The organism is Corynebacterium sp. HMSC076G08 (assembly GCF_001811515.1).
Classification (GTDB): Bacteria; Actinomycetota; Actinomycetes; order Mycobacteriales; family Mycobacteriaceae; genus Corynebacterium; species Corynebacterium hiratae.
On record NZ_KV805014.1, the window covers coordinates 1 to 56,526 of the forward strand.

The 56,526-nt window shown below is 60.7% G+C and carries 53 protein-coding genes (1 of these 53 only partly in view); 35 read left to right on the forward strand and 18 right to left on the reverse strand.

What is annotated here, in order from left to right; all coding sequences use genetic code 11:
- The first annotated feature begins 193 nt into the window (after positions 1-193).
- A complete protein-coding gene (locus HMPREF2806_RS02345; protein ID WP_070515977.1) occupies positions 194-904 on the forward strand; it encodes an IS6 family transposase in 711 nt (236 codons plus the stop codon).
- Between the two features lie 93 nt (positions 905-997).
- Entirely contained in the window at positions 998-1,600 is a 603-nt protein-coding gene (locus HMPREF2806_RS02350; RefSeq protein WP_070523112.1) for a DDE-type integrase/transposase/recombinase, read from the forward strand.
- Between the two features lie 133 nt (positions 1,601-1,733).
- On the opposite strand, the gene HMPREF2806_RS02355 is transcribed toward HMPREF2806_RS02350, so the two are convergent.
- Positions 1,734-2,909, reverse strand: coding sequence for an acyl-CoA dehydrogenase family protein (locus tag HMPREF2806_RS02355; protein ID WP_070515979.1), 1,176 nt, complete (start codon positions 2,907-2,909; stop codon positions 1,734-1,736).
- A gap of 121 nt (positions 2,910-3,030) precedes the next feature.
- Between HMPREF2806_RS02355 and HMPREF2806_RS02360 the strand changes: the two genes are divergently transcribed.
- Complete coding sequence (locus HMPREF2806_RS02360; protein ID WP_070515980.1) at positions 3,031-3,588, forward strand: TetR/AcrR family transcriptional regulator; 558 nt, start codon at positions 3,031-3,033, stop codon at positions 3,586-3,588.
- On the opposite strand, the gene HMPREF2806_RS02365 is transcribed toward HMPREF2806_RS02360, so the two are convergent.
- A complete protein-coding gene (locus tag HMPREF2806_RS02365; protein WP_070515981.1) occupies positions 3,585-4,634 on the reverse strand; it encodes a hypothetical protein in 1,050 nt (349 codons plus the stop codon). The two genes, HMPREF2806_RS02360 and HMPREF2806_RS02365, sit on opposite strands and share 4 nt — an antisense overlap.
- Positions 4,627-5,121, reverse strand: coding sequence for an RNA polymerase sigma factor (locus HMPREF2806_RS02370; RefSeq protein WP_046647003.1), 495 nt, complete (start codon positions 5,119-5,121; stop codon positions 4,627-4,629). The genes HMPREF2806_RS02365 and HMPREF2806_RS02370 overlap by 8 nt, the downstream gene beginning before the upstream one ends.
- Positions 5,122-5,214: 93 nt before the next feature.
- Between HMPREF2806_RS02370 and HMPREF2806_RS02375 the strand changes: the two genes are divergently transcribed.
- A complete protein-coding gene (locus HMPREF2806_RS02375) occupies positions 5,215-6,255 on the forward strand; it encodes a ribonuclease HI (RefSeq protein WP_070515984.1) in 1,041 nt (346 codons plus the stop codon).
- Between the two features lie 38 nt (positions 6,256-6,293).
- On the forward strand, positions 6,294-6,755 hold the full coding sequence (locus HMPREF2806_RS02380) for a hypothetical protein (RefSeq protein WP_049156335.1): 462 nt from the start codon (positions 6,294-6,296) through the stop codon (positions 6,753-6,755).
- Here the strand turns inward: HMPREF2806_RS02380 and HMPREF2806_RS02385 are convergent.
- The 3 genes from HMPREF2806_RS02385 to HMPREF2806_RS02395 form a co-directional block, all read right to left on the reverse strand.
- Complete coding sequence (locus HMPREF2806_RS02385) at positions 6,752-7,207, reverse strand: YdcF family protein (RefSeq protein ID WP_070516035.1); 456 nt, start codon at positions 7,205-7,207, stop codon at positions 6,752-6,754. The two genes, HMPREF2806_RS02380 and HMPREF2806_RS02385, sit on opposite strands and share 4 nt — an antisense overlap.
- Before the next feature lie 86 nt (positions 7,208-7,293).
- On the reverse strand, positions 7,294-7,794 hold the full coding sequence (gene purE / locus HMPREF2806_RS02390; RefSeq protein WP_046647007.1) for a 5-(carboxyamino)imidazole ribonucleotide mutase: 501 nt from the start codon (positions 7,792-7,794) through the stop codon (positions 7,294-7,296).
- 42 nt (positions 7,795-7,836) lie between these two features.
- Entirely contained in the window at positions 7,837-9,099 is a 1,263-nt protein-coding gene (locus HMPREF2806_RS02395) for a 5-(carboxyamino)imidazole ribonucleotide synthase (protein ID WP_070515986.1), read from the reverse strand.
- On the opposite strand from HMPREF2806_RS02395, the gene budA reads away from it, so the two are divergent.
- Complete coding sequence (gene budA / locus HMPREF2806_RS02400; RefSeq protein WP_070515988.1) at positions 9,085-9,804, forward strand: acetolactate decarboxylase; 720 nt, start codon at positions 9,085-9,087, stop codon at positions 9,802-9,804. The genes HMPREF2806_RS02395 and budA overlap by 15 nt on opposite strands.
- Here the strand turns inward: budA and HMPREF2806_RS02405 are convergent.
- On the reverse strand, positions 9,801-10,244 hold the full coding sequence (locus HMPREF2806_RS02405) for a hypothetical protein (RefSeq protein ID WP_070516038.1): 444 nt from the start codon (positions 10,242-10,244) through the stop codon (positions 9,801-9,803). The two genes, budA and HMPREF2806_RS02405, sit on opposite strands and share 4 nt — an antisense overlap.
- Before the next feature lie 457 nt (positions 10,245-10,701).
- Here HMPREF2806_RS02405 and HMPREF2806_RS02410 point away from each other — a divergent pair, with 457 nt between their 5' ends.
- Genes HMPREF2806_RS02410 through rbsD form a run of 6 tightly spaced genes read left to right on the forward strand, consistent with a single transcriptional unit; the run spans position 10,702 to position 16,367 of the window.
- The gene (locus HMPREF2806_RS02410; RefSeq protein ID WP_046647010.1) at positions 10,702-11,691 is read left to right on the forward strand and encodes a LacI family DNA-binding transcriptional regulator; all 990 of its coding nucleotides are present in this window, start codon (positions 10,702-10,704) and stop codon (positions 11,689-11,691) included.
- Positions 11,688-13,226, forward strand: coding sequence for a sugar ABC transporter ATP-binding protein (locus HMPREF2806_RS02415; protein ID WP_049156342.1), 1,539 nt, complete (start codon positions 11,688-11,690; stop codon positions 13,224-13,226). The genes HMPREF2806_RS02410 and HMPREF2806_RS02415 overlap by 4 nt, the downstream gene beginning before the upstream one ends.
- Before the next feature lie 2 nt (positions 13,227-13,228).
- Entirely contained in the window at positions 13,229-14,170 is a 942-nt protein-coding gene (locus HMPREF2806_RS02420) for an ABC transporter permease (RefSeq protein WP_046647012.1), read from the forward strand.
- A gap of 10 nt (positions 14,171-14,180) precedes the next feature.
- Positions 14,181-15,095, forward strand: coding sequence for a D-ribose ABC transporter substrate-binding protein (locus HMPREF2806_RS02425; RefSeq protein WP_070515990.1), 915 nt, complete (start codon positions 14,181-14,183; stop codon positions 15,093-15,095).
- Positions 15,092-16,000: a ribokinase gene (locus tag HMPREF2806_RS02430; RefSeq protein WP_049156354.1), complete on the forward strand. Its 909-nt coding sequence runs from the start codon at positions 15,092-15,094 to the stop codon at positions 15,998-16,000. The genes HMPREF2806_RS02425 and HMPREF2806_RS02430 overlap by 4 nt, the downstream gene beginning before the upstream one ends.
- The gene (rbsD, locus tag HMPREF2806_RS02435; RefSeq protein ID WP_049156355.1) at positions 15,993-16,367 is read left to right on the forward strand and encodes a D-ribose pyranase; all 375 of its coding nucleotides are present in this window, start codon (positions 15,993-15,995) and stop codon (positions 16,365-16,367) included. Before HMPREF2806_RS02430 ends, rbsD begins: the two co-directional genes overlap by 8 nt.
- A 42-nt stretch (positions 16,368-16,409) precedes the next feature.
- On the opposite strand, the gene HMPREF2806_RS02440 is transcribed toward rbsD, so the two are convergent.
- The gene (locus HMPREF2806_RS02440) at positions 16,410-17,285 is read right to left on the reverse strand and encodes a biotin--[acetyl-CoA-carboxylase] ligase (protein ID WP_070515991.1); all 876 of its coding nucleotides are present in this window, start codon (positions 17,283-17,285) and stop codon (positions 16,410-16,412) included.
- Between the two features lie 71 nt (positions 17,286-17,356).
- Here HMPREF2806_RS02440 and HMPREF2806_RS02445 point away from each other — a divergent pair, with 71 nt between their 5' ends.
- From HMPREF2806_RS02445 to HMPREF2806_RS02505, 13 genes are all read left to right on the forward strand, one after another.
- Positions 17,357-18,346 (forward strand): ABC transporter ATP-binding protein, encoded by a 990-nt coding sequence (locus HMPREF2806_RS02445; protein WP_070515993.1) that lies wholly within the window; start codon positions 17,357-17,359, stop codon positions 18,344-18,346.
- A 119-nt stretch (positions 18,347-18,465) separates the two neighbouring features.
- The gene (locus HMPREF2806_RS02450) at positions 18,466-19,755 is read left to right on the forward strand and encodes an ABC transporter substrate-binding protein (protein ID WP_070515995.1); all 1,290 of its coding nucleotides are present in this window, start codon (positions 18,466-18,468) and stop codon (positions 19,753-19,755) included.
- A 165-nt stretch (positions 19,756-19,920) separates the two neighbouring features.
- A complete protein-coding gene (locus HMPREF2806_RS02455; RefSeq protein ID WP_070509492.1) occupies positions 19,921-20,898 on the forward strand; it encodes a carbohydrate ABC transporter permease in 978 nt (325 codons plus the stop codon).
- Positions 20,895-21,716: a carbohydrate ABC transporter permease gene (locus HMPREF2806_RS02460; protein ID WP_049156365.1), complete on the forward strand. Its 822-nt coding sequence runs from the start codon at positions 20,895-20,897 to the stop codon at positions 21,714-21,716. The genes HMPREF2806_RS02455 and HMPREF2806_RS02460 overlap by 4 nt, the downstream gene beginning before the upstream one ends.
- Complete coding sequence (locus HMPREF2806_RS02465) at positions 21,716-21,901, forward strand: hypothetical protein (protein WP_049156366.1); 186 nt, start codon at positions 21,716-21,718, stop codon at positions 21,899-21,901. The genes HMPREF2806_RS02460 and HMPREF2806_RS02465 overlap by 1 nt, the downstream gene beginning before the upstream one ends.
- Positions 21,898-23,400: an alpha-amylase family protein gene (locus HMPREF2806_RS02470; RefSeq protein ID WP_070515996.1), complete on the forward strand. Its 1,503-nt coding sequence runs from the start codon at positions 21,898-21,900 to the stop codon at positions 23,398-23,400. Before HMPREF2806_RS02465 ends, HMPREF2806_RS02470 begins: the two co-directional genes overlap by 4 nt.
- A 161-nt stretch (positions 23,401-23,561) precedes the next feature.
- A complete protein-coding gene (locus HMPREF2806_RS02475) occupies positions 23,562-23,825 on the forward strand; it encodes a hypothetical protein (protein WP_046647021.1) in 264 nt (87 codons plus the stop codon).
- A 235-nt stretch (positions 23,826-24,060) separates the two neighbouring features.
- The gene (locus HMPREF2806_RS02480) at positions 24,061-25,674 is read left to right on the forward strand and encodes an acyl-CoA carboxylase subunit beta (protein ID WP_046647022.1); all 1,614 of its coding nucleotides are present in this window, start codon (positions 24,061-24,063) and stop codon (positions 25,672-25,674) included.
- Positions 25,675-25,733: 59 nt separating this feature from the next.
- Entirely contained in the window at positions 25,734-27,065 is a 1,332-nt protein-coding gene (locus HMPREF2806_RS02485) for a carboxyl transferase domain-containing protein (RefSeq protein ID WP_070515999.1), read from the forward strand.
- A 9-nt stretch (positions 27,066-27,074) separates the two neighbouring features.
- Positions 27,075-27,269, forward strand: coding sequence for an acyl-CoA carboxylase subunit epsilon (locus HMPREF2806_RS02490; protein WP_046647024.1), 195 nt, complete (start codon positions 27,075-27,077; stop codon positions 27,267-27,269).
- A 4-nt stretch (positions 27,270-27,273) separates the two neighbouring features.
- Positions 27,274-27,864 (forward strand): Maf family protein, encoded by a 591-nt coding sequence (locus HMPREF2806_RS02495; protein ID WP_070509489.1) that lies wholly within the window; start codon positions 27,274-27,276, stop codon positions 27,862-27,864.
- Positions 27,865-28,176: 312 nt separating this feature from the next.
- The gene (locus tag HMPREF2806_RS02500) at positions 28,177-29,451 is read left to right on the forward strand and encodes an MFS transporter (RefSeq protein WP_070516001.1); all 1,275 of its coding nucleotides are present in this window, start codon (positions 28,177-28,179) and stop codon (positions 29,449-29,451) included.
- Between the two features lie 130 nt (positions 29,452-29,581).
- The gene (locus tag HMPREF2806_RS02505) at positions 29,582-29,998 is read left to right on the forward strand and encodes a DUF3151 domain-containing protein (protein ID WP_070511468.1); all 417 of its coding nucleotides are present in this window, start codon (positions 29,582-29,584) and stop codon (positions 29,996-29,998) included.
- A 246-nt stretch (positions 29,999-30,244) separates the two neighbouring features.
- On the opposite strand, the gene HMPREF2806_RS02510 is transcribed toward HMPREF2806_RS02505, so the two are convergent.
- Together HMPREF2806_RS02510 and HMPREF2806_RS02515 are read right to left on the reverse strand one after the other, a co-directional pair.
- Positions 30,245-31,546: a DUF4282 domain-containing protein gene (locus tag HMPREF2806_RS02510; protein WP_070511466.1), complete on the reverse strand. Its 1,302-nt coding sequence runs from the start codon at positions 31,544-31,546 to the stop codon at positions 30,245-30,247.
- Between the two features lie 209 nt (positions 31,547-31,755).
- Entirely contained in the window at positions 31,756-32,814 is a 1,059-nt protein-coding gene (locus HMPREF2806_RS02515) for a Cj0069 family protein (RefSeq protein ID WP_046648351.1), read from the reverse strand.
- Between the two features lie 289 nt (positions 32,815-33,103).
- Here HMPREF2806_RS02515 and HMPREF2806_RS02520 point away from each other — a divergent pair, with 289 nt between their 5' ends.
- The 3 genes from HMPREF2806_RS02520 to HMPREF2806_RS02530 all read left to right on the forward strand — a co-directional run bounded on the left by HMPREF2806_RS02520 (position 33,104) and on the right by HMPREF2806_RS02530 (position 36,690).
- A complete protein-coding gene (locus HMPREF2806_RS02520; RefSeq protein WP_046648352.1) occupies positions 33,104-33,964 on the forward strand; it encodes a sulfurtransferase in 861 nt (286 codons plus the stop codon).
- 141 nt (positions 33,965-34,105) lie between these two features.
- The gene (locus HMPREF2806_RS02525; protein WP_070511464.1) at positions 34,106-35,878 is read left to right on the forward strand and encodes an ATP-binding protein; all 1,773 of its coding nucleotides are present in this window, start codon (positions 34,106-34,108) and stop codon (positions 35,876-35,878) included.
- A gap of 254 nt (positions 35,879-36,132) precedes the next feature.
- Entirely contained in the window at positions 36,133-36,690 is a 558-nt protein-coding gene (locus HMPREF2806_RS02530; protein WP_046648354.1) for a GNAT family N-acetyltransferase, read from the forward strand.
- 461 nt (positions 36,691-37,151) lie between these two features.
- Here HMPREF2806_RS02530 and HMPREF2806_RS02535 read toward each other — a convergent pair whose 3' ends face one another.
- On the reverse strand, positions 37,152-40,583 hold the full coding sequence (locus HMPREF2806_RS02535) for a pyruvate carboxylase (protein WP_070516003.1): 3,432 nt from the start codon (positions 40,581-40,583) through the stop codon (positions 37,152-37,154).
- 334 nt (positions 40,584-40,917) lie between these two features.
- Here HMPREF2806_RS02535 and HMPREF2806_RS02540 point away from each other — a divergent pair, with 334 nt between their 5' ends.
- Together HMPREF2806_RS02540 and HMPREF2806_RS02545 are read left to right on the forward strand one after the other, a co-directional pair.
- On the forward strand, positions 40,918-41,604 hold the full coding sequence (locus HMPREF2806_RS02540; protein ID WP_070516005.1) for an ABC transporter ATP-binding protein: 687 nt from the start codon (positions 40,918-40,920) through the stop codon (positions 41,602-41,604).
- On the forward strand, positions 41,594-44,029 hold the full coding sequence (locus HMPREF2806_RS02545) for a hypothetical protein (protein WP_070516008.1): 2,436 nt from the start codon (positions 41,594-41,596) through the stop codon (positions 44,027-44,029). Before HMPREF2806_RS02540 ends, HMPREF2806_RS02545 begins: the two co-directional genes overlap by 11 nt.
- Here the strand turns inward: HMPREF2806_RS02545 and HMPREF2806_RS02550 are convergent.
- From HMPREF2806_RS02550 to prpD, 3 genes are read right to left on the reverse strand one after another with little or no spacing between them, the layout of a single operon-like run.
- Positions 44,026-45,174: a bifunctional 2-methylcitrate synthase/citrate synthase gene (locus tag HMPREF2806_RS02550; RefSeq protein ID WP_070516010.1), complete on the reverse strand. Its 1,149-nt coding sequence runs from the start codon at positions 45,172-45,174 to the stop codon at positions 44,026-44,028. The two genes, HMPREF2806_RS02545 and HMPREF2806_RS02550, sit on opposite strands and share 4 nt — an antisense overlap.
- Before the next feature lie 47 nt (positions 45,175-45,221).
- Positions 45,222-46,154, reverse strand: a complete 933-nt coding sequence (gene prpB / locus HMPREF2806_RS02555; RefSeq protein ID WP_049154346.1) for a methylisocitrate lyase — start codon at positions 46,152-46,154, stop codon at positions 45,222-45,224.
- Positions 46,155-47,666, reverse strand: a complete 1,512-nt coding sequence (gene prpD, locus HMPREF2806_RS02560; protein ID WP_049154344.1) for a 2-methylcitrate dehydratase PrpD — start codon at positions 47,664-47,666, stop codon at positions 46,155-46,157.
- Positions 47,667-47,835: 169 nt separating this feature from the next.
- Between prpD and HMPREF2806_RS02565 the strand changes: the two genes are divergently transcribed.
- Both HMPREF2806_RS02565 and HMPREF2806_RS02570 read left to right on the forward strand, forming a co-directional pair.
- Positions 47,836-49,143, forward strand: coding sequence for a short-chain fatty acyl-CoA regulator family protein (locus HMPREF2806_RS02565; RefSeq protein ID WP_070511454.1), 1,308 nt, complete (start codon positions 47,836-47,838; stop codon positions 49,141-49,143).
- Positions 49,144-49,267: 124 nt separating this feature from the next.
- On the forward strand, positions 49,268-50,005 hold the full coding sequence (locus tag HMPREF2806_RS02570; RefSeq protein ID WP_070516013.1) for an Ltp family lipoprotein: 738 nt from the start codon (positions 49,268-49,270) through the stop codon (positions 50,003-50,005).
- Between the two features lie 48 nt (positions 50,006-50,053).
- Here HMPREF2806_RS02570 and HMPREF2806_RS02575 read toward each other — a convergent pair whose 3' ends face one another.
- The 3 genes from HMPREF2806_RS02575 to upp all read right to left on the reverse strand — a co-directional run bounded on the left by HMPREF2806_RS02575 (position 50,054) and on the right by upp (position 53,486).
- A complete protein-coding gene (locus HMPREF2806_RS02575; RefSeq protein ID WP_070516015.1) occupies positions 50,054-51,478 on the reverse strand; it encodes an NAD(P)H-quinone dehydrogenase in 1,425 nt (474 codons plus the stop codon).
- A gap of 72 nt (positions 51,479-51,550) precedes the next feature.
- Entirely contained in the window at positions 51,551-52,732 is a 1,182-nt protein-coding gene (locus tag HMPREF2806_RS02580; protein ID WP_070516018.1) for an amidohydrolase, read from the reverse strand.
- Positions 52,733-52,850: 118 nt separating this feature from the next.
- Positions 52,851-53,486 carry a uracil phosphoribosyltransferase gene (upp, locus tag HMPREF2806_RS02585; RefSeq protein WP_046648363.1) on the reverse strand — a complete coding sequence of 212 codons (636 nt, stop codon included), beginning with the start codon at positions 53,484-53,486 and terminating at the stop codon, positions 52,851-52,853.
- A gap of 61 nt (positions 53,487-53,547) precedes the next feature.
- Between upp and HMPREF2806_RS02590 the strand changes: the two genes are divergently transcribed.
- The 3 genes from HMPREF2806_RS02590 to HMPREF2806_RS02600 are packed head-to-tail and all read left to right on the forward strand — an operon-like array spanning position 53,548 to position 55,945.
- Positions 53,548-53,832: a hypothetical protein gene (locus tag HMPREF2806_RS02590; protein WP_046648364.1), complete on the forward strand. Its 285-nt coding sequence runs from the start codon at positions 53,548-53,550 to the stop codon at positions 53,830-53,832.
- A complete protein-coding gene (locus tag HMPREF2806_RS02595; RefSeq protein ID WP_070516020.1) occupies positions 53,832-54,695 on the forward strand; it encodes a C40 family peptidase in 864 nt (287 codons plus the stop codon). Before HMPREF2806_RS02590 ends, HMPREF2806_RS02595 begins: the two co-directional genes overlap by 1 nt.
- 11 nt (positions 54,696-54,706) lie before the next feature.
- Positions 54,707-55,945 (forward strand): hypothetical protein, encoded by a 1,239-nt coding sequence (locus tag HMPREF2806_RS02600; RefSeq protein WP_049157259.1) that lies wholly within the window; start codon positions 54,707-54,709, stop codon positions 55,943-55,945.
- A 3-nt stretch (positions 55,946-55,948) separates the two neighbouring features.
- On the opposite strand, the gene HMPREF2806_RS02605 is transcribed toward HMPREF2806_RS02600, so the two are convergent.
- Positions 55,949-56,526: the 3' portion of an amidohydrolase family protein gene (locus HMPREF2806_RS02605; protein ID WP_083306490.1), read on the reverse strand. Its footprint extends 286 nt past the window's final position; the window shows 578 of its 864 coding nt (coding positions 287-864); its start codon lies beyond the right edge, outside the window; it ends in the stop codon at positions 55,949-55,951.

Below are 56,526 nucleotides of genomic sequence, written 5' to 3' on the forward strand. Positions count from 1 at the left end.
AACGCCGCAGGTCAGCGCGTACAGATGGGTGTACCTTATCGCTACATTAATTGTTAAAGTGTTGCCGCTGATCTATAAAGCCTGTTACTACCTCCTGAAACATGTATCACTGGGGCCTTTCGTGACATGGTATTTTTACGGTGCTGTTGCAAAGTTGGGGCAGTAGAAAGACCGACGTGAAATAATCAGAGCCATGGGCATCTTCTCCGGTCGGCATTTCCCCCGTGACATCATCCTGTGGGCGGTGCGGTGGTACTGCCGCTACGGCGTGAGCTACCGCGACCTCGAAGAAATGATGACCGAGCGGGGTGTGCCAGTCGATCACACCACGATCTACCGCTGGGTGCAGAAATACGCCCCTGAGCTGGATAAGCACACTCGCTGGTACCGGCAGGTACCCGACTGGCAGGCCCGGTCCTGGCGGGTGGATGAGACCTATATCCGGGTCGGCGGCACGTGGTGCTATCTCTACCGGGCTATTACCGCCGGTGGGCAGACCTTAGATTTCTACCTCTCACCAAAACGGAATGTGGCTGCGGCCAAGCGTTTCCTGGCCAAGACGCTGCGATCGAATACGACAGCCGGGTCCCCGCGGGTCATCAACACCGACAAGGCACCAGCTCTGGCCAAGGCGATCTCCGAGCTGAAGGCGGAGGGAATCTGCCCTCAGATGGTGGAGCACCGGCAGGTGAAATACCTGAACAACGTTCTCGAGGGAGATCATGGCCGACTTAAAAGAATCCTGGGACCGAAGGGGGCGTTCAAAAACCGAATTTCCGCCTACCGGACGTTGAAAGGGATGGAAGCGATGCATTCATTACGGAAAGGTCAGGGCACGATGTTTGCTTATGGGCACCCCAATCCGGACGCGGTGATCGTCAACCGGGTCTTCGAGACGGCCTGAGAACGCCGGCACGCAGCGGCCATCAGGAAATGAGAAACTGGGTCGTCACGGCTCTCCGCCCAACTTTGCAACAGCACCTATCATATATAGTACATGCCAGCTAAAGGCTTTCATCTTTACACAGCGTTGGATTTGTACTCGCGCAAGGTTGTGGGATGGACTGTCCAACACCGACAGGAAAAGACCATCGCTACACGCCTGATTGAACAAGTCATTGCTGACCAGGAGCTCAACGGTCACAGCGTTGAAGTCGTACACACCGACAACGGCAAAGTCATGACCTCACACATGATGAAGGACATGCTGGATGAACACGGCGTGCAGCTGTCATTAATTCGGCCGAATGTTTCGAATGACAATCCATTTGAAGAGTCATCACATCGCACAATCAAGCATCACCGCTATGCGTTAGAAACCTATGATGATATCCAGCATGCGCAGAAAGTCATCGGCAGGATTATCGACGAATACAATAACCGTGACCGCCACAGCGGGCTGAATGGATACACACCTAGTGAAGTGTATTCAGGCACGTGGCGTGACATCCTTGAACATCGCCGAGCAAAGGAAACCGTCTACTACGCGACGCACCCGCACCGCAGACCCAGACCCCGGAAATCCGTCTACAAGCCACCACCTAAAACGGTAGAAATCAACAACGGCAAACCCCTAGCGCCCGAGACATCGAGCGCGTAAAGTAACAACCACGTCAAACAGGGGGATGTTCACAACTCAAAGGCAGGCGCCGATCGAGGGCAAAGGGACCAAAGTAAGAGGACCAAACTAGAGGGACCATCAAGCGAGCCTCTCCACATCCCCGGTTGGCGGGTTACTTATACGCCGAGAAGCCCGTAATCTTCTTGCCCATGATGAGGGATTGCACGGTATCGGTGCCCTCGTAGGTGTGCATGGCCTCGATGTCGGCGAAGTGGCGCGCGATGTCGTTTTCCAGCAGGATGCCAACTCCGCCGAGCATGTCGCGAGCATCGGCAGCAATGCGGCGAGCCGCACGCGTGTTGTGGAGCTTTGCCGCCGAGGCCTGCTCTGGGGCCAAGGTGCCCGCGGTTTCTCGCTGAGAAACCTCACGGCACGTCAGCATCATCTGACTAAGATCCAAGACCATGTTGGCCAAGCGCTGCTGAATAATCTGAGCCTTGGCCAGCTCACGGCCAAACTGGACACGCTCCAGCACATAAGAACGAGCAATCTCGTAGCAGGCCACCGCCGAACCGAGTGCCATCCAGGACACGCCAATGCGCGTCGCGGTGAGCACGCGGGAGACGTCCTTGAAGCTGCGGCAGCCCGGAAGCTGGTTGGCGGCAGGAATGCGGCAATCGGTCAACGTGATGTGTGCCTGGTGAATCGCACGCAGAGAGAGCTTGCCCTCGATGACGGTGGCGGAGTAGCCGGGGGTTTCCTGCGGGACGATGAAGCCGCTAACGTTACCGTCTTCCATACGGGCGTAGATGATGGTGATGCCGCCAGAGGCGCCATTGCCAATCCACTTCTTTTCGCCGTTGAGGACCCACTCGTCACCATCGCGAACCGCGGTAGTTTCCAAAGCGATGGAGTCCGATCCGTGTGCGGGCTCGGTCAGGCCGAATGCGCCAAGCAGCGAGCAGCTAGCCATCTGTGGCAAGTACGAAGCCTTCTGTTCCTCCGAGCCCAACATGGCAATGGAGCGCATAGCCAACCCCGCCTGGACCGCAATAACGGTACCCATCGAGGCATCCGCGCGCGTGATTTCCATGAGCGTAAGGCCAGCACCAAGCGTGGACATCTGCTCGTGACCTTCCACAGCCAGGCCATCAGTCATCACATCCAAGGAACCCAAACGCTCCACCAAGTCCAGCGGATACTCAGATGCCTGCCAGTGCTTGTTGATCACCGGGTCGGAGTACTCGCGGAACTGAGCGGCACGTTTCCAGCCAGCAGCATCGGCCTCAGAGAGGTCGTCGAAGACGCCGAGGAAGTCAGTGGTGCGCTCAAAGAGATTGTGGGACATGGTTGCTTCTCCAGGTAATACGAATGACGATTAGCCACAATTGTGACGTGTATCTCGACACCTGTCAAGCAGTTGCCCTGTACACTAACCACCATTAGCTAGAACAGGAGGACGCCCCACCGTGGCCAACCAGAAACGTCGCGACCAAATCGCCGCCGCCGCACTCGACCTCTTTGACCAACGCGGCTATCACGCCACCGGCATGGAGGACATCGCCAAAGCCGTCGGCATGCGCGCCTCCAGCCTGTACAACCACTACTCCTCCAAACAAGAGCTTCTCGCCGAAGTCACCATCACCGCCATGGAGGACCTCCTGCGCGCCAACGCCGCCTGCCTCGCCGGGCTGAGCGATCCCCGCGACAAGCTCGTCGCCACCATGAAAGCCCACGTCATCTACCACGCCACCCACGCCCGGCGCGTCCGCGTGGTCAACAACGAGCTCACCAACCTCGAAGAGCCTCACAAATCCGTCGTCCTGCAACTGCGCCGCGACTATGTCGCACGGTGGATGGCCGTGGTCAACGAGGGAGACTTTCACGCGGAGAACCTCAAAATCGCCTGCTGGGCGCTCATCGATATGGGCATCGGCGTGGCCCAATGGTTCAGCCCCGACGGGGATTACACCGCCGAGGCTTTAGGTGACATGTACGGCCAGTTCGCCCTGCGCCAACTTACCTAGGGTGCACAACCAATCTGCTGCTCTTCCTCACGCCCATCCGGGTACTGCACGCGCACGCGGGAGTAGACCTCGGCGTGGTAGCCGCAGGCCACGCGCTTATCGACGACCACCTTGACCCGATCCTCGCTAAACTCGCCCTCCGCGCAGTTGGGATCACAGTTGTTCTCGATAGCCACGCCGTCTGCCTCCGCGGCATCCGCACCCCAGTGCTGCCATTCAAGCTGGTTGACCAAGTAGTTATTATCCGCACAGGCCAGCGAGATGCGGTCCGGGCCCTCCAGGCCCGTGACGGAGACACAGTCCAAAATGGCCGTGGCATCGATGGTGGTTTCCACGTCTGGGCCTACGAGTCCAACCACGCGCACCAACTGGCCGGTGGCGGGCAGGACGGAGAAGGAGACGCGGTCGGAATCGCGAATCACGGTGACCAGCTGGTCCTCGCCTTCGCCCTCAACGGTGCCGACCTCATTGCCATCCGCCTCCGCCAGCATGTCATAGGCAATCTTCTGCTGCTCGCTACTCAGTCCCGGCTGGAGCAGCAGCTCCAGCGCGCCTAGCGCGCGATTCGGGGCGGAATCCGCCAGCTTCTCCAGCCCGGCGCGGTCGGTAGCAACGACGAGCTCCTCCGGGTTGATGGAGGGCTGCGGGTCGAAGCCCGGCACCTCGCCTTGCGAGGAGACCTCCACGGCACCGCCAGCATCCACCGCATATTCGGTGATTGCCGTGGCATCGCCGAGGGTATCGACACGCTTCATGTATTCCTTCGCGGTCACGCCCTTATCCACGGCATCGGGCTGGGTTGCGGCTGCCTCGCCGGCCTGGGTCAGAATCTCTGCCGCCGAGGCCACCGGCTCCGAATAATTGAGCAGCGGGAAGGCACCGCCGATGAGCGCGAGCACCGCGACGGACGCCGCCGCAATGGTCCACGTGGGGCGGCCCTTCGTGATCTTTGCGAGGGTGTCTTCGGAGCGGGTGAGGGAGGCGTCGTCAAGCGCAGTGTCGGGAACGGGGTTGGCGGCGCGGAGTTTGTCGAGAGAGTTAGACATCGGTTTCTCCTGTGAGTTCGGAAAGGTGGGTGCGTGCGCGGTGCAGGCGAACGCGCACGTTGTTGCGGGAAATGCCGAGGACCTCGGCGATATCGGGATGGTCGAGCCCCTCCCAGGCATGGAGAGTGAGAATTTCGCGCTCGGCGTGCGAGAGCTGCATCAGCGCGCGCGTGATGTCGAGGTTGGCATCGACTGCGTCATAGCCGGCGTAGGACTCCAGCTCGTGATCATCGAGGTTCTCCGTCTCCCGGCGGGTGCGGTAGAACTCGCGCATCACGTTGCGGGCGATGCCATACAGCCACGGCAGCGGCGTGCCGCGCAACGAGTCGAAGCCGGCCCACGCCCGCTCGAAAACGTCGGCCGCCAGCTCTTCGGCATGGCTCGGTGGGACGCGGCGGCGCAGGTAGGCCAGCACCGCCGGATAATGCTCGCGGAACAGGCGGGAGAACTCCCGCTTGCGCGAACCAGGCAAGGTAAGGACAGACACTAATTAACTCCAGATTCCTATTGGGCTCACTGAGTATGTTGCACCAGACGCCCAAGCGTTACAGCGGACTGATCAAATGGTTTACTAAAGGGGATGGAACCTCTCGAGCTCTCCGCCCTGACGGGCACGCAGTCGCGCACCTACGGCACGCGCAAGATCACTAAACACATGATCTCAGCACCTGTGCACGTGGCCATTGCACTGTGGGACGAGCGCTGGGATTCTGCGGAGGACGGGACTATCGACGGCTGGGTCATTGCCGTCAACACCACGAAGACGCGCTTTGTGCGCAAGGGCCAGATCATAAAGGGCGACATCGTTGAGGTGGCCGTCCGCGAGTTGGAGAAGGCCACGAAGAATATTCGGGGGCGCAAGTGGATCGTCACCGGCCGCCGGCAGGCGGCGCTGCGGGCTGCGTTGGAGGAGCGCGGTTACACCGTGACGGGGAGTTTTGCGGAGGAGAATAGGGCGTCGAAAAGCGCCAGCTCCGTGCGGCGCAAGCAGGCCGGCATCACCGCGCGCCGCGCGAAGAAGGAGGGCGAGGCGCCGCGCAAGAAGCAGGTCGTAAAGGTAGAAACGCCGAAAGCGCACTGGTGGCCGAACTTCTCGACGGCCTCCTCCTGGCCGGAGGGCGCTACCGTGCGCATCGCTACGGATGCCTCCTCGGACACGGTATTCAAGGGCTCCATGTGCTTCGTGGCCAGCAATGGCGACTACCGGTTGCGCACGCGCAAGACGACGGCGAGCACCGATGAGCTTGAGCTCGAATCCTTGACGCTCGCACTGAAGTACCTGCTCAAGGTTGGCGCAACCAAGGCGATCATCGAGTCGGACTCCGTCGCCGCCTTGGAGGCGGTGGAGCAGATTCGGACGAAGGGCTCAAAGGCGGTGCGCTCCCGCGGCATGTGGCGGGGGCTATCCTCGGGCTCGCGCTCGCGCTTCCAGCAGGCATGGCACGACGTGGAGGGGATCTGCGAGGTAACCATCCGTCGGGTGATGGGGCATGCGGGTGACCCGCTGAACCGGGCGGCGGACCAGATTGCGTACATGGGCCTGCGCGCAATTGCGCATCCGATGAAGCAATCGCGGGCGACGCTGAAAGAGGGCATCGCGAAGACGCTGGCTAAGCTCTAATTCGGGGTTCGGCGCACTGGTGGCCTAGGGTAAATCGCATGAGCAATCCCTTTGACTCCAATCCTTTTGAGGAGCCGGCCAAGCCTTTCAGCGGCCGTGGAGCGAACCCCTTCGCGGAGCCCGCGCGTGAGGCGTATGCGGCGCCTTCTGCGACTCCGCCTGTGACGCCTTTCGCGGATCCTTTTGCTGAGCCTTTTGCCGAGTCTGAGCACGCATACGCCCCGGCCCCGCTGCAGGACTATTCCCTCGAGCAGCACTCAACGGGCGGCAAGGTTCACCGCTTTTCCGTCTTCAAGGGCCTGCTCAGCCTGTTCTCATTCTTGGTCGGCTTCACCGCGATTACCGATGGCGACGTAGCCTTCGGCCTCGGCTTCGCTTTGCCCGGCGCGTGGTACTTCATCAAGACGCTGCAGCAGAAAGCCAACCCGACCACGCCGCAGAAGCGCCACTGGTTTGTCATTTGGCTCATCGCCATCGTGCTCATGTTCTTCGGTGCCTAGGCCACAAGCCGCCGCCACACGATGCGCAGCAGCGAATGCGGGGTCGCCACTACCTCGCGCAGGTAGTTCCACGGGCGGTCTCTTCGCGGGGTGCCAACACCATGCGTGCGGACCCGAATCCCTAGGTGCCAGGCCCACATGCGGGTGCGCAGCACGTGGAAGTCATTGGTCACAACGCGGAAGTAGCTATAGTCCGGGCACAGCGCATGTGCGCGCTCAAGATTCTCGTTGGTGCTCGTAGCGAGTGGTTCGAGGCGAATCCGCTCCGGATTAACGCCCCGCTCGATGAGGTAGCGCGCCATCGGCTCCGCTTCCCCGTAACCGGATACGATGATCGGCTCCTCCGGCAGCATGCGAGCCATCACCACCGCGCGGTCCAAGCGGCTGCGCAGCAGCGAGCCGGGCTCGCCGCCCTCCACGCGCGCGCCCAACACCAGAAGCGGAAACTGCATGCCCGCTAGCTTAGCGTGCATACTGGTCAGCATGAGTATGTGCGTAGTCGGCTCTTAAGATCAATCTCCCCGGTCGACTTCCCGCTTTATTCGCCGAGGAGCTGGGAACGCAGGTTCTCGTCCTTCTTCTCTACCTCGGCGGCCATGTTCTCCTGGTAGGCCGCCATCTTCTCCACGAGGGCTGGGTCGCCCGCGGAGAGGATGCGCACGGCGAGCAAGCCGGCGTTCTTGGCACCACCGATGGATACGGTGGCCACCGGAACGCCACCCGGCATCTGCACGATGGAAAGCAGCGAATCGAGACCATCGAGATCCTTCAGCGCGCGCGGGATGCCGATGACCGGCAGCGGCGTGGCCGCGGCAACCATGCCCGGCAGGTGGGCCGCACCACCGGCACAAGCGATGATGGCTTTAAGCCCGCGCTCGTGGGCAGACTTGGCATAAGCCAGCATCTTTTCTGGGGTGCGGTGCGCGCTGACGACGCCCACCTCGAAGGGCACGCCGAACTCGGCGAGCACCTCGGCGGCGGGCTTGACGGTGGGCCAGTCGGAATCGGATCCCATGATCAGGCCGACGAGAGGTTCCATGAAAAATCTCCTTCTTTACTAAGGCTTAAGCTCGCTGCGGGCTTAAGCCCACTGCGCGTGGACGAGGAAGTGGGCAGCATCGTGAGCGATGCGGCGGGTTTCCTCCACATCCTCACCGACGACGTTGACGTGGCCGATCTTGCGGCCCGGCTGGTGGTCCTTGCCATAGAGGTGGACCTTCGCCTCTGGGTAGCGCTCCATGACTTCACGGACGCGCTGCGGCATGGGCATCTGCGGATCTTCTTCGGCACCCAGCACATTGGTCATGACGGTGACCGGCGCTAGGGCTGCGGTGGAGCCGAGCGGCAGGTCCAGCACGGCGCGCAAGTGCTGCTCGAACTGGGAGGTCACGCAACCATCCTGGGTCCAGTGGCCGGTGTTGTGTGGGCGCATCGCCAGCTCGTTGACGGCGATGTCTTCTGCCACGCATACTCCCGGCGCACCGGAGGCGGACGCAATGATGGAGCCGGCGTCTTGCTTCGTCGCAAAGGCGAAGAGCTCCACTGCAAGCACGCCAGTCACGCCGAGCTCGGTAGCTACCTTGATGCCTACCTGCATGGCACGCTCTGCCAACTCCGGGGACAGGTTCGGGGCGGGTGCGAACGCTTCTGCACAGATACCATCTCGTTGCACGGACTCGGTGACCGGCCAAGCCTTCACTTCGCCGGAGGGGCGGCGGGCGACGAGCACGGACAGCTCGCGGGTAAGGGCCACTTTTTCCTCAGCCATCAGCGGGGTGCCTGCCGCGAGAAGTTCTTCTACCAGCGGCTCCAGCTCCTCCGCAGAGGGGAACCACACGCCATGGCCGTCGTAGCCGCCGCGGCGGGCTTTGAGGCACACGTGATCGTCGACAAGCGCGGCAAAATCCCGCGCATCCTCCACCGAGTCGATAGCAGCAAAGCGTGGCACCGGGGCGCCCAGCTCGGCCAGCTTCTGGCGCATGAGCAGCTTGTCCTGCGCGTTGAGGAGGGCGGAAGGCTGGGGCTGGACGTTGAGACCGTCGGCGATGAGCGCCTGGACGTGCTCCGTGGGGACGTGCTCGTGCTCAAAAGTAATCGCGTCCGCGCCTTCCGCAGCGGCGGTGAGCACGTCGAGATCGTGGTAGTCACCGAGCACCACGTCCGGAATCACCTGTGCGGCGGACTTGTCTGGCGCGGAGGCCAGCACGCGCAGGTGGATATCGAGCTCAGCCGCGGCCGGCTGCATCATGCGTGCAAGCTGGCCGTCTCCATAAACAGTAACGAGGGGTTTGTGTTGTTCACTCACTCTTTCAATACTAGCCTTGGGGCCATGATCGTCCGGCATACCATCTTTCAGAACTCCCTCATGACCGCGCTGTTGGATGGCATTTACGACGGCGAAATGACCATCGGCGAGCTCTTGGGCAAGGGCAATTTCGGCATCGGCACCTTCGATGCGCTGGACGGGGAGATGATTATCCTCGACGGCGTGTGCTACCAGCTGCGCGGCGATGGCACCGCCACGGTGGCGGACTTGGACCAGGGAACCCCCTTCGCGGTGGTCACGAACTTTGTCCCCCGTATTAAGGTGGCCGCGCCCACAGGATTAAAGCGCGAGGAGCTTTCGGCCTTCATCGATGAGGTCGAGCCTTCCGCCAACTACATGTACGCGGTGCGTATCACCGGACGCTTCAGCAACGTAGTTACCCGCACGGTGGTCAAGCAGAGCAAGCCTTATCCACCGATGGCTCAGGCGGTGGGCGGCGATAAGGAGCTGCGCTTTGACGACGTCGAGGGCGTCATCGGCGGTTTCCGCACGCCGGTCTTTGAGAAGGGAATCTCCGTTCCCGGATGCCACGTACACTTTATCGACGCCGAGCGCACCTCCGGCGGGCACGTGCTGGACTACACGGTAGATGAGGCCACCATTGAGCTCTGCCCCGGAACGGACCTCGACCTGCGCCTGCCACTGACCCACGAGTTCCGCTCCGCCAACCTGGCACCTGATGACCTAGACCAGCAGCTGCACACGACAGAGATTAAGGACTAACCCCACACCGGCTGTTCGTTAAGGATGCCCTCGACGTACTTGGCTTTGGGGATGGACGGAAAATACATCGGCTTCTCATAGCCATGGAGTGCCAGCGAAATCCCGCCGCGGCGGCGACGCGCGCCGCGGATATCGGTGAGCGGGATCGAATCAACGCGCTTGCCCTCGCGGGCGATGACGCGCAGGTTGGTCACGATGAAGCGCTTGCGGCGGGCCTTGGCAAGGGGCACGATGAAGCGCCAGACGGCAAGCAGGGCCCATAAAGCTACTAAGCCATTGCGAATCGCCAAGTCAATGCCGTTATAGTCACACCAGCCGATGGCAATCCAGCACACACCCGTGACGACGACGAGCTCTAAAAAGGGAAAGAGCAGTGTCCGAAACGGGGCGGTCATGTCCGCGCGCACAACCTCGCCGCGGCCCATCTGCATGAGGTTCATGGGGCACATGGTACCTACCTTCCCACTCGTTCCACGGTCCTCCCCCGCTACCCGAGCGTGAGGGGTGACCGCCTCCTAGCCTCGGCAATCCGGCGGCCCGGCGCGGCATCGCACATGGCATTTCCTAAAAGGCATCAGTCGAAAGGCGTCCTTGCCCCTGAAAACACCATCTGTCGGCCTGCAAAAGGCGTCTTTGGGAGTAAAGACGCCTTTTGACTAATGCCTTCTGACAGACGCCTTGCGAAAAGCGCCATGCGGGATTGTGACAACCTAGCGCGTTCCACCGGGGTTACCTCTCCTCGCAGATGGGGCCAGTGCACGGAAATTTCTAGACCTCACGACTAGCGCACGACGACTAGCGCACGACACAAAACCCTTGACAGCGGGAAAGGCCGGCAGTAGGTTGAGAAACACCTATGCAATCGATTGCACTAGAGGCCACAGGAAGGAGGATTTCATGACTGGAGCCACATTAAAAGATATTGCCGCTGCGGCCGGGGTTTCAGTTTCCACCGCCTCGCGTTCCCTTGCCGGAAATCCTGCTATCTCCGAGAAAACACGGGCAAAGGTAATGAGCATTGCGCAACAGCTCAATTATTTGCCCAACGCTCAGGCACGAGCCTTGAGAAACTCTCGGTCCGACGCCATAGGGCTCATCATCCCCAACTTGGACAATGCCTATTTTGCTGCCATGGCCGCTGCAGTGGAAGAAGAAGCGAATAAGCGCAAACTCTCGACCATAATTACCAGTTGCGGAGAAGACCCAGAGCGCCTAACCAAGGCCCTCGACACCCTCTCCCAACGCCAGGTAGACGGAATCATCAGTGTCCCGCTCGAAGGTGCAGAAGATGCACTGCAGCGCGCGGCGGAATCTCGCCCACTGATACTCATCGATCGTTCTCTTAAAAACCTCCCAGCCGTGGTCTCAAACCCAATTACCGGGATACATGCGGCCGTGGCCCAGCTCAAGAGCAAGGGACACACGTCAATTGGGTATCTCTCTGGCCCCCAAGAAACGTCCACCGGACGCGAGCGCCTCAACGCATTCAAGGACGCAACAACCGGAATGGATATCCACATCCATCACGGCAGCTTCCGCCACCGATCTGGATACAAGGGCGCCATCGCGCTTCTTCAAGAAGGCGTCACAGCCATAGTCGCAGGCGATTCCATGATGACCGCAGGCGCGCTAGAAGCTTGCCATAACGCTGGCAAAAGAATTGGTGAAGAAATCGCACTAGTTGGCTTCGATGACTTCATCTTTTTACGTTTCCAACCAGCGCCAATCTCTGTCATAGACCAGAACGTTACGCGCATGGGAGAAGAAGCTACCGCTCGCTTGGTTGACGCAATTGATAACAAGCGGCAGCCCGAATCGACGGTCATCGATACCCGCTATATCCCACGAATGTCCACCGCCTACCGATTCCCTGGAGAACTCACATGAGTGAAACCGTCCTAAAACTTGAAGGCGTAACCAAGTCCTTCGGCCCCGTTGATGTCATTAAAGGGGTCGACCTCAACGTTCGGCGAGGCCAAGTTCAAGCCCTTTTGGGCGAAAACGGCGCCGGTAAGTCCACGCTCATCAAAATGATTGCGGGCGTACACGAACCGGACTCTGGCCGCATACTAGTAGATGGCAAAGAAGTTAGAATCCCCGATACTAAGGCCTCCGAGGCCCTCGGTATCGCCACTATTCACCAAGAACTCAACTTGGTGCCGACTATGTCGGTAGCTGAAAACATTGTGCTCGGTCGCACTCCGCAACGCTACGGACTTGTCAACCGCAAGCATCTCAAGGCTCAAGCACAAGCAGCCCTACACCTCATCGGACTTGATGTTGACTTGGATACTCCGGTGGGTGAGTTGGGCGTCGCCAAGCAGCAGCTGGTTGAGATCGCCAAAGCCCTTTCCATGAATGCGCGCATCCTTATCTTGGATGAACCCACAGCCGCGTTGACCGGCAAAGAAGTCGATGCGCTCTTTACAGTTCTCGAAGGACTCAAAGCAAAAGGCGTGGCGATGGTGTTTATCAGCCACCACCTGGATGAACTGGCACGGATCGCGGAGACCATTTGCGTACTGCGCGATGGTGCCTTCATCGCCGAGGTCCCTTCCGATACAGATGAGGATGAACTGGTCCGGCTGATGGTCGGTCGCAGTATCGAAAACCAGTACCCGCGCGACACTCCGCCCGAGCGCGGCGATGTCTTGCTTGAAGTTGCAGGCCTGACTACACAAGGTTCGTTTCAGGACATCTCCTTCGAGGTCCACTCCGGCGAAGTTGTCGGTCTCGCCGGACTTGTCGGCGCTGGCCGCACGGAGATCATTCGTGCCATTGCTGGCGCAGACACCTACGATTCAGGATCCATTCGTGTGAATGGCCAAGAACTTCGAGGCGGCGACATCGGCGCCGCAATTCGCGCCGGGGTGGGACATATCCCCGAGGACCGGAAAGCACAGGCGCTAGTCCTGGATGCTTCGGTAGCAGACAATCTCGGTTTCGCGACGCTCTACCCCACCGCTAGAGCTGGGATTGCGGACCGTTCTGGCCAACATCGGCGTGCGGGAGAAGTGGCAGAAAAACTTCGTATACGCATGTCCGGGCTTGACCAGGCTATCCGCAATCTCTCCGGCGGAAACCAGCAAAAGGCAGTCTTCGGCCGGTGGGTCCTCGCCAACTCAAAAGTTCTCTTACTCGATGAGCCAACCCGCGGCGTCGACGTAGGCGCCAAGGTCGAAATCTACAACATCATTAACGAGGTTACGGCAGCCGGTGGCGCGGTCCTCATGGCTTCCTCTGATCTACCAGAGGTACTTGGAATGTCTGACCGGATCCTCGTCATGTCAGGGGGCCAACTTGCCGGGCAACTGCCAAAAGACTCCACTCAAGACGAGGTCATGACCCTCGCCGTAGCCAACGTAACTTCAGCAACCTCCGCTGCCGCTACTAACTCCGCTAGCCACGACCCCAAGGATTAATTATGACCAAGAATCGTGTAACCAACTGGGCTCTGAACAATGGCGCTCTCGTCGGCCTCATCGCGCTGTGCATAGCGCTTTTCATCGCCACCCCGTATTTTTTAACCGTAACGAATCTACTTAACGTAGGCATCCAGGCAGCTACCGTGGCCATCCTAGCTTTCGGCATGACCTTCGTTATTGTTACCGCGGGAATCGACCTTTCTGTCGGTTCTGTAGCCGCTCTTGGCGCTATGGTGTCGGCCTATATGTTCTCCACTGCTGGGCTTCCGGGCTGGCTGACTCTCCTCATTGGTCTCGGTGTGGGTGCCTTGGCGGGCGCTATCTGTGGAATGGCCACTGCGTGGGGAAAGATTCCCTCCTTCATTGCAACACTGGCAATGATGTCTATTGCGCGTGGCCTAACCCTCGTCATCTCGCAAGGCTCTCCCATTGAGACCGCGCCTTCGGTCAACTTCTTTGGCAGCGACGTCGCCGGCCTCCCCGTGCCCATCATCATGATGGTGATCGCTGGGCTCCTCTGTTGGTTCATCCTCGAGCGCACTGTGCTCGGTCGTTCCATGTACGCGATCGGAGGAAATCTCGAAGCAGCTCGCCTCTCCGGTCTCCCAGTCAAGCGCATCCAGATCGCAGTTTTCGCGCTTTCTGGGTTCTTCGCAGCGTGGGCAGGCATGGTTATGGCGGGCCGACTCGAATCTGCGCAACCGCAAGCAGGCACCGGTTATGAGCTGGATGCCATCGCCGCAGTCGTCATCGGTGGTGCCTCGCTGTCTGGTGGACAAGGCAAAGCAACGGGGACTCTGGTTGGCGCTATTTTGCTGGCTGTCATCCGAAACGGCCTCAACCTCCTCAATGTTTCCTCCTTCTGGCAGCAAATCGTCATCGGTTTAGTCATCGCGTTGGCCGTGGGCTTCGACGTCTTCCGCAATAAGACGGCCAACTAAGGAGCGCCTCATGAAAAAGATCATTTCTGCAGTTCTCGTTGCCGTTCTTGCTTTGGGTTTGGTCTCATGCAACCGCTCGGAGGAAGACCGTCAGCGCATAACTCTTGCGCTATCAACCCAGACAAACCCCTTCTTCGTTGAGCTACGCCATGGCGCACAGGACAAGGCCAAAGAACTCGGAGTCCCCCTCGATATCCAAGACGCCTCGGATGATCCTGCTCAGCAAGTCAATCAACTCGGCAACGCTACGTCGATGGGCGCGAAAGTGGTGGTTGTTAACCCCACAGACTCCGATGCTGTAGCTCCAGCAGTACGCGGAATCAAGAACAATGGTGTCCCTGTGGTCGGTGTAGACCGCGACGTTAACGGCGTAGATTTGGATTCCATGGTTGCCTCCGACAATGTCGCCGGCGGTGCCCAAGCAGCAGATCAACTGGCCAAATCCATCGGCGAGGAAGGTGACATCCTCATCCTGCAGGGCACCGCAGGTACGTCGGCCTCGCGCGAACGTGGCAAGGGCTTCGAGTCACAGATTGCCAAGTACCCGGGCATCAAGGTGGTTGCTAAACAGTCGGCAAATTTTGATCGTACAGAGGGGCTCAATGTAGCCACCAACCTTTTGCAAGCCAACCCGAACATCAAGGCCATCTTTGCGGAGAACGATGAAATGGCCCTTGGCGCCATCGAAGCCCTGGGATCGCGCGCTGGTTCCGAGGTCAAGATCGTGGCCTTTGACGGTACTTTCGACGGACTTAAGGCTGTCAAGGACGGCAAGCTGGAAGCTACTATCGCTCAGCAACCAGCCGAGCTCGGTGCCCGCGCCATCGAGCAAGCCGCACAACTCCTGCATGGTGAAAAGGCACAGAAATCTGTCCCCGTAGAAGTCATCACCGTTACCCGCGACAACGTAGAGGAATTCCAATGAGCAAGTTAACTGTCGTCGGTTCTATCAATGCCGATCTCATCGTCCACGCCGAGCGCCACCCTCAGCCCGGTGAGACCCTGCTGGGTTCTGGCGGTGAAATCCTAGCCGGGGGCAAGGGCGCAAACCAGGCAGTGGCCGCGGCCCAACTTGGTGCGCATGTCGCTTTCGTTGGCGCCGTAGGGTCTGATCCCTATGCGGAACCCGCTATGCATTACATGCGGACCTCGGGTATCGATCTCAGTGCAGTAGAGCAGGTAGACACCAATACTGGCCTCGCTGTCATCACTGTTTCCGCCGACGGCGAGAACACCATCGTCATTTCCCCCGGCGCTAACGCTCAAGTCGACTCAGATTTTGTCGCCGCTCGCGCCTCCACCATCGCCGATGCCGACATTGTTCTCCTACAAGGTGAAATCCCTGCTTCCGGTTTTCAAGCCGCAGTAGAACACAGCAATGGACGCGTCGTGGTTAACCTCGCCCCTGTTGTCCAAGTCGACCGTGAAAGCCTGCTGCAAGCCAATCCGCTTCTTGCCAATGAGCACGAGGCTGGTCTCATTTTAGAGCAGCTCGGTCTTCCCTCCGATGGCACCCCTCACGAGCTTGCTCACCGACTTATTGAGGCTGGCTTCCGCTCCGTAGTCTTAACCCTTGGCGCGCGTGGAGCGTACGTAGCCACCCCAGAAGGCGGCACGGATATACCTACCCCACGCGTGACCACCATAGATACCACCGGTGCTGGCGACGCCTTCGCCGGCGCGTTGTGCTCCCGACTCTTGCAGGGCGACTCACTCATCGATGCGGCCTCATTCGCTGCCCGCGTCGGAGCTTTCGCTACAACCGGCAATGGAGCACAGCCTTCTTACCCAACTACTTCTTCACGCTTACCGGAGGTGGACAATGCGTAAATCTGGAATCCTCAACCCTGCACTCGCCAGCGCCGTTGCTCGCCTTGGGCACACCGATACTTTCGTCATCGCGGATTGCGGGCTTCCCATACCGCAGGATGTGACAGTTATTGATTTGACGTTAACCTTTGGCATCCCTTCCTTCGGCGATACGCTTTCCGCGTTACTCGCCGAAGTAGTAGTAGAGGCAGCCACGATTGCGGATTCCACTCCGCCAGAGGTTCGGACGCTGCTTCCCAGCATCCCACTTACGGAAGTCGCGCACGAGGAGCTCAAACGTCAAGTCGCCGACGCCTCTTTCGTGGTGCGCACTGGGTCAACAACGCCGTTTTCCAATGTGATCTTTCGCTCCGGCGTGCCCTTTTAAAACACCTTTCGATCCTTCCAAAAAGCACGCACTCCCAACTCGCTACTGACCAGCTGGGCGCAGGTGGATGACATCACCCGCGGAGTAGTACTCACCGCCGACGTTGATACGGCCGTCGTCCGCCACGCCCTCAACAGTGCCGGTCACATCGCCCGTCGGGGCTTCGAGGCGGACTTCCTGACCAATCGAAGAACAAACCTTGCGGTAATCAGCCATGAGCTGCGGATCCTGCTTCTCCCATTGGGTGATGCGGTGGCGCAGGTTCTTCAGCACGGTGATGGCCAGCTCGGTGCGGTCGGTATCAAGCCCCTCGAGCGCGAGAGAGGTTGCGGCCTCGATGGGCAGTTCCTCCCTCGTCAACGTCACGTTGATGCCCATGCCCACGACCACGCGGGCTGAGGGCGGATTAGCGGCCTCTGTCTTCGGGGCGATTTCGGCCTTATTCACTTCAGCTTTGTTGATTTCAGCTTTGTTGATCTCTGCCTTGTTGACTTCTGTCTTGGAGACCTCCGTCTTCGGAGCAGACTTGAAGGCCTCACCCACCGGACCGGCCTCCGCGAGGATGCCGCAGAGCTTCTTGCCGTCGATCTGCACGTCATTCGGCCACTTGAGTACCGCTCCCTCGACGGTATCCGTCACGGCCAAACCTGCGGCTAGAGGCAGGGTGCCCAAGTGGTCGAGCGAATCCGGAAGGATGAGCACGGAGAAAATGAGCTGGGATCCAGCCGGACTCACCCACTGACGGCCCAAGCGGCCTTTGCCGGACACCTGCTCGTTGGCGAGCAGCACGGTGCCATCGGCAACCTTCTCCGCCTCCATGAGATCGGTGTTGGTCGAGCCAGTGGACTCGGTGTAATCGATGACGGAAAAATCACCGTCGAGAGCTTCGCGGATGCGGTCAAGATTTAGAGCTGTCATACTGCCAACCCTACCCGCCGTTAGTACTCGACCACGCGCACTGTGTCCGCAGCGAGTGCTAGTGTATGTGCATGGCAAAGGTCACTTTTGAGAACGTCGGCATCACCTATCCCCGCGCCGAGAACCCCACGGTCAAAGACCTCAATCTCGAGATCGCGGATGGCGAGTTTCTAGTCCTCGTCGGCCCGTCCGGCTGCGGTAAGTCCACTACCCTGCGCGCCCTCGCAGGACTTGAACCGGTCTCCAGCGGCCGCATCCTCATCGATGGCAAAGACGTCACGGGGCTCGAGCCCGGCGAGCGCGATATCGCCATGGTCTTCCAGAACTACGCCCTCTACCCGCACCTCACCGTGGCCCAGAACATGGGCTTCGCCCTCAAGCTGGCCAAGATGCCCAAGGCTGAAATCAAAGCCAAGGTAGAGGAAGCCGCGAAGACTCTAGGGTTAACGGAGTACCTGGAGCGTAAGCCGAAGGATCTATCCGGTGGCCAGCGCCAGCGCGTCGCCATGGGCCGCGCCATCGTGCGCGAGCCCAAGGCATTCCTCATGGATGAGCCGCTATCTAACCTGGATGCCAAGCTGCGCGTGCAAACCCGTGCGGAGCTGGCCAGCCTCCAGCAGCGCCTCGGCACCACCACCGTCTACGTCACCCACGACCAGGTGGAGGCCATGACCATGGGAGACCGCGTCGCCGTGCTCAAGGACGGTGTCCTGCAGCAGGTTGCACCGCCGCGCGAGCTGTACGACTCCCCCGCTAACGAATTCGTCGCCGGCTTCATCGGCTCCCCCGCGATGAACATCTTTGACTACAACGGTGGCCGCGTTGGCGTTCGCCCAGAGAAGATGTTCATCAACAAGGGACCGGTGGGCTTCCAAGGCACCGTGGAATTCGTAGAAGAGCTAGGCTCCGAGTCCTTCGTCTACGTCATGGTGGGTGAGCAGCGCTTCGTTGCCCGCGCGAGCGATAACGTTCCACAGCGCGGGGACAACGTCGTCCTCACCTTCAACCCCCGGGAGGCGCACCGCTTCGATCCTGAAACCGGACAGCGCATCGAGGTTTAAGAAGAATCAGGGGTAGTTTTACCCCCATTTTGAGTGAATTAAACGTCAAAACCACGTGCACTGTGGGGGTGATCCCCTATTTTGAAGTCACCAGAAGTTTTCCGAAAGGTGAATACTCCATGAAGAAGCCGTTTCTCCCTAGCTCGCTGCGCTCTGTCCGCCGCGGCGTAGTCGTTACCACCGCTGCCCTTGCTCTGACCTTGGCGGGTTGCTCGTCGAGCGACGAGGGATCGTCGTCAAGCGCTGGCTCCGATGCCGCCTCGACGGATGGTGACGGCCGCGGCCCCATCACCTTTGCCATGGGCAAGAACGATACCGACAAGATCACGCCCATCATCGAGGCATGGAACGCCGAGCACCCAGATGAGAAGGTCGAGCTCAAGGAGCTCGCCGGCGAGGCCGACGCTCAGCGCGAGACCCTCGTGCAGTCCCTGCAGGCGGGCAACTCTGACTACGATGTCATGGCGCTGGACGTGGTCTGGACCGCGGACTTCGCCGCTAACCAGTGGCTGGCACCGTTGACCGGTGACCTCGAGGTGGATACCTCCGGACTGCTGGAGCCCACCGTGGAATCCGCCACCTACAACGACACTCTCTACGCGCTGCCGCAGAACACCAACGGCCAGCTGCTCTTCCGCAACACCGAGTTGGCGGACAAGGCTCCGGAGAAGTTCGACGACATCGCTTCTGCTTGTGAGGCCATCAAGGGTGATGCTTCCTGCCTGACCACCCAGCTCAAGCAGTACGAGGGTCTCACCGTGAACACCGCCGGCTTCATCGAGGGCTGGGGCGGCTCCATCCTGGATGACGAGGGCAACGTCGCCGTTGACTCGGACGAGGCGAAGGAAGGCCTGCAGGCGCTTGTCGACGCCTACGAGGACGGCACCATCTCCAAGGACTCCACCGCCACAACGGAGGAGGAGACCAACCTTGCTTTCACTGAGGGCAAGACCGCTTTTGCCATCAACTGGCCGTACATGTACACCAACGCCGAAGAGGCTGGCGTGAAGTTTGAGGTCCAGCCGCTGGTGGGCAAGGACGGCGTCGGTGTGTCTACCCTCGGTGGCTACAACAACGGCATCAATATCAACTCCGAGCACAAGGCTACGGCCCTGGACTTCATGAAGTTCATCATCAACGAGGAGAACCAGAAGTCCTTCGCCGAGGCTTCCTTCCCGCCGGTGCTGGCTTCCATCTACGACGATGACTCCTTGGTCGAGGAGTTCCCGTACCTGCCGGCTCTGAAGGAATCCCTGGAGAACGCCGCACCGCGTCCGGTCTCCCCGTTCTACACCGCCATCTCCAAGGCGGTGCAGGATAACGCCTACGCGGCACTGACCGCGGGCAAGTCCGTCGATGACGCCACGAAGGATATGAAGGCAGCCATCGAAGCCGCTTCGCAGGGTTAATTTCCCAGCGTGCATGGGGGCGCGAGTAAGTCCACGTGACTTGCCCGCGCCTCCTTCTGCGATCCGGGCTCTTTTCTCCCAGAGGAAGTCCGGGCTACCCGCTATGATTTCCCCAACCCCCGTTAAACCCCTTCTCCCCCTATGAATTAGAAAGGCAGGCACCGCATGGCTGGAGCACCGCCTACCGTGCAGCCCCGCAGACAGTACCTGCGTGTGGCCGCGCTCATCGCACCGGCGCTGATAGCGCTGGCTGTGGTCATCGGCTACCCCATTGTGCGCGCTGTGATGCTGTCCTTCCAGGGCAACAAACGGCTGAACCCGACTACGGGTGTGTTCGAGGAAGGCTCCTTCGCCGGCCTTGAGAACTACCTTTACTGGATTACCAATCGCTGCATGTCAGCCACTGGCCAGGCCACCGCGTGCCCTGACGGTGTCATCGCCACCGATTTCTGGCCGGCTGTGAAGATCACTCTCTTTTTCACCGTGGTCACGGTTGCCCTGGAGACCATCCTGGGCATGTTCATGGCGCTGGTGATGAACGGTGAGTACCGCGGTCGCGGCCTCGTGCGCGCGGCAGTGCTGGTTCCCTGGGCTATCCCCACCGCGGTGACCGCGAAGCTGTGGCAGTTCATGTTCGCGCCGGATGGCATCGTCAACGCGCTCGTCGGCACGCGCATCGCGTGGACCACAGACCCGTTCTATGCCCGTCTCGCGGTGATTATCGCCGACGTGTGGAAGACCGCCCCCTTCATGGCGTTGCTCATCCTGGCTGGTTTGCAGATGATTCCGCGCGATGTCTACGATGCCGCCCGCGTGGACGGCGCTTCGCGCATCCAAACCTTCTTCACCATCACCCTGCCGCTGGTACGCCCGGCGCTCATGGTGGCGATCCTCTTCCGCACGCTGGATGCACTGCGCATGTACGACCTGCCGGTCATCATGATCTCGGCCTCCTCCAACTCCCCGACAGCGACCATTTCCCAGCTCGTCGTGGAGGACATGCGCCAGGGCCACTTCAACTCGGCCTCCGCGTTGTCCACGCTCATCTTCCTGCTTATCTTCACCGTCGCGTTCATCTTGGTGCGCTTCCTCGGCGCTGATGTCTCCGGTACTGCCCGCCAGAAGAAGGAGAAGAAGTCATGAAAAAGATCGGCCATTACCTAGGCATCCTCTTCATCATGTTCTGGGGGCTCGCACCCTTCTATTGGATGGTCGTCACCGCCCTGCGGCACAAGTCCCATACCTTCGACACCACCCCGTGGCCCACGCATGTGACCCTCGATAATTTCCGGGATGCATTAGCCACGGACAAGGGCAATGACTTCCTCAATGCCTTAGGGAACTCTTTGCTCATCTCCCTGGCCACGACCGCGGTGGCGGTCCTCATCGGCGTGTTTACCGCCTATGCCTTGGCGCGCTATGACTTCCCGGGTAAGGGCGTTGTCACCGGCATCATTCTGGCCGCCTCGATGTTCCCGGCCATCGCGCTGGTAACCCCGCTATTCCAGCTCTTCGGCAACCTCGAATGGATCGGTACCTACCGCGCGATGATCATCCCGAATATCTCCTTCGCGCTGCCCCTGACGGTCTACACGCTGCTGAGCTTCTTCCGCCAGCTGCCCTGGGAACTGGAGGAGGCCGCTCGCGTGGACGGTGCTTCCCGCGGTCAGGCCTTCCGCCTGGTGCTCCTGCCCTTGGCTGCGCCGGCACTGTTTACTACGGCTATCATCGCCTTCATCACCACGTGGAACGAGTTCATGCTGGCCAAGCAGCTCTCCACCACCGCCACCGAGCCGGTGACCGTGGCCATCGCACGCTTCTCCGGCCCCTCAGCCTTCGAGTACCCCTACGCCGCCACCATGGCTGCGGGCGCGCTGGTGACTGTTCCGCTGATCATCATGGTGCTCATCTTCCAGCACCGCATCGTCGCCGGCCTCACCGCCGGAGGTGTTAAGGCCTAATGCGCCGCGCACTGCTGTGGGACACCGCGCTGGGATTCGTTGGCTTCTTCGCCTTCCTGGCGCTGGTGCAGGCAGTTCTCAATCTTTTTCACCCCTCCCCCGCCATCTGGCCGGGGCTCCTCGCGGGCGCGCTGTGCCTGGCGGAGTATCTGCTGTGGCGGGCTAAACGGAAGGATCTCCGATGAGCTGGCACGACAACGCCATTTTCTACCAAGCCCTCGTGGGCTCGTACAAGGACACCACCGGCGAAGGCGTGGGCACGCTGCGCGGGGTTATTGAGAAGCTTGACTACCTCAAGTGGCTTGGCGTTGACTGCCTGTGGCTTTCCCCGTTCTATGCTTCCCCGCTGCGCGATGACGGCTATGACATCGCCGATTACTACTCCATCCACCCTGACTACGGCACGATGGAGGACTTCGACGAGCTCGTCGCCGAGCTCCACGCGCGCGGCATGCGCCTCATGACGGATCTCGCGTTTAACCACACCTCTACCGATCACCCGTGGTTCCAAGCCTCCCGAACCGATCCGGAAGGGCCCTATGGGGACTATTATGTGTGGGGCGATGATCCCCTGCGCTACCCCGAGATCCGCATCATCTTCACCGATACGGAGACCTCGAATTGGGCATGGGACCCGGAGCGCAAGCAGTTTTACTTCCACCGCTTCTACTCCCACCAGCCGGACCTGAACTACGACAACCCGAAAGTCCACGAGGAAATTTTCAAGATCCTCTCCTTCTGGTTGGACAAGGGGGTGGATGGCTTCCGCCTCGATGCCATCGCCTACCTCTACGAACGCGATGGACTGGGCGGCGAGTCTCTGCCGGAGACGGTCGAATTTGTGGAGAAGGTCCGCGCCTTCATCAACGAGAACTACCCCGAGGCCATCATGATCGCGGAGGCCAACCAGCCACCGGTGGAAACCATGGAGTTCTACGGCACGGGCAACCGCTTCCACATGGTCTTCAACTTCCCAGTGATGCCGCGGCTTTACCAGGCGCTGGCGCTGGGTGATGCCACACCGGTCTACGACATCATGGCGGAGCTTCCGGAACTGCCCGAAGGCTGCCAGTGGGGAACCTTCCTGCGCAACCACGACGAGCTGACCCTAGAGATGGTCAACGCGGACCAGCGCGCGATCATGTACGAGCACTACCTGCCCGATGATCAGATGCGCGCCCACGTGGGCATCGCGCGGCGCCTTGCCCCGCTGCTGGGCAATGATTACCGCAAGATTGAGCTTTTTTATTCACTACTCATGACCCTGCCGGGCGCTCCCTTTCTGTACTACGGCGATGAGATTGGGATGAACGATGCCCCCGAGCTGCCTGACCGCGATGCTGTGCGCACGCCCATGCAGTGGGAGCCGGGCGAGGGTGCAGGCTTCACTACGTCCGCCCACCCGCGCCGGCCCATCGTCGGCGGCGTAGGGGTTTCGGTAGAGGAGCAGCTTGCCGACGATGACTCGCTCCTCCACCGCCTGCGCGGGCTGATCCAGCAGCGTAAGGCACATCCGGAGCTCGGTACCGCGCCCTTTGAGGCCGTAGAGACCGGCTATGCGGGCGTGCTGGGATTCCAGCGCGGTGAGTTGTTGTGCCTGCACAACTTCACGGATCAGACCGTCGACTTAGGCCCTGTGGAGCTGGGCCCCTATGGCTACGCTTGGCTGCCTGTAGAGGCCTAAAAGACACTTCGTAACTCACCTCACATTTCCCGCTAGGTTAACTAAAAGTTAACTCGCCGTGAATGAAAGCTAGCTTTTGGAGGATTTTACCTATATAGTTGGTTCAACCCCATGATGCGGACAGCCGCATCATTACGACAAGAAATAGAGAGGTGAGCCAAATGAATACCCTGACCGGATTCCTTTCCGCCATCACTAACGAATTCAAGAGTGCCACCGGAATCAACCTTGACACGGTGCACCCGGCGCCACTGGTGTCGCACATCGCTGAAGATCTGCTCAAGCACGGTCTCATCCCAGCCACCCACACGGACATCGAAGAGTCCTACGCCACACTTACGGGCACCTTCCCCAAGGAAGAGGATCTCGTAGATGCCGAACTCTTCCTCTACAGCCTCGGTTGGCTGGCAGACACCCCCGAATAAAACCACATAACCTAAGCCTCGCCCCCTTTTACGGGGCGAGGCTTTTTCATTGAGTCACCTTTCGACGCCCCTCACTACACACCCACTACACTGACCCACATGCACCCGACGCGCCGTATGCGAGGATTCCCTCACCTTTTACACCACCATTCACCTGCACAAACGTGAACTGTGAGAGAAATCACCCGCGTGCCGCTATACATTCCTATACAAAACTTCTCTACACTGTCGAAACATGACTATTTCCTCACATTTGTCGGAGCTTGACTCCCTGAGCGCCGACACCACCGCAGGCAAGATCGCTGAACTGAAGAGGCGTCGCGAAGCAGCGGCGCAGCCCATGGGCGAACAGGCCCACGAAAAGGTCCGCGCCCAGGGCCGCCTCACCGCCCGGGATCGCTTGGACTACCTCCTCGATGAAGGTTCCTTCGTCGAGACTGACATGCTCGCCGTGCACCGCACCACGGACTTCGGTATGGGCAAGAAGCGCCCGGTCACTGACGGCATCGTCACCGGCTGGGGCACCATCGACGGCCGCGAGGTCTGCATCTTCTCCCAGGACGGAACCGTCTTCGGAGGCGCCCTCGGCGAGGTCTACGGCGAGAAGATGATCAAGATCATGGAGCTGTCCATCACTACCGGTCGTCCACTCATCGGCCTGTACGAAGGCGCCGGCGCCCGCATCCAGGACGGTGCCGTCTCCCTGGACTGGATTGCCAAGACCTTCTACCAAAACGTCAAGGCCTCCGGCGTCGTCCCGCAGATCTCCGTCATCATGGGCGCCTGCGCCGGCGGCAACGCCTACTCCCCTGCGCTGACCGACTTCGTCGTGATGGTGGATGAGAAGTCCAAGATGTTCGTCACCGGGCCCGACGTCATCAAGACCGTCACCGGCGAGGAGATCTCCCAAGAGGAACTCGGCGGCGCCGGAGTCCACATGCACAAGTCGGGCACCTCGCACTACACCGCTTCTAGCGACGAGGAAGCACTGGATTGGGTCCACGACCTGCTGACCTACCTGCCTTCCAATAACCGCCAGCTGACACCGGCTGAGCCCTACGAGGAGCTGGGCGAAGAGACTGCCAATGACCTCCTGCTGGATGAAATCATCCCGGACTCCCCGAACCAGCCCTATGACGTCAAGGAAGTCATCGAAACCCTCACCGATGACGGCGATTACCTGGAGATCCAGGCTGATCGCGCCGATAACGTGGTGACCGCCTTCGGCCGCATCGAGGGCCAGACCGTGGGCTTTGTGGCCAACCAACCGCAGGTTTTCGCCGGCTGCCTCGACATTGATTCCTCCGAGAAGGCCGCCCGCTTCGTGCGCACCTGCGATGCCTTTAACATCCCGATCATCATGCTGGTCGACGTTCCCGGCTTCCTCCCCGGCGCCGATCAGGAACACGATGGCATCCTGCGCCGCGGCGCCAAGCTTCTCTACGCCTACGCCGAGGCCACGGTTCCGAAGATCACCGTCACCCTGCGCAAGGCCTACGGTGGTGCCTACTGCGTGATGGGTTCCAAGGGCCTCGGCGCGGACGTCAACCTGGCGTGGCCCACCGCCCAGATCGCCGTCATGGGCGCAGCCGGCGCCGTCGGCTTCATCTACCGCAAGGAGATCAAGGCAGCCCACGAAAAGGGCCTCGACGTGGCTGAGCTGACCAAGTCCTTCGAGCGCGAGTATGAAGACCACATGCTCAACCCGTATAAGGCAGCGGAGCGCGGGCTTATCGACGCCGTCATTCTCCCCTCCGAAACCCGCAGTGCAATTGCCAAAAACTTGCGCTTCTTCGCCGACAAGAACGTCGCGCGCCCGGCGCGTAAGCACGGCAACATCCCGCTCTAACGCGCACTCGGATCGGCACAGATTAGTACAGAAGACGCACTGTATTACACTAGTGTCCCATGACTGACTTGAAGACGACCGCTGGCAAGATCGAGGACCTCAGCGCCAAGCTCACCGAGTCCCGTGCGCCGCAGGGAGAGGTCCCTGCGGCTCGCAGCGCCATCGAGGCGCTCTTCGATGCCGGATCCTTCGTAGAGACCGACGCGCTTGCTCGCCACCGCTCCACCGAGTTCGGCCGCGAGCACGTCCGGCCCTACACCGACGGTGTCGTCACCGGTTTCGGCACCGTGGACGGCCGCAAGGTCTGCGCTTATGCGCAGGACGCCTCGCTGTTCGACGGCACCATGGGCGAGGTCTACGGCGAAAAGGTCACCAAGCTCTACGACCTCGCCATTAAGACCGGCGTGCCCATCGTCGCGCTCGTCGCCAGCGACAAGCCCCGCGCCCAGGAAGGCATCGTCTCCTCCGCCATGCAGGCCCGCATCCTGGCCCGCGCTACCACCGCTTCCGGCCTCATCCCGCAGGTCACGGCGGTCTACGCAGACTCGAAGGAGGCCTCGCTCGTAGCCGCGTTGTCCGATGTAGTCATCGCTCCGGACGGTGACCTGCAGGCGGACGGGGAGCACGAGGTGAGCGTCGCCAAGCGCGTGCTCTCCTACCTGCCTTCCAATAACCGTGCCGCCGCTCCCCGCACCGAGGCCACCATCGTGTCGGGTTCGGTGGAGGAGAACATCACCGACGCCGACCACGCCCTCGATACCCTCGTGGGCGATGACGGCGCCGTCGATCTCGCCGACGTGGTCACCGCCACCTGTGAGGATGTTTTCGAGCTCGGCGCCCAGGTGCGCGGTGTCTTCACCGGCTTCGGCCGCGTGGAGGGCCGCACGGTGGGCTTCATCGCCAACCGCGACACCCTCGACGCGGAAGCTGCCGCCAAGGCCGCGCGTTTCATCCGCCTCTGCGATGCCTTCAATACTCCCATCATCGAGTTCGTCGATACTCCGGCACTGGACGTGGAGAAGGCGGCGCTGGCCAAGCTGGTGCACGCCTACTCCGCGGCGAGCGTGGGCAAGATCAGCGTCATCGTCCGCCGCGCGCACGGTACCGGATACATCGCCTTCGGCTCCAAGGAGCTCGGCGCGGATCTGTCCTATGCGTGGCCGACGGCCGAGATCGCCGTGGCCGATGCCCCCGCACTGGCCTCCGAGCTAGAGCTGAGCGAGGAGGAGGCCGCCGCCTACCTGACCCCGTACCAGGCCGCTGAGCGCGGTCTCGTCGATTCCGTTATTACCCCGGCAGCCACGCGTGGCTCCCTCATTGAGGGCCTGCGCCTGCTGGATCGCAAGATTATTCCGACCCTGCCGAAGAAGCACGGCAATATCGTTTTGTAGAGGTGTCCAATGACCGCTTCCCTGTTTACCGTTCTGCGCGGCAACCCCACCGACGCTGAGGTGGCGGCCCTATCCACGGTGCTCAGCCAGCTCGACTCTGAGGCGCGCGCCAAGGCCGCCGATACCCGCTCTGAGCGCGACCTGTGGGGACAGCCGGGTGACGTATTCAACCCGTCCGCCTTCCGCAACGTCCGCTACTACTAAGCGCATGCGCCTGGTTCTGGCCTCCCAGTCCCCCTCCCGCCTGTCCATCCTGCGGGGTGCGGGCGTGGAACCCGTCATCGCCCCGGCTCACGTGGACGAGCGCGCCATCGAGGAGCGCCTGGCGGGTGCTGAGCCCGCCGAAATCGTCTGTGCCTTGGCTACTGCTAAGGCGGAGGCCATTGCTGCCGACTATCCCGAGGACGTCGTGGTGGGTGGGGATTCAATGCTGCTTCTCGACGGCTCCCTCCAAGGCAAACCCCACACCCCCGAGGCCACCGTGGAACGCTGGCACGCGCAGGCCGGGCGTACCGCGGAACTCATCACCGGACATTGCGTGCTCTACGGCGAGGAGCGCTTCGTTGAAGCCTCACGCACCACGGTGCACTTTGCCCAGGCCTCGGACGCCGATATCGAGGCCTACGCCCGCACCGGCGAGCCGCTGGAATGCGCCGGCGCCTTTACCTTGGAAGCCCTCGGCGGCTGGTTCATCGACCGCATTGAGGGCGATCCTTCCTCCGTCATCGGGCTTTCGCTGCCGGTGCTGCGCCGCGCGCTGTATTCCTTTGGGCTCAACGTTTCCGGCTTCTGGGTTTAATCAAACCTATTGACTGGATTTTTAATCACCGATATTATGTGATTCACATTTCACTGCATGCGAGAGAGCGGAATTAGATCCTGCAATCTACAGGTTTTAAATCGCTTCAGGAACTCGCACAGAGCTTAAGTAAGGAATTTGGAGTACACCATGTCCTCATTGCTGCATCAGTAATTTCTATTTGACACACCGCTGCTTTCGACGGGTCAATATTTCACCGCCGAGAGAATTGTCTACCTCGAAATTCCGACGCTGGGTTCATGCTGCGCGCATGAGTTTCCAGTCGCGGTTGTCAAAACATAGAGAGAACCGATGCAAGATCACAATACTACTGGTGGAAATTTTTGGACTATTGTACGCAAGAGTCATCCCGATTACTTACGGTGGTTCTTCGCCGACACAACAAGCGCTTTAGGCTCATCCCTCATTGCCATCCCTGTTTCACTTGCGAGCTTCTACCTCACTGGAAGTCTAAGCCAAGCAGGTCTCATCGGAGCAGCAAGCTCAGCTGGCTCCATGATCATGACCATCCCAGCCGGAATGATCATTGATCGCTTCGATAAGAAGAATCTGCTTCTCCTTTACGGCCTGAGTCAGATTGCTATCTGGTCTTCCTTTTCCCTACTCCTCTGCCTGGGTAAATTCGCCTTCATCTCCTTATTCTTCTTCAGCGTTTTTGCTGGGATGATTACAGGCACCTTCGGAGGGCTAACCAACGCCATTCTAAGATTCATCATCCCAGAGAATCTACTTGTCCAAGCACAGGGCCGTAACCAAACTCGAGACAACATTATCTGGATGGTCGGATTACCCTTGGGAGGCCTCCTTTACGGACTCGCCCCGGTTATTCCTTTTATTACGCAAGCCCTGTCAGGGCTTGGTCCCGTATATGCTTCAAGGAGCATCAATGCAAACCTAGGTGAAACAATCAGCGGCCCAAGATATTCATTTAAAGAGTTCTGGTCCGATAGCAAATATTCTTTGGCTTGGATTTGGAAATATCCGGTGCTCCGGGCAATTTTCAGCATCGATTTATGCTCGAATTTTGCCAATTTTTTCCTCATCGCGTCCATAGATCTATGGTTGGCCTATCTTAAAGTTGATGGCTGGATAATCGGCTTAACTTCAACCATGTTTACCCTAGGCATGATTGTTGGAGGATTTTTTCAGGACCACCTCATCAAGCGATTACCTGGAAGAAACATAATCCGAGCAACCATGCTCTGGGAATTAATGTGGTACATATTTCTTCTCGTGTTTTCCCATTATTGGCCGCTTATCGCAGTCGCAGCATTTTTCATCGTCATTCCCTCGATCGCATGTAACTCGTACTCTGGTGGACTACTTGCGTTATCTGCACCCCCTGAAAAGATAGGTAAGTGCTCGGCAGGAGCACGCCTAATGATGGGACTACTTCCAATCATCGCCTCCACCAGCGCAGGCGTTCTTCTTTCTGCAATTGGTTTTCAGGCAAGCATGGCACTATGTGTTCTGTGCTCGGTTATCTCTTGCTTGATAGTGGCGGGTTCAGTCTTACGCGCACTACCTAAAGCAACCGAGTTCAATTCCCTCCCAGTTCTCGAGTAACCCTTATGACGTATACGAACGCTTCAAAGCCTTCGCGGCGCCAGTCGGACCCCAGCCTTAGCCTCGACTAGTCGTATCCAAGCTCGCCCCCTCTGGTGGCCTCACTGCCACATGGCTAGAGTGGGGCGGCATGGAAATGAAAGACATGCTCGCTCCCCCACCCATCAATCTGCCCGCCGATCCGGGTGCTGACAGCACCGCTGATCTCACCGCGGGAATTGTCGCCCACCCAGATTCCCCGCTGCTCTGGGCGCTGCTGGCGGAGCAAGAACTAGACAAGAACAAGGGCGCTGAGCCCACCGCATTCATCACCGCCTACGCCTATGCGCGCACCGGCTACCACCGCAGCCTCGACCGCCTGCGCGGCAATGGGTGGAAGGGCTGGGGCCCTGTCCCCTTCTCTCACGAACCAAACCAAGGCGTACTGCGCGCGATTGCCGCACTGGGCCATGCCGCGAAGGCCATCGGTGAGGACGCAGAATATGACCGCATCCGCCAGATGCTCTCCGATGCCGACCCCGAGTGCGTCGCTACGCTACTGGATTAAGCACATGGTTCTAGTCACCTGGTTCTACTCAAAAGGTTTAGTTGGGGGCAAGTAAACCATCTAGGAGGCCACAGATGGTTTGTTTGGGGGCACATGAACCATCTGACCTGAACCATACGACTGAAACCAACTGTGGTGGCTACCGGAATTCTCAGACAGCCCCTCCTACATGTAAAAATCCCGCGGACCTCGAATGTGAGGCCGCGGGATTAGCGTGTCTGCGAAAAGCGCAGCGCGTGAGACCACCTATTCCTTATCGCTATCGCCATCCGCCTGAGAGACAAGGTCTCCGGTGTTCTGCGCGGTGCGGATGTTCGCCACGAAGAACTCCAAGATCAAACGGAACTGAATGACGTAGAAAAGGAACGCGATTCCGCCACCGATGACAGCGCCCAGGAACGTCAAGATTCCGATGAGAAAGCTGTCAGTGAAAGCAAAGAAGGAGAAGAGGATCATTCCCGCCCATGCTGCCCCTGCCACGATGACGAGCAGCAGGTAGATGAAGGAGGAGAACTTCAGGGTGACGAAGTCATTGAAGGAGAAGTCAAACAGCGCCTTGAAGAAGCCAGCGCCCTTGGAGGGGCTGCCGCCCTGTGAATTCTGCTGTGGGTAGTCCTGCTGCGGGGAGGCGGCAAAGGGCGAGTTGTTCTGCTGACCAAAGCCCTGCTGATCCTGCGTGCCGAAAGCCTGCTGTTCTTGGGCGCCGAAACCTTGCTGGCCTTGTGCCCCAAATCCTTGGTTCTGTTGGGGGTAGCCACCAAAGCCGGAGGTTGAGTGGGAAGCCGTGGTTCCAAAGCCCTCTCCCGACTGCTGACCAAAGCCATGGTCTTGGTGCGACTCCGACGGGGTGCCGTAGCCATAGCCCTGGTTAGAAAATCCCTGGCTGCCATAACCCTGGTTGTCGTAGCCCTGATTACCGTAGTTCTGGCCGCCATAGCTTTGGTTCGAGTTCACGGAGTCCGCAGCGTGATCAGCGCCAGCATTGTGAGCGCCAGCATTGTGATCGGTGCCAGCGTTGTGCTCGGCGCTGGAGTTCTGCGCCGCACCCGCGTCGCTGTCGGCATTGTACGAGCCGTAGGAAGCGCCAAAGGTACCGTGAGAGGCTTGGGAATCTTGCCCGCCGAAGGTTTCGGAAGCAGGGACAGAGGAGCTGGAAGAGTGCTCGGTGCCAGACTCCGTGCTGTTCTTCGCCGAATCATAGGCCGAGTCCGCGGCGGAATCGGAGGACGCATTAAAGCCCGAACCGGACGCGTCAAAGCCGCGATTCTCAGCATCCGGCTGCGCACCCTGGGGAGCGGAATAACCGAATCCAGACGAGTCGGCGGAGCCCTCGGAGTAGTCGCCATATCCTGCCTGGCCACCCCAGCCGAAACCGGAGTTCGATGCCTGGCTACCCCACGCGGACGCAGCGTCATCGTTGCCTGACTGGGAGCTATCGTAACCGCCGAAGCTGCTGTAACCGTTGTTCCCGGCGTTCTCACCGTTGGACCCGTTGACGTGGTTATCGCTGTTATCGCCGTTCTCACCAAACTGGTTGGGGTTCGTCATTTTTTCGTTAGACCTTTCGGAGAATCATCGAAATTCGCAGCGCGCTACAGCACTACAATGGCGTAATTTTTACCCCTCCGAACGTACCTGAGATCTCGCTCACCGGCAGCGCGGCTTGGGGAACACGCCCCAGAAAACGACAGTTCCCCCGCCGCAGGCGGGGGAACAATCACAAGCTTGTGCTCAAAGGCTAGTGCGCAGCAACACGCTTAGGCGTGCTTGGCCTCCACGCGCTTGATGGCCTCAGCAGCCACCTTCTCCTGGATGCCCATGTCCAGCTCAGAGGTGAAGCCCACGCAGGAGCAGTTAATCTCACCAAGGACGTAGGTGTCCTCACCATTCTCACCATCAGCCAGCATGAAGTCCGCAGTCCAGATCAGCGGGATGTTGTCGCCACCGAGCTTCTCAGCGATGACCGGGCGGACGTCAGCGAACATGTCGACCAGCTCCTGCCACTCCTCCGGCTTCTGGTAGGTGTACTTGGCACCGGAGAACAGGGTGGCGGAGAAGGCGTCGCCGCCCTCGGCCGGCTTCTTGTGCACCACGAAGACCGGATCTGGGCCCACGAGAAGAATGCGGATCTCGCCTTCGACGATGCGCGGCATGAAGCGCATGTCCACGAGCATGCCGTTGTCACCCACGATGTACTGGTCGCAGAAGTCCATGAACTCGCCGAGCTCGCGCTCCTCAGTGTGGTTGTCCACAGCCTCGGTGCACTTGATCTTGGTGTCGAGCGGCAGTGCGGTGCCCGGCTCGACGGACTCGGCCAGCTTCTCGTCGGCAAGGCGCACGCGCCAGATGCCGGAGCCGGTGGAGCCACGGTTCTGCTTGAGCACGCGCTCACCGTAGGACAGCGAGGTCGGGAAGGTCTTGTGGAAGGACTCGACGTCGTAGTAGGCGGCGGTGTCAGCCGGAACCAGGTCCGTGTCATTGAGCTTGACCAAGGCATCCTTAGCGCCGTAGGCCATCATCTCGTACGGGGTGGACATGCCGACCAGTCCGGCCTCGGACACCTTGGTGAGCAGATCGAAGTAGCCCTTCTCACCGCCCGGGATGTTGCCCGGGTTCACGCGGGAGATGTAGGCATCGAAGTTCTCCGATACATACTCGAAGAGCTTCTCGGACCACTCAGGGCGGTAGAACACGACCTCGGCGTGCCAACCTGCATCCTTGATGCAGTCGACGATCGGCATGGTGTCCTTACGGTGTCCGTTGATCTGCTTATCGGATCCGCCCTCAACCTCGAAGACGACGATTGCTTTGTGCACAGTGATTCCCTTCCACTAGGGGGTTAGTGAGTGTCACTTCTTAAAATAACCCAGGTTGGACCCTCGCGCTCACCTAGAAAAGCACCCCCGAAAAGGCATAAAAAGCAAGCGTACCGCACTTTTTGGCCGCTGACCTGCACGCTTGTTATAACCAGTGAACGTGCAGCAGCGCTAACTGCAGAAGAAATGTATCCAACACCACAAATACGCCTCCCCCGTGACCACATGTCCGCCCAGCACGCTAGAGTTGAACCGAACGTTCCCCCTCAACGAGAAAGGCAGGTGGACCGTGGCCGAATTCGACCCGAATCCCCCTTTCCAGGAATACGCGCACCCTGAGCGCCTCGTGTCCGCACCGTGGCTGTCCGCGCGACTGGGCATCAACGGCCTCCACGTCATCGAGGTTGATGAGGACTCACTCCTCTACGACATCGGCCACATCCCCACCGCGATCCGCATCAACGTCCAAACTGAGCTGCTCGACAGCACAGCGAGGGACATTATCAGCGCAGAGGATTTCACCGCACTCCTCCGCTCCAAGGGTATTGAGCGCGACGACACCGTCGTCCTCTACGGCGACAAGTCCAACTGGTGGGCTGCTTTCGCGCTGTGGGTCTTCGAGCTCTACGGCCACGAGGACGTGCGGCTTCTCGACGGTGGACGGGACGCCTGGATGTCCGAAGAACGCGACACCTCCTTCATGGTCCCCGAGCCTTCTGCTTCCTCCTACCCGGAGGTTTCCCGCGAGGAATCCTCGCGCATTTTCGTCGACGAGCTGCGTGACTCCTCCGCCACGGTGGTTGACACCCGCAGCCCAGAGGAGTTCTGTGGCGAGGCCGCCCACAAGGCTGGAGCCGGCGAGTCCGCCTACGGCACCACAATGACCCACGGCCACATTCCCGGCGCCATCAACCTCGAGTGGGACCGCGCGATTTACCCGAACGGCTGCTTCCGCGCGCTCAGCGAGCTGAAGGTCAACTACGGCGAGCTCGAACCGGCAACGGAAACCGTCCTCTACTCCCACGTCGGAGCCCAAGCCGCGCACACATGGTTCGTCCTCAAGTACCTGCTCGGATTCGAGGCACCCCGTGTCTACGACGGCTCGTGGGCAGAATGGGGCAACATGGTTCGCATGCCCGTTGAGCGCTAGCAACACGCCGATATAAGCCCGCATCCGCGCTGGTGCGGGTTTATTTTTTGACACGAAACCAAGATGTGAAGGTATCCTCATGTTTTGGTGTGCAAGAATAGTACGCAGTCCTATCACAAATCATGGAGGAGGGTTCCTGCCGTGGCAGTTGAAACCAAGAACATCACCAAGGTCCTCGTGGCCAACCGCGGTGAGATTGCGGTCCGTGTTATCCGCGCGGCTCGCGACGCCAACATTGCATCCGTAGCGGTCTACGCCGAGCCCGATGCCGATGCCCCATTCGTCACGCTTGCCGACGAAGCCTTTGCACTCGGCGGCCAGACTTCCGCGGAGTCATACCTCGACTTCGGCAAGATTCTCGACGCCGCCTCCAAATCCGGCGCCGACGCCATCCACCCCGGCTACGGCTTCCTCTCCGAGAACGCCGAGTTTGCTCAGGCCGTCATCGACGCCGGCCTGATCTGGATCGGCCCGTCCCCGGAATCCATCGCGGAGCTGGGTGACAAGGTCACCGCCCGCCACATCGCCGAGCGCGCTGATGCTCCTATGGCACCGGGCACCAAGGATCCCGTCGCCAGCGCAGAAGAAGTCGAAGCCTTCGCCGATGAGCACGGCCTCCCCGTTGCTATCAAGGCCGCCTTCGGCGGCGGTGGCCGCGGCATGAAGGTCGCGCACACCCGCGAGGAGATCAAGGACCTCTTCGAATCCGCCACCCGCGAGGCCGTTACCGCTTTCGGCCGCGGAGAGTGCTTCGTCGAGCGCTACCTGGATAAGGCCCGCCACGTCGAGGCCCAGGTCCTCGCCGACCAGCACGGCAACGTCGTCGTCATGGGCACCCGTGACTGCTCCCTGCAGCGCCGCTTCCAGAAGCTCGTCGAGGAGGCTCCTGCCCCCTTCCTTACCGATGAGCAGCGCGCCTCCATCCACGAGTCGGCCAAGCGCATCTGCCGCGAGGCCGGCTACTACGGTGCCGGCACCGTGGAATACCTCGTCGGTTCTGACGGACTCATCTCCTTCCTCGAGGTCAACACCCGCCTCCAGGTGGAGCACCCCGTTACGGAGGAGACCACCGGCTTCGACCTGGTACGCGAGCAGTTCCGCATCGCCGAGGGCCGCGAGCTCTCCATCTCCGAGGATCCCGCCCCGCGCGGCCACGCCATCGAATTCCGCATCAACGGCGAAGACGCCGCCGCGGGCTTCATGCCGGCGCCCGGCACGGTTGTCACCTACTCCGAGCCTTCCGGTCCGGGTGTGCGCATGGATTCCGGCGTGCGCGAAGGTTCCGTTATTGGCGGCCAGTTCGACTCTATGCTGGCCAAGCTCATCGTCTGGGGTCCGGATCGTGCCACCGCCATCGCGCGCGCACGCCGCGCCCTGGCCGAGTACCGCATCGAGGGCCTGCCCACAGTTATCCCCTTCCACCAGGCCATCCTCACCGATCCCGCTTTCACCGCCGAGGACGGCAACTTCACGGTCTACACCAAGTGGATCGAGGAAGAGTGGGTTAACGAGCTCCCCGCATACGTCGACCCCGCCGAAGCAGCCGAGGACGAAGAGCAGGAGGCGGCCCAGAAGTTCGTCGTCGAGGTGGGCGGCCGCCGCATCGAGGTGGCTTTGCCGGGCAACCTGCTCTTGGGCGGTGGTAGCAAGCGCAAGAAGTCGAAGAAGCGTCGTGGCAAGGGAGCGTCGGCAAGCGTGTCCGGTGACACCGTGACCGCGCCGATGCAGGGCAGCGTCATCAAGGTCGCCGTCGAGGAAGGCCAGGAAGTGGAAGAGGGCGAGGTCGTCGTCGTCCTCGAGGCCATGAAGATGGAGAACCCCGTCAAGGCCCACAAGTCCGGCACCGTGGCCGACCTCAAGGTATCCACCGGAACGCAGATCAACAAGGGCGAGCCGATTCTGGAGATCAAGTAATTTGCCGGTGCTTCCTTGCGGCCAGGGAGCACTGCAATAACCTTGCTTCAGTCAGCAACGTTACGTACTCTCTGTCCGTGATACCCCGGTGGAGCTCTGCTCCGGGTCACTGGCCCGCTGAGTACTACTTACCGGGGTGCTGACTTGTCGCTCTGGGGGGGATGCAACAGTGGCGCATCAGGATAGCGCCACCCACGCCCCCTCGAGTCACTCTGTGAGTAGCTAAATTCAGAGATCAAGTAGCCTCGAAAGGCATGAGCGTTAACGATTCCGAGTTCGGCGTACGGTTGGCCAAGGAGCACGACCGTACCTACCTCTCCCGCCTTCTTTTCCTCGCCGATGTCCTCGGTGACGAGGACGCCCATATCGGGGATTTCCACACACCTGACGTGGGAATGTACGTCGATGAATGGTCCCCGCACGTCGACGGCGGCGTCATCGCAGTCTCCAGCCACCGCGTTCCCGTCGGTGGTGCGTGGCTGCGCTACTACACCACCGAAGCGAAGGGCGCAGCCTACACCGGCAACCCCGAGGCCGATCCTTTCGATGAGTCCCAATGGGCCACCGACCTCGACCCGGAGGATATCCCCGAGCTCTTCATTGCTGTGGAGTCCCGCTACAGGGGCCTCGGCGCTGGGCGACGTCTCCTGCGCAACGCCTGCGACCTCGCCGAGGCGCAGCAAGCCCCGGCGATTTCGCTGTGGATTGAGCCGGAGAACACCGGCGCCCGCAAGCTGTATGAATCCGAGGGCTTTGTCGACATCGACGTCCCGGGCCGCCCGGATGCCCACGTGATGCTCAAGCGCTTCTAGTACCGCAAGCCGACAAAGGGTGTCGACTATACTCGACACCTTCGTCGGCGCGCCGACGGCAGCGCCAAGAGCGACGTTGCTCACCCGCCTATAACCTAGGTCGGGTCACAACGACCGTTTCCGTAGAACGCTGCACGTATCTTCGCGAAACGGATTACCTTCTTCGCACCCCTCGCAACGCACAACGTCTGCATGCCTCCATCGACGTGCTGGAGACATCTGCCAAAAGGCGTCTGGTAAAAGGCATCTGCCAAAAGGCGTTTTCACGGCTAAAAACGCCTTTTACTCATTGCAGATGGCGTTTTTGGACCCAAAGATGCCTTCTGCCAGATGCCTTTTAAGAGGGACGCCCTCCTGACTTAGGCCAATGCAGTGCGGAAAAATCCCACCCCACCGCAGAAACCACCGGTGAGCAGCGCCAAGAATGACGCTGCTCACCCATCCACGACCTAAGTCGACTTTTAGTTGATAACGGCGATGAGGTCGCCGCCCTCCACCTTGGTGGCGGCGCCAATGGCGACTCGCTCGATGGTGCCATCCTTGGTGGCGGAGATGGAGGCTTCCATCTTCATGGCCTCGATGACGGCGATCTGGTCGCCGGCCTTGACCTCGTCGCCAGGCTTGGCGGTCGGGTTCACCACGCCGGCAAACGGTGCGGCCACGTGGCCTTCGTTAGACGGGTCAGCCTTCTCCACGGTGGCGACGGTAGACTCGACGTTGTTGTCGCGCACCTTGAGCGGGCGGATCTGGCCGTTGACGTTGAGCACGACGTTGCGGATGCCTTTCTCGTCCGGCTCGCCCATCGCGTCAAGACGCAAGGTAATGGGCTTGAGATCTGCACGGTCGTTGGAGCCCTCCGGGAAGTGGTGAACAATGTAGTCCTTACCTTCTTCCAGACCGTAGAAGAAGACGGTGTCCGTCAGCGCCTCGGTGTTGCCGTAGGTGCGGCGGAACTCGTTGAACTCTTCGAACTGCTTCGGGAAGAGCAGGCGGTTGAGGGAAGCACGGCGCTCGGTGGAATCATCCGAAGTCAGGTGTGCCTTCTCCTCTTCAGGGACGGGCTTGACGGTGACGTCGCCAGGCGCGCGGCCCTCCAGGACCTTGTCGCGCAGCGGCGGCCAGCCACCCGGAGGCGTACCGAGCTCACCGCGCAGGAAGGCGATGACGGAATCCGGGATGTCGTACTTGGTGGGGTTGGCCTCGAAGTCAGCTGGGTCCACGCCAGCACCCACGAGGTGCAGGGCGAGGTCACCAACCACCTTGGAGGACGGGGTCACCTTGGTCGGGCGGCCGAGCATCTCATTCACCGCAGCGTAGGTGTCCTCGATGATTTCGAAGCGGTCCTCCAAGCCCAGCGCGGTAGCCTGTGCGCGCAGGTTGGACAGCTGTCCACCCGGAATCTCGTGGCGGTACACGCGGCCGGTCGGGCCAGGAATTCCCTTCTCGAACGGATGGTAGAGCTGACGCACTGCCTCCCAGTAGGGCTCCAAGTCGGAGACTGCCTTGAGGGAGATACCGGTGTCACGCGAAGAGTTCGAGAACGCCGCGATGATGGCGGACAGCGAAGGCTGAGAGGTGGTTCCCGCCAGCGGTGCGGAGGCGCCGTCGACGATGTCGGCACCAGAAAGCGCTGCCGCGTAGTAGGTAGCCAACTGGCCACCGGCGGTGTCGTGCGTGTGCACGTGAACCGGCAGGTCGAATTCCTTGCGCAGAGCCATAACCAGCTTGGATGCGGACTCCGGACGCAGCAGGCCCGCCATGTCCTTGATAGCCAGGACGTGGGCACCGGTGTTGACGATCTCTTCGGCCAGCTTGAGGTAGTAATCCAGCGTGTAGAGCTTCTCATCCGGGGAGCACATGTCACCGGAGTAGGCCATGGCAACCTCGGCCACGGTGGTGTTGGTCTCCAGGACGGCGTCGATAGCCGGGCGCATCTGGGTGACGTCGTTCAGCGCATCAAAGATGCGGAAGACATCCACGCCGGACTTGGCAGCCTCCTGCACGAAGCCGGTGCACACATCGTTGGAGTACGGCGAATAACCCACGGTATTGCGGCCGCGCAGCAGCATCTGGATGTTCTGGTTTGGCATAGCCTCGCGCAGCAAGTCCAGGCGGACCCACGGGTCCTCCTTGAGGAAGCGCATGGCCACGTCGTAGGTGGCGCCACCCCATGCCTCCACGGAGTAGAGTTCCGGGGTCATGCGGGCCACGGCTTCCGCCGCGGTGACCAGAGCAGTGCCGCGTACGCGGGTGGCCAGCAGGGACTGGTGAGCATCGCGGAAGGTGGTATCGGTGACGGCCAAGGCGTCCTGCTTGCGGATCTTCTCCGCCCACTTCTTCGGGCCCAGCTCCAGCAAGTCGTCGCGGGAACCGCGCGGCAGCTCGGAGTTAAAGTCCAGATCCGGCAGCTTGTCGAAGGGACGCAGGGTGGTCGGGCGCTCGCCGTTCGGCTTGTTGACAGTCACGTCAGCGATGTAGTCGATGATGCGGCCAGACTCATCCACGGCCGGCGGGGCCTTGAGCAGGTCCGGGTGCTCCGGAATGAAGCTGGTGTCCACGCGGGTGTTGACGAAGTCCGGCTCACGCAGCAGAGCGCGCAGGAAGCCGATGTTGGTGGCCACGCCGGCCACGGTGAACTCGTTGAGCGCGCGCTGCGCACGTGCCACGGCTTGTTCAAAGTTGACACCGCGGCAGGTCATCTTCACCAGCAGGGAGTCGAAGTTCGGCGAGATCTCCGCACCGACGGCCGTTGCACCGTCGAGACGCACGCCCGCGCCGCCCGGCGAGCGGTACTGGGTCAGCGTGCCGGTATCCGGGCGGAAGCCGTTGGAGGGGTCCTCAGTGGTGATACGGCACTGCAGCGCCGCGCCGGTGATGTGGATATCCTCCTGCTTGAGGCCCAGCTCCTCCAGGGAGAGGCCCGCGGCAATCTGCATCTGGGACTTCACGATGTCAACGCCCGTGACCTCCTCAGTCACGGTGTGCTCGACCTGCACGCGCGGATTCATCTCGATGAAGACGTGGTTGCCCTTCTCATCGACGAGGAACTCGACGGTACCGGCGCCTTCGTAGTTGATATGCTCGCAGAACTTCACGGCGTCCGCGCAGATGCGGTCACGCAGCTCCGGGTCCAGCATCGGTGCCGGGGCAATCTCCACGACCTTCTGGTGGCGGCGCTGCACGGAGCAGTCGCGCTCATACAGGTGCATGACGTTGCCCTGGGAGTCAGCCAGAATCTGCACCTCGATGTGCTGCGGGCGAATCACCGCGGTCTCAAGGTAGACGTGGCCATCACCGAAGGCGGCCTCTGCCTCGCGGGATGCCTCCGCGCACTTGGTCTTCAGCTCAGCCTCGTTCTCGATGAAGCGCATGCCGCGGCCACCGCCGCCGGCCACGGCCTTCACGAAGACTGGGAACTCAAAGTCCTTGGCGTATTCCGCCAGTTCGTCGACGTCCGTCGAGGGCTTCGAGTCCTTCAAAGTCGGCAGCCCTGCTTCCTCGGCCGCAGCCACTGCGGCGGCCTTATCACCGGTCAGGTCCAAGGTCTCCGCGGTGGGACCGATGAATTTAATGCCGTTATCACGGCACGCGCGGGCCAAATCAGCACGCTCCGAAAGGAAGCCATAACCCGGGTAAATGGCATCCGCACCGGACTTCTTGGCGGCGCGAATAACCTCATCGATATCGAGATAAGCCTTAACCGGCTGACCCTCAGTACCAATACGCACGGCCTCGTCCGCGAAGGCACGGTGGAAGGAGTTGCGGTCTTCCTTGGGATAAACTGCAACGGTCTTGGAACCGACCTCAAAGGCGGCGCGGAAGGCACGCACGGCAATCTCACCGCGGTTGGCCACCAAGATCTTAGAGAAGGACTTGTGGGCGGTATCAGACACTAGGAGTGATCCTTTCAGATAGGAACAATACGAAGACAAGGATAGTGTCCGAGGCGACAACGCGGGCGAGAATCGACATATAGGTCAACAGATTTCAATTAGGTTCTCGCCAGAATTCTAGGCACACCCCTAGATGGCTCGCCCCCCTTCATGCGCAGCTACCCTTCCCCCTTTAAACATGCAGCGGCCAAATAGGAAAGGATTTACTTCGCTTTTAAAAAAATATAAACCTATTGACATGTTCCACCCCCTGTTTCTATCCTTCAATCAGGTTCATAACAACCAACTTCATCTTTCATCCCAAAGGCCTCACGGTGAAGATAGAAACGAGCACATGAACTCAGTCACCATATCTAGGGTCCACAAGTATTTGGGCGAGGGCGCCCAGCGCACGCATGTTCTCAAAGGCACAAGCCTAGAGGTTGATGAAGGTGAGTTTCTCGGGATTTCAGGAAAGAGCGGCTCCGGTAAAACCACTCTCCTGCGCGCGATCGCGGGGCTTCTCCCCACTGATGAGGGCTCAATCTCGGTCTTCGATACCTGTGTATCCACCGCTGATCCCAAGGAACTACTTGCCTTGCGCCGCAACACAATCGGCTTCGTCCACCAAGACGACCTATTAATGAATGAACTCACCGCGCTCGAAAATGTCATGCTTGTGCTTGCCGCAGCGGGTGTCGATGAGACGACGGCGCACGATAAGGCTTCCGAGGCATTAGCCCAAGTAGGACTTGCAGGACTCGCTCAACGATTTCCCGCAGAGATGTCGCGCGGCCAGTGCCAAAGAGTAGGAATCGCCCGAGCGCTCTCCGGGAACCGACGAATTCTCTTGGCTGATGAGCCGTCCGCTGCGCTCGATTCCGAGAACTCCCATAGCATTTTTCAACTATTCAAAAAGCTCGCATCAACCGGCACAACCGTGATAGCGACCAGCCACGATCCCATCATGCTGGACTATTGCGGCACGGCCTACACGCTGATCGACGGCCAGCTTGGGAAAGCAGCCCCGCATGCTCAATGAACTAATCACGAAAGTCGTGCATTCATCGAAACGGTATCGTTTCGGCGCAGCAGCAATCGCAGTGTGCTTAGGACTTTTCGCATTTGCTGTCTCGGCCGATCTCTTCATGACGTTGTCCCCGCAGCAAAAGGCGCAGTCAGAATTGGGAAACAACGCCGTGCGGGTGGACGTGCCTGTGTACACGCGGGCGGGCGTGGTTGAACAGACGCTGCCGCAACTTGATTCCCCCGAGAGGGGCTTTACTACCCAACTCGAGACTTACGATCTCTATGTCGATAGCAATCCTTCCACTTCCCTTGTCTACAAGGAGTCTCACTGGGAAGAGCAAGCTCCCGATTTTGGGTTGGCATTGGTTCAGGGCCAGTGGCCTAGTGATCCTGGCGAGGTAGTAGTCACCGAAGACGTGAACCTCAACGTCGGAGAGCACACAACTGCATTCAACGGCACTCTACCGCTCCGCATCGTTGGCGTTGTATCGAATTCCTTCCACAGCCAGGAGAAAGCGGTGTACGGCGCATCGGGAACATGGAACACCATCGACGCCGACGCTTATTCCATGACCTCCGCTTCGGTCCGGCCGATTGTTTTCGGTTCCGAAGGAAAGACTCCTGCAGCCCTCACCGAGTTCATTAGGAGTCAGATCGGGGATGCAGACCTCGTCGATCACGCCGCGCTTGACGACGCTTTCTCGACCTCGCTCCTCACCCGAGAAAGCTTGCTCGCAACGCCGCCTTCAGGATTCGCCGATAGCTATTCCTTCTTCTTCGGCCTGTTTGCCGTTGTCATACCGTGTGCTTTGATCTTCTTTTTGTGGCGAGTCACGTACCTAGTTCTTCACCCGTTGAACCGGCGGTTCTTCGAGCTAGGAATCTCCCCCTTCCTGTTGTGGAAGTCCAGCACATCCACCCTGCTTCGTTCAGCCCTGATGTACTCCGTCTTAGGCCTCGTTGTAGGTGCAGGCCTGGCGCAATGTGCGCGCCCTTTCATTTCTGGACTTGCAGGGTTGCCTGATCCTGGAGTCCTCATTCCGTGGAAATGGTTAGTGCTTCTTCTCGCTAGCTCGCTAGCAGCACTCCTGATTGGCGGTATTGCCACCGCGCCGTCGACCCAGCCGCATCCGTTCTGGAAAGATATCCCGCTGCCGGCCCTATCGGCATCATTCTTGCGTTGGAGTGCTATTGCTATAGTCCTTGTGGCCGCACTCTTTACGGTCGCTTCAGCACTGCTGGGGCCAGACGTGTTCGAAACCTGGGCGCCATTGCCAACCGTGGCATTGTGCATCGTCTTTTCTCTTTTTCTCGCCCGCTGTCCGCGAACCAGCCGGCCCTACACTCCAACAGGCGTGGCCCTGAGATTTGCAGAGAAGCACCGGCAGCTTATTGGCACGGGTCTGACGTTGTTGGTCCTGTGCATGGGAACCGCCGTGTTTAGCAGTTCGATGTCAGCCAGCTTCACAGCCAGTGAGAATGACAGTTTGACGTCAACGATCGCCCCAAACCAGGCACACATTTTAGAGAAGACAGATAGCGGGCTTTCCACGCGTGCCGAATCCGTCCAGCACGTAGCCACTGTGTTGGGGGTGCCCGCCCCAGTTCGTGTTTCTTATGTCCAAGCCACACTGGACATGCCCACGGAGATGTCGGGGACCTTTGGCGTACTGAGCGTCGAATCCGTTCATGACGTAGAGCAACTCTTAGACCGAGAGCTTACTGCCTCAGAAAAAGAAGTCCTTAAGACTGGGGCATTAGTCCGCGATCACAGATTCATCGACCAAGACCACGTTTCAATCAGCACAAGCAAGAATTCAGGCCACTCATCACTTTCAGCACTGAGTATGGACTTCGGGCCACACTGGGAGAAGCTAGCTGGAGGATTTATCCTCGCATCCACGGCGCAAAAACTAGATGCACCGGCAGGTAGTACACAATGGGTCTTTACGGGTCTCCAGGAAGACCAAGAAAAGCGCTTTCTTGATAGCGCTGCACAAGCCCATATCCCCCACGAGCTCGTACTACTGCCGCTGATTCAAACCTCTTCGACACCGCGGGCATTCTATATCAGTTTGGCAGCCGCGCTGCTCAGCGCGTTAGCCGTAACCTTTGTTTTCTCGCGGCAACTTGCTCGCGCTACCGAAGCAATCGAGACCACCTTCAAAGTACTAGGCCTCGATTCTTCCTGGCACCTAAGAATCGTTGTACTCACGACGGCCACACTGACATGTGTTGCGATCATTTCTGGCTGTCTCGCTGGAATCCTCCCACTCGCCGGAATGGTTTACGCAATGGGAGATGGCCTCACATTCGCCATCGATTGGAAGGCTCTTCTTGTTGCCGCAGGCGCAATAACACTGGGCGCTGCAAGCGGCGTTGGCATGACATGCCTTCGCTACGTGCAGCGCCCAGCGTCAAGCGCAACCGCTAATTAAATCTGCTTCGGCGGAACGGAGCGCTGCTCCTTGCCGTTGTAGGCAGACAGCGGGCGGATGAGGGAGTTGTTCTCGTTCTGCTCCACGATGTGTGCGGTCCAGCCGGTGATGCGGGCCATCACGAAGATCGGGGTGAAGAACTCGATGTCGAAGCCCAGGATGTGGTACGCGGGACCAGCCGGGAAGTCCAGGTTCGGCTGAATCTTAATGGAGGTGTTCTCGTACATGGTCTTCGCCATGTTCTCGTACATCTCCACCCACTGCTCCTGACCGTGGTCCTTGGCCAGCTCGCGGAAGGCAGCCTCCATGGTCGGAACACGGGAGTCACCGTTCTTGTACACACGGTGACCGAAGCCCATGACGAGCTCCTTGTTCTTGAGCTTGTTGAGCGTCCACTCCTCCGCCTTGGCCGGGTCACCAACCTCGAGGAAGTTCTTCATCACGGCCTCGTTAGCGCCACCGTGCAGCGGGCCCTTCAGGGCGCCGATGGCGGCGGTAACAGCGGAGTAGGTATCGGACATCGTCGAGGTCACCACGCGGGCCGCGAAGGTGGAAGCGTTGAAGGAGTGCTCCGCGTAGAGGATGAGGGACTTATCAAAGGCCTCGATATCGGAGCGCGACAGGGCCGGCGAGCCGTCCTCTTCGCCAAAGACCATCCACAGGAAGTTCTCCGCAAAGCCCTTCTTGCGGGAAGGCTCAATGTAGCCCTCACCGCGGCGACGGCGGATATCGAGCGCGACGATGGTCGGCAGCTTCGCCATGAGCTCCAGGGCGGTGCGGCGGATGTGCTCGGAATCCTTGGTGTACTCCTCCGGGTCCTGGGAACCGATGAAGGAGACTGCGGTGCGCAGAACGTCCATCGGGTGGCAGGACTTCGGCATGGAGGTGATCAGGTCGATGAGGTGGCGGTCCAGGTGGCGCAGCGCCTTCTCACGAGCGGAGAAGCGGACCAGCTCATCCTGGGTCGGCAGCTCGCCGTTCCACAGCAGGTAAGCAACTTCCTCGAAGGAGCAGTAGCGGGCCAGCTCCTGAACCGGGTAGCCGCGGTAGGTCAGGGAGTTGGTCTCCGGGACAACCTTGGACACGGCGGTCTCGTCGACGACAACGCCGTACAGGCCCTTGCGGATCTCTGGGGTTTCAGACATGGTGTTTCTCCTTAAGTGCGGGTTGGTGTGAGTTCTGGGAGGTGGGTTTAGTCAAAGGTGGGCTTGTAGCTGTCCTTGGAGTACGTGAACACGCTCTGATCGAAGGCGTTGTACTCGTCGTAGCGCACCAGCTCGTAGAGGCGGGAGCGGTGCTGCATGCGGTCGAGCCATTCCTCGGATTGCAGGCCGGTTTCCTGCATGTCGCGGAGGAATTCTTCGGTAGCACCCATGGCCACGCGCAGGGTGGATACCGGCCAGATGACGGCGTTATAACCCAAGTCTTCGATGCGCTTGGCGGAAAGCAGCTCGGTCTTGCCGAACTCCGTCATGTTGGCCAGCAGCGGGGTGTCCACGGCGGCACGGAACTTTTCGAAGTCCTCCGGCGAGTAGAGGGCCTCGGTGAAGATGAGGTCCGCGCCGGCGTCGGCGTAGGCCTTGGCGCGCTCGATGGCCTCATCGATGCCGTGGATGCCGGCGGCATCGGTACGCGCACAGATGATGAAATTCTCATCGCGGCGCTCGTTGACGGCAGCGGTGATGCGGCGAACCATGAGATCCGTCGGCACCACTTCCTTGCCATCGAGATGGCCGCAGCGCTTCGGGTTGACCTGGTCTTCCAGGTGGCAGCCAGCCAAGCCGGCGTCCTCCAGCGCGGCGACGGTACGGGCGGCGGACATCGGTTCGCCGAAGCCGGTGTCGGCGTCGACAAGCACCGGCAGGTCCGTGGCGCGGGCGATGTGCCCGGCGCGCTGCGCTACCTCCGTGAGCGTGGTCAGGCCAATATCCGGCAGGCCCAAGTCATTGGCCAGCACCGCGCCGGAGACGTAGACGCCGCCGAAGCCGCCGATGTCCTGGATGAGCCGCGCGGTCAAAGGATTGAAAGCGCCCGGCAGCGTGGTGATTTCCGGTGCGTTCAGCGCCTCGCGGAAGCTCTTGCGCTTGTCGGCATTGCTGATAGTGGAGCCAAATAGGCCAGCCATTTAGAACAGTCCCTTCGGGGTCTCGGGTGCGGTAGCGATGGCCTCGTCGGTGAGGCGAACGTTGAGCTCGTTGAGGTCGGTGAGGTTCTCCAGGTTCTGGGCGGCAGCGAGGAAGCGCTCCTGCTCCTCCTCCGAGACCTTGCCGGCGGCGAGCTTCTTGAACTTGTTGATGTATTCCTCGCGGCCAAAGGGGCGGGCGCCGAGCGGGTGGGCGTCGGCCACCGCGCGCTCATCCTCAATCACGGTGCCGTCCTTGAAGGTGATGACGGCCTTGCCGCCGAAAGCCTTCTCATCCAGGTCGTTGGAGTGGTAGCGGCGAGTCCACTCCGGGTCCTCGACGGTGGAGATCTTGTGCCACAGGTCGATGGTGTCCTGGCGGTGCTTGCGCTCGTCGGCGTAGGAGGTCTCGTAGTCCCACTCGCCGTCTTGGAGGGCCACGGCGAAGATGTACATGATGGAGTGATCCAGGGTCTCGCGGGAGGCGTTCGGGTCCATCTTCTGTGGGTCGTTGGCGCCGGTACCGATGACGTAGTGGGTGTGGTGCGAGGTGTGCAGGACGATGGACTCGATGTCCTCGGTCTTCAGTCCCTTCTCCGCGAGCGTCTTCTTAAGTGCAAAGGCCATATCGATCGGGGCCTGCGCCTGGTACTCCGCGGAGTGCTCCTTGGTGTAGGTGTCCAGGATGGCGCGCTTGGGCTCCCCGTCCCCCGGAAGGGGGACGGTGTAGGTGCGCTCCGGGGAGTGGAGCATCCAGGCGATAAAGCCGTCCTCACCTTCCCAAATCGGGGCTGGGGCGCCCTCGCCACGCATGGAGCGATCCACTGCCTCGATGCCCATCTTGCCGGCAAAGGCCGGTGCATAAGCCTTCCAAGAGGAAATGAGACCCTTGCGGGACTGGCGGGTAGCGGTGGTGGTGTGTAGCGCCTGGCCGATGGCCTGGTAGATGGTCTCGACGTCGAGTTTCAGCATGGTGCCGAGGCCCGCGGCGACGGAGGGGCCGAGGTGCGCCACGTGGTCGATCTTCCACTCGTGGAGGCAGATGCCCTTAACCAGGTTGACCTGGATTTCATAGCCGGTAGCCAGGCCGCGGATGAGGTCCTTGCCGGTCAGGCCCTTGTGCTGTGCCACGGCCAGAATCGGCGGGATGTTATCGCCCGGGTGGGAGTAATCGGCGGCGAGGAAGGTGTCGTGGTAGTCCAGCTCGCGCACGGCAGTGCCGTTGGCTAGGGCTGCCCACTCGGCGGAGTATGCGCCGTCCACGCCGAAGATGGTGGCGCCGCCTTCCTGCACCGGGTGGGCCTGCGCAATAACGCGGGCGGAGGTAACCGGGCGGCGGGTGGCGGAAGCGACGGCCACGGAGGCGTTATCGATGATGCGGTTGATGATCATCTCGGTGGTCTCGGCCGGAACCTCGACGGGATCGGCGGCTACCTTGGCGATCTTGTAGGCGAGGTGCTCTTCGATGGGGAAGTTCTCGGCGGACTTGTGGGTACGTACTTCGTGGTTAATCAAAGGGGTTCTCCTCCTGAACAAGAACAACGATTGCGATAGGCATCACACTAACCTCAGCCCGTGCGCCCTGCCACATGTGTAAACTGTGACTATCTGTTGCAGGGATTTGCGTTACTTGCAAAACTTGTGGAATCCCCAGGCAGGAAGGCTTTTTAGGAGGAAACAGACGGTGACCAAGCACTACGCGGGGGCGAGAATCCACGCATTACGCAAGGAACGCCACCTCACGCAAGCCGCCATGGCGAAGCAGCTGGGGCTATCCACCAGCTATCTCAATCAGTTGGAAAATGACCAGCGCCCGCTCACCGTCACCGTCCTCATGCAGCTGACCCAACGCTTCGGCGTTGATGCCACCTACTTCGCTGGGGACCGTGACCTGCGTGCGCTCGCCGAGCTGCGCCAACTCTTCCCCGAAGCATCTGAGGCAACTCTTACCGATCTCAGCGGGCGCTTCCCCGAACTTCTGCCCCGGCTTGTCGACGCCGCCGCGCACACCCCCGCCGAACCCGGCCCCTTCGAAGCGGTCCGCGACTTCTTTTACGACGCGCACAACTACGTCCACAGTCTCGACATCGCTGCCGAGGAGCTTTCCGATTCGCTCGGGGACCGAGTTCTGCGCCGCGGGCGCTTGGCTTCCGTCCTGCAAGATGAGTTCGGCGTTACGACGCGATTTTCCTCCTCGTCCCCGCGCCGACGCACCTTCCACAACCGGGAGCTGCACCTGCGCGCGGGCCTTACGGAATCCCAGCTGGTTTTTGAGATGGCGCTCCAGTACTGCCTGCTGGCCTACCCGGAGCACTGCGCGGAACTCGTCGCCGAATTACCCGGCGAGGAAGCGCAGACCATTGGCACTCTGGGCCTCGCGCAGTACTTTGCCGCCGCCGTGACCATGCCTTATACCCAATTCCTCGCCACCGCGGAGGAAACGCGCTATGACATCGACGTCATCGCGACGGCCTTTGGCACTGGTTTCGAAACCACCGCGCAGCGCTTGGCGACGCTACAGCGACCCGGCCACCAAGGTGTTCCCTTCTCCTTCATCCGCACCGACCGCGCAGGCAATATCTCCAAGCGCCAGTCCTCCACCGCTTTTCACTTCGCCCGCAGCGGCGGCTCCTGCCCGTTGTGGGTGGTACACCGCGCGTTTGAAACACCCAACCGCATCACGCGCCAGGTGGCCTCGATGCCCGACGACCACACCTACCTGTGGATTGCGCGCTTCGTCCAAGGCCAGGCCCAAGCCTGGGGCACGCCTCGCAAGGAATTCGTCGTGGGTTTAGGCTGCGATATCGCACAAGCGGATCGCGTGGTCTACGCGGACGCGCTCAACCTCTCCCCTTCCGAGGCGACCCCCATCGGCCCCGGCTGCGCCGCGTGCCCGCGCCCGGCGTGCCCACAGCGTGCTTTCCCACAGGCGGGCCGGCCCGTCAGCCTCGACCTCAATGCCACGCCGGTGACGGCATACGCCACCTCGTAGTTTTCATACCTTTCGCTTACGCATTCGAACCCGCCACGGCCATGTCCGCAGCGCCTGCCATGATGAACCTTGTTCGGCACCACGCCGAGTTCTCTTCACTCACCTACGCAGGAGGTTCTCTCTCATGTCCAACCCTTATGCAGCTCCCCAGTTCTCCCCGGAGCCAACCCCAGAGCAGGCAGCACCGAAGAAAAAGAAGAAAGGCGGCTGCCTCAAGTGGGGCGCGGGTGCAATCGCGGTATTGGTGCTCGGCAGCGCCGCACTCAATGCGGGTTCTGACGGCGATGACCCAGCCAACACCGCCGCACCGGAGCCAAGCACAAGCATCACGGCCGTCGATATCAACAACGCCGCAGCTGACGTGGAGTCCGCCGCAGGCGATACTGGCAGCGATGACAACGCCGTGCCCACGGAACACAAGAATGCTCTGCGCGCGGCGAAGCGCTATGTGGACTTTTCCGCCTTCTCCGAGGCTAAGCTCTATGACCAGCTCACGAGCGAATACGGCTCGCAATTCTCCCCGGAGGCGGCGCAATACGCCATGGATCAGCTCGATGTGGACTGGAACGCCGAGGCTCTCGAGTCCGCCGAACACTACGTGGACTTCGCCGCTTTTTCCAAGGCCAAGCTCTATGACCAGCTGACCTCCGAGTACGGAGAGAAGTTCACACCGGAACAGGCGCAGTACGCCGTCGACACGGTAAATGCTGATTGGATGGCCGAAGCCGTCGAGGCAGCGGAAAACTACCAGGAGATGATGCCGATGTCCGGCCCGGCGCTGCTCGATCAGCTCACCAGCGAGTACGGCGAGAAGTTCACCATGGAAGAAGCCCAGCATGCCGTGAGCACACTGGGCTTATAAATCCGAGCCGAAGCTAAATCAGACCCGGGTCTGATTTACTCGCGGTCGTTATTCAAGGTCGTCGTGGGCGACAAGGCGGCGGGCCGCCTCCGTGATCGTGCCGGACAGGGACGGGTAGACCGCGAAGGAATCCGCCAGCTGGTTCACCGTGAGCTGGTTGGTCACCGCCACGGCGATGGGAAGGATGAGCTCGGAGGCAGTCGGCGCGACGATAACGCCGCCGATGACACGGCCGGAGGTAGCGCGGCAGAAGAGCTTAACGAAGCCATGCTGCAGGGAGCGCATCTTGGCACGTGGGTTGGTGTTCAGCGGCATCATGATGGTGCGGGCGGCGACCTCACCGGCCTCAATCTCCGCCTGGGTAAAGCCCACGGCAGCGATCTCCGGGCGGGTAAACACGGCGGTTGCCACGGTCTTCAAGCGCAGCGGGGACACCCCCTCACCCAGGGAGTGGTACATGGCGATGCGGCCCTGCATTGCCGCAACGGAAGCCAGCGGGAACAGATCGGAGCAATCGCCGGCGGCATAGATGCCGGCCACGTTGGTGCGGGAGACGCGGTCAACCTCAATGTGACCGGACGGCGTGGTGGCCACACCAACGTGCTCCAAGCCGAGGTTCTTGGTATTCGGGATAGAACCGATGGACATGATGACGTGGGAGCCGTGGATCTCGCGGCCATCCTGGGTTTTGACCACGACGTTGCCGTCTTCTGTACGGGAGACCGTCTCCACGCGGCAGTTCTTCTCCAGCTCCACGCCGCGCTCAGCCAACACGGTCTCGAGGACGTCGGCAGCGTCGGCGTCATCGTGCGGCAGAATGCGGTCGCGGGACGCCACCATGGTCACGCGCACGCCCATCTCCGCGAAAGCAGAAACGAACTCCGCACCGGTCACACCGGAGCCCACCACGATGAGGTGCTCCGGCTCCTCCTTGAGGTCATAGACCTGCTGCCAGGTGAGGATGCGCTCGCCGTCCGGCTGCGCGCCCGGCAGGATGCGCGGGGTGGCACCGGTAGCAACGAGGACGAGGTCCGCGTCGAGGGTCTCAGTGGTGCCATCCTTGTGGGTGACGTCGATCTTGTGCGCTGCCCCCTTCACACCGTGCTGATCCTCGGAGAAGGCAGCGCGCCCATCGATGACCTTGACGCCGATCTTCTCTAGGCCCGCACGGACGTCACGGGACTGGTTAGCAGCCAGCGCCTGCACGCGGCCGTTGAGGGCCTCCAGGCTCAGCTGCAGCGAGCCGAGCTGGTGGTTCAGACCCATATCATCCGCGCGGCGGAAGTCGGTGCGAATGTTGGCGCCAGCGATGAAAGACTTCGAGGGCACGCAGTCCAAGAGAACGGAGGAGCCACCCGGGCCCTGTTCCTCAACCAACGTAATGTGCGCGCCGTACTTGGCGCCGGCGGTCGCAGCCTCGTAGCCTGCGGGGCCACCGCCGATAATTACGATGCGGGGGGCTTCCTGTGACACTGTCGCTCCTTTTTTAAAATTCTGCCTATAAGAACTCTGGGAAATCCTTGTCACAGTGTAGTGCTTAGGCGCTTAATCCTCCACGTTGGCAAACTGTTCTGCTACGGAGCCAAAGAGTTTGACACCCACGCGGATAGCCCGCTCATCAGGCGCCAAATCGCCCATGTGGAGATCATGCTGTTCACCTTCACCGGACCAGCAGCCAAGGCGAGCCATGGAGCCGGGCACCTTTTCTAGGTACCACGAGAAATCCTCGCCGCCGGAGGATTGTGGGGCCTGAACCACGGCTTGCGGGTCAATGGCCTGGGCAGCGCTGGCGAGGAGGGCGGTAGAGACGTCGTCGTTAAGCACGGGCGGAACCCCACGGTGATAGACCAACTCGTGCTCGACCCCCAAGGGAGCGAGGACCTGCTCGACGAGCTCAGAGAAGAGCTGCTGCATGTCACGCCAAATGCCAATGTCTGCCGTGCGCATAGTGCCAGACACAGAACCGGTCTCGGGAATCGCGTTCGGGGCATAACCCGAATTCACCTGGCCAAACACCAAAACGGTGCCGGTGCGCGGATCGACGCGGCGCGAAAGCAAACCTGGCAGGTCCGTCAGCAGCTTGCCCAGCGCATAGACGACGTCTGCCGACAAGTGCGGGCGTGACGTGTGCCCGCCCGGGCCGGAGACGTTGATTTCCACGACATCGGTGGCCGAGGTGATCGCCCCGGCGCGAACGCCGATGCGCCCGACGCGCAGCTTCGGTTCCACGTGGACGGCAAAGATAGAGTTCACCCCGTCGAGCGCACCCCATTCAATGACGTCGGTGGCACCGCCCACCCACACCTCTTCAGCGGGCTGGAAGATGACGCGGACGCCGAAGTCCAGTGGGTGCTCGCGGTTGAGGTCCGCCAAGGCGCAGGCCGTAGCAAGGGCGATGGTGGTGTGCATGTCGTGCCCACACGCATGCATGACGCCGGGCACCTCGGAGGTGTATTCGAGGCCGGTGACCTCGGTGACAGGAAGCGCGTCGATGTCGGCGCGGAAGGCCAAGCGCCCAAGTTCCGTATCGGGGCCAATATCCACCATGAGGCCGGTCTCGGGGAAAAGATGCGGCTCCAAGCCGTACTCACGCAGGGTGCGGGACAGGAAGCGGGTGGTTTCCACCTCATTATTGGAAGTCTCCGGGTGGCGGTGAATATGGCGGCGCCACGCGATGACCTCCGCGCGGTGGTTGCTGAACCACTCACTGACGTAGTCCGAGATCACTGCTTCCTCCTCCGTGGTTTCCTACTGGGAAGAGTCTACAACTAGACCATGCGGTTCAGTTAGTCGGGCAGGTCACGCGCCAGATATACTGAGCGGTCTGTCCTGCCCGACGGTTTCGCTACAGGTCGATATTGCGGGGACCGTAAAGGCGATCGCCGGCATCGCCAAGGCCCGGGACGATGTAGGCGTCCTCGTTGAGGGAGGGATCAATCGCTGCGGTGACCAAGCGGACTGGCAGCCCCGAGTTGGCCAGCGCATCAACGCCCGGCTGCGCGGAGACCATGCAGATTGCCGTGATGTCGGTAGCGCCGCGATCTGCCAGGAGCTTCAGGGAGTGCAGGAGGGAACCACCCGTGGCCAGCATTGGATCAACCACGAAGACACTCCGACCGCTGAGATCCTCCGGCAGGGCTTCCAGGTAAGGCACCGGCTCGTGGGTTTCTTCATCGCGCGCCATGCCAATGAAGCCCACCTGGGCATCCGGGATCATGGACAGTGCCGGATCAATCATGCCCAGGCCAGCGCGGATAATGGGCACGATGATCGGCGGATCCTGCAGGCGAGTACCGTCGGCCGTGGCGACGGGTGTGACGCACTCAAAGTGTTCAACGGGCAGGTCGCGCGCCGCCTCATAAACAAGCATGGTGCCCAGATCTCGCAAGGCAGCGCGGAAGGCGGCGTTGTCGCTGCGGGCATCGCGCATGAGGGTCAGCCGGGACGTGGCGAGGGGGTGGTCTACTACGTGGATATCCATGTCCTTCACTGTATAAGAATTGGTCGGGAACCGATCAGCGGGCGGTGAAGTCTAATAAGGCATGACTAGCTTCGATACTTTCACCATTGATACTGAACACACTCGCCGCTTAGCCCACGAACTTGCCGCTGTCTCTCAGGCCTCTCCCGCTCCTTCTCCCGAGCTACCGATAGAGCCGGTCGTGGACGGCTTTAGCAGTGCGTTCAACGCCGCCATGGAGAATCTCACAGCACGCCTTGCCCAGGTCAGAGCCGATGCCGGGGCGGTGGCAGAGTCCAGCTTCCGCATGGCGCGGGAAGCCGAGGAGACCGATAGTGCCCTCGCGAGCGCGTGTGGAGGTCTGTGATGTTGGAATCAGCGATAGCTCAGATTGCGCGGATGCAGCCGGCGCAGCTTCCCGACGTCTCCCTGCCCACTGTGCCCGATCTCACTGCCGCGGGACCCCTCGCGGAGATAGCGCACGGTGATCCGCGAGCGCTGTTGGACACCGCCCGCCAAGCCACTGAGGATCTTTCCACGGCCCGCTCAGCTCTGGCTTCCGCGCGCGGGCTGATTTCAGCGGCCGTCAGGGAACTCATCGGACTGGGCTTCGAGCTACTCCAGCGCGGGTTACCTATAGCTCTGGGGCTGCTCATTCCGAACCCGGCGGCACAGGCCGCGGCACGCTCAGCTTTGCAGGCTCTCGCTATGGAGTACGTTGGCAAGGCACTGCAGCGCTTGAAGCACTTAGCCGGCGAACTCCTGCAGGCGGCGGCTCCCCTCGTTCCCATCGGCCAGCGCGCGGTCCAACCTTCGGTGCGCGGCCCCCAGGAGGAAAGCACGGCGCGCCACGCGCTCGTCGCCCCGGCGGCGGAGAACGGGGCAACCACGCAGGGACAGGCCGCAGCACAAGCAGCGCTATCCCAGGTGGGGACTCCTTATGGCTGGGGCGGAACCGGCAACGGTAGTTTCGACTGCTCAGGACTCACCCAATGGGCCTGGCGCCAGGCCGGCGTGGAACTGCCGCGCACCGCTGAAAGCCAGACCGTGGGCCGACAGGTCAGCGCGGAGGAGCTGCAACCCGGTGACCTCATCGTGTGGGATGGGCACGTGGCTATGTACTCCGGCGACGGGCAGATGGTGGAGGCCGGAAGCCCCGTGCAAACCAATCCATTGCGCACCAACAACATGGGGATGGCTTTCAAAGGCTTCTGGAGGCCCACAGGGTAGACTGTTTCCCCATGAACACCCGCGCTATTGTCCCTATCCAACTCTCCCTTTCCGAGGGCGATTTTTATACCCTATGGGCGCCAAAGTGGCGCCAGAACGGCTCCGAGTGGCAGGCCTTTCTCGGTGATGACGAGTCTGTCCTGCTCTTTAAAACGGAAGCCGAGATGCTGTGCTTCCTCGAGTCGGGGACGAAGCATGACTTGCTCGATCACCCCAAGTGGGAAGTGTTCAACTCCCAAGCGGCGGACCGCGTGGTTCCTGAAAAGAAGCACGTGTACGACCTCGTCGGCATGCCGAAGTACCTCGCTGGCCGCCCGAGCCACGAGAACGTCTCCACGGTCGCGCGTTGCTTGGAGATTGCGCACTCGCTGGCAGAGGTCAGCGGCGCCGAGCACACCGTCATCTTCTTCGCTTCGCACTCCATCCTGCGCAACCCTGCCCGCGGTGCAGATCACTACGCCGGCGACCAGGGCATGAGCGAGTGGTCCGGCGTGGGCCGCGTTATCCACAGCAACTGGCGCGCAGTGATCGAAGACCTCGACAAGGTGGTCAAGGTCGTTCCTTCTTCTGATTTCACCCAGGATGCAACCACGAGCGCCGCCACCCGCATTTCCTCCGCCACCGAAGCGGCGGAGGAAGCACGCAAAAAGGCCGAAGAAGAGCGCAAGGCCGCCGCACAATCGGCAGATCCTTATGACAGCTCCCCGTGGGCAGCCGCAGGCATCGACCCGGTAAAGATCACCGCCGACCAAAGGACTGTCTACACCCTGCGCACCTACCTCGACGGCAAGCCAGTGTTCCTGGGCAAGTGGGGCGAGATCTTCACCTTCCCCAGCTCCAAGGTGCTCGTGCGCTGGATCATGGAAAATGACGACCACGACTTGGCCAAGGTCTCCACCTGGGAGGAGGTCGTTGCCGCAGCGAACGCCGGTGAGCTGGAGGTCACGGTTCACCCGGATAACCAGTACAACTTCAACGGCATCGTGCGTGACATTGAGAAGGGCCCGGAGGCGGTCGATACGGATCAGATGGGTCGCTGCTACGAAGTCTGCGCCGATGCTGCCGACTGGTCCGGGGATGACTCCATCAACTCCTACATGCTGCAGAACCCGCGATTCCAGGACTACCTGGGCTACATGCTCGGCTCCACCGAGCACGCAGGCTACGTTCCCTCCAAGCCCTACACCGAGCACGCGGAGTCCTGGAAGGGCCTGGAGGAGATGCTGACGAAGCGCTTCTCCCGCTTTTAGTTTCTAGTCGGAGGACTCAGTCTCTTCTTCCGCTTCTTCTGTCTCGGAAGCGTCCTCCGCGAATTCCGGATCCGCCAGCTCCTCGTACGCGGGCAGAATCTTCTGCTCGATGAGGCGCTGGCGGTCCTCTTCGCTGGCAAAAGAGTTCTCAATCGCCTTGATGGTGAGGTCGAAGAACTCCTCCAGCCCATAGCCAAAGGTCTCGCTCAGGGCCAAGAAGACGTCGCTGAGCTTCTCCCCCGCCACCGTGCAGGTAAAGCCGAGCTGCTGCAGCAGCGGCAGAGGGTGATCAGCCAACTCCTCTGCGGGCAGCTCCTCCAGCGGCGCGAAGGTCAGCGCGATGCGGCGATCCCGCACCCACGCAGAGGCCTTGCCTGGGCGAACGCCGTCGAGATCCGCGCTGAAGTCATCGACAAGATCAGTAGCGTGCACCAAGCGCGTGGCACCCGCCTGCACTGCAGCCACGGCATCCTCATAAGAATCGACATCGCGCTCCCACGGGATGAAATCCGCGCGGAGCTTCTCAGCCGCGGACAGCTCGGTCAGCGCCACGCCAACCGCGGCCTCGCTGGCATCGTCCT

Excerpts from the sequence above, each read along its gene's own strand:
- HMPREF2806_RS02485 (WP_070515999.1), top strand. The coding sequence starts at position 25,734 with ATGACTGACTTGAAGACGACCGCTGGCAAGATCGAGGACCTCAGCGCC.
- HMPREF2806_RS02410 (WP_046647010.1), top strand. The coding sequence starts at position 10,702 with ATGACTGGAGCCACATTAAAAGATATTGCCGCTGCGGCCGGGGTTTCA.
- HMPREF2806_RS02450 (WP_070515995.1), top strand. The coding sequence starts at position 18,466 with ATGAAGAAGCCGTTTCTCCCTAGCTCGCTGCGCTCTGTCCGCCGCGGC.
- HMPREF2806_RS02415 (WP_049156342.1), top strand. The coding sequence starts at position 11,688 with ATGAGTGAAACCGTCCTAAAACTTGAAGGCGTAACCAAGTCCTTCGGC.
- HMPREF2806_RS02380 (WP_049156335.1), top strand. The coding sequence starts at position 6,294 with ATGAGCAATCCCTTTGACTCCAATCCTTTTGAGGAGCCGGCCAAGCCT.
- budA (WP_070515988.1), top strand. The coding sequence starts at position 9,085 with ATGATCGTCCGGCATACCATCTTTCAGAACTCCCTCATGACCGCGCTG.
- HMPREF2806_RS02350 (WP_070523112.1), top strand. The coding sequence starts at position 998 with ATGCCAGCTAAAGGCTTTCATCTTTACACAGCGTTGGATTTGTACTCG.
- HMPREF2806_RS02500 (WP_070516001.1), top strand. The coding sequence starts at position 28,177 with ATGCAAGATCACAATACTACTGGTGGAAATTTTTGGACTATTGTACGC.
- HMPREF2806_RS02375 (WP_070515984.1), top strand. The coding sequence starts at position 5,215 with ATGGAACCTCTCGAGCTCTCCGCCCTGACGGGCACGCAGTCGCGCACC.
- purE (WP_046647007.1), bottom strand. The coding sequence starts at position 7,794 with ATGGAACCTCTCGTCGGCCTGATCATGGGATCCGATTCCGACTGGCCC.
- HMPREF2806_RS02540 (WP_070516005.1), top strand. The coding sequence starts at position 40,918 with ATGAACTCAGTCACCATATCTAGGGTCCACAAGTATTTGGGCGAGGGC.
- HMPREF2806_RS02510 (WP_070511466.1), bottom strand. The coding sequence starts at position 31,546 with ATGACGAACCCCAACCAGTTTGGTGAGAACGGCGATAACAGCGATAAC.
- HMPREF2806_RS02505 (WP_070511468.1), top strand. The coding sequence starts at position 29,582 with ATGGAAATGAAAGACATGCTCGCTCCCCCACCCATCAATCTGCCCGCC.
- HMPREF2806_RS02430 (WP_049156354.1), top strand. The coding sequence starts at position 15,092 with ATGAGCAAGTTAACTGTCGTCGGTTCTATCAATGCCGATCTCATCGTC.
- HMPREF2806_RS02550 (WP_070516010.1), bottom strand. The coding sequence starts at position 45,174 with ATGTCTGAAACCCCAGAGATCCGCAAGGGCCTGTACGGCGTTGTCGTC.
- HMPREF2806_RS02385 (WP_070516035.1), bottom strand. The coding sequence starts at position 7,207 with ATGCAGTTTCCGCTTCTGGTGTTGGGCGCGCGCGTGGAGGGCGGCGAG.
- HMPREF2806_RS02460 (WP_049156365.1), top strand. The coding sequence starts at position 20,895 with ATGAAAAAGATCGGCCATTACCTAGGCATCCTCTTCATCATGTTCTGG.
- HMPREF2806_RS02455 (WP_070509492.1), top strand. The coding sequence starts at position 19,921 with ATGGCTGGAGCACCGCCTACCGTGCAGCCCCGCAGACAGTACCTGCGT.
- HMPREF2806_RS02480 (WP_046647022.1), top strand. The coding sequence starts at position 24,061 with ATGACTATTTCCTCACATTTGTCGGAGCTTGACTCCCTGAGCGCCGAC.
- HMPREF2806_RS02470 (WP_070515996.1), top strand. The coding sequence starts at position 21,898 with ATGAGCTGGCACGACAACGCCATTTTCTACCAAGCCCTCGTGGGCTCG.
- HMPREF2806_RS02570 (WP_070516013.1), top strand. The coding sequence starts at position 49,268 with ATGTCCAACCCTTATGCAGCTCCCCAGTTCTCCCCGGAGCCAACCCCA.
- HMPREF2806_RS02545 (WP_070516008.1), top strand. The coding sequence starts at position 41,594 with ATGCTCAATGAACTAATCACGAAAGTCGTGCATTCATCGAAACGGTAT.
- HMPREF2806_RS02355 (WP_070515979.1), bottom strand. The coding sequence starts at position 2,909 with ATGTCCCACAATCTCTTTGAGCGCACCACTGACTTCCTCGGCGTCTTC.
- upp (WP_046648363.1), bottom strand. The coding sequence starts at position 53,486 with ATGGATATCCACGTAGTAGACCACCCCCTCGCCACGTCCCGGCTGACC.
- HMPREF2806_RS02445 (WP_070515993.1), top strand. The coding sequence starts at position 17,357 with ATGGCAAAGGTCACTTTTGAGAACGTCGGCATCACCTATCCCCGCGCC.
- HMPREF2806_RS02395 (WP_070515986.1), bottom strand. The coding sequence starts at position 9,099 with ATGCCGGACGATCATGGCCCCAAGGCTAGTATTGAAAGAGTGAGTGAA.
- HMPREF2806_RS02345 (WP_070515977.1), top strand. The coding sequence starts at position 194 with ATGGGCATCTTCTCCGGTCGGCATTTCCCCCGTGACATCATCCTGTGG.
- prpB (WP_049154346.1), bottom strand. The coding sequence starts at position 46,154 with ATGGCTGGCCTATTTGGCTCCACTATCAGCAATGCCGACAAGCGCAAG.
- rbsD (WP_049156355.1), top strand. The coding sequence starts at position 15,993 with ATGCGTAAATCTGGAATCCTCAACCCTGCACTCGCCAGCGCCGTTGCT.
- HMPREF2806_RS02440 (WP_070515991.1), bottom strand. The coding sequence starts at position 17,285 with ATGACAGCTCTAAATCTTGACCGCATCCGCGAAGCTCTCGACGGTGAT.
- HMPREF2806_RS02495 (WP_070509489.1), top strand. The coding sequence starts at position 27,274 with ATGCGCCTGGTTCTGGCCTCCCAGTCCCCCTCCCGCCTGTCCATCCTG.
- HMPREF2806_RS02465 (WP_049156366.1), top strand. The coding sequence starts at position 21,716 with ATGCGCCGCGCACTGCTGTGGGACACCGCGCTGGGATTCGTTGGCTTC.
- HMPREF2806_RS02490 (WP_046647024.1), top strand. The coding sequence starts at position 27,075 with ATGACCGCTTCCCTGTTTACCGTTCTGCGCGGCAACCCCACCGACGCT.
- HMPREF2806_RS02475 (WP_046647021.1), top strand. The coding sequence starts at position 23,562 with ATGAATACCCTGACCGGATTCCTTTCCGCCATCACTAACGAATTCAAG.
- HMPREF2806_RS02420 (WP_046647012.1), top strand. The coding sequence starts at position 13,229 with ATGACCAAGAATCGTGTAACCAACTGGGCTCTGAACAATGGCGCTCTC.
- HMPREF2806_RS02405 (WP_070516038.1), bottom strand. The coding sequence starts at position 10,244 with ATGAACCTCATGCAGATGGGCCGCGGCGAGGTTGTGCGCGCGGACATG.
- HMPREF2806_RS02600 (WP_049157259.1), top strand. The coding sequence starts at position 54,707 with ATGAACACCCGCGCTATTGTCCCTATCCAACTCTCCCTTTCCGAGGGC.
- HMPREF2806_RS02595 (WP_070516020.1), top strand. The coding sequence starts at position 53,832 with ATGTTGGAATCAGCGATAGCTCAGATTGCGCGGATGCAGCCGGCGCAG.
- HMPREF2806_RS02425 (WP_070515990.1), top strand. The coding sequence starts at position 14,181 with ATGAAAAAGATCATTTCTGCAGTTCTCGTTGCCGTTCTTGCTTTGGGT.
- HMPREF2806_RS02530 (WP_046648354.1), top strand. The coding sequence starts at position 36,133 with ATGAGCGTTAACGATTCCGAGTTCGGCGTACGGTTGGCCAAGGAGCAC.
- HMPREF2806_RS02590 (WP_046648364.1), top strand. The coding sequence starts at position 53,548 with ATGACTAGCTTCGATACTTTCACCATTGATACTGAACACACTCGCCGC.
- HMPREF2806_RS02365 (WP_070515981.1), bottom strand. The coding sequence starts at position 4,634 with ATGTCTAACTCTCTCGACAAACTCCGCGCCGCCAACCCCGTTCCCGAC.